We start from the raw sequence: 57,671 nt of genomic DNA on the forward strand, positions 1-57,671 counted from the left end.
AAATTCGAGGTAAGCGTCCGGACCATTTACCGGGATGTAAAGACCCTGGAAAATGCAGGAATTCCCATCATCGGTGAAGCCGGAAGCGGCTATTCCCTGATGGAAGGCTATAAGCTTCCGCCGGTAATGTTCACGAAAGAAGAAGTTCTGAGTTTTATCACGGCTGAGAAACTGATGCAGAAATTTTTGCATGAAAGTCTGGGAAACCATTACCAGAATGCGATGGAAAAGGTACGTTCTGTCCTGAAATATTCGGATAAAAACCTCATCGAGAATATTGAAAAGCAGATTGATGTTTTTAATTACCATCCCAAGACGGAAGACAAAATTCAGAATATCATTCCGATAATCCTTGAAAGCATTGCTGAAAAAAAGCAGCTGACCCTGGAATACGAAACGGTAGATGCCCAAGTTTCTACCCGGACCATCGAAGTAGTGGGTGTTTTCTTTGAGTTCAACTATTGGTATATTATGGCGTTCTGTACCTTGCGGAATGATTTCCGGCAATTCCGGGTAGACCGTATTTTGAAAATCTTCAAAACCCAAAACCCGTTCTTACAGGAATACGGACAGATCAACGATTACCGGCAGTCCCCAAACGGAAACAGAACGAGAGTGAGGCTTTTGGTGGAAAAAAAGATTATCGGACATCTGGTGAATTCCAAAAAATATTACGGCTTGGTAGAAGAGATTGAACGCGAAGACGGAATTGAGCTGATCTTCGAAACCGACTGGATCAAAGAAGGATTTCCACGCTGGCTGATTACGTTTGCCGATTATGCAGAGGTGCTGGAACCTGAATTTTTAAAGGATAGCCTTAAAGATTTGATTAAAGATATTTTAAAGAAATACTGAAATTAGTTAAACCGTTTATACAGAAATTATGAAGTTTTTAGGGATGCGCTTGCTCTTATTAGTGCCATTGTTTCCTCAACAGCAGTTTCTGCTTGTTCTGCATTTTTGCTGGAAGGAAAAAGGTTTTCCCATCGGTTATGATAAAGAAGAATTCGGGACCTCGAAAATTTTTATAAAACTTAAATACAATATAATCACCTTCTTTAAAAATATTCTTCCGGGATAAAAAATTACAAAAGCTTTCAGAATTTCTGAAAGCTCTATTATTTGACAGATCCGGTGTCTGATGACTGCTACATCACAGGGAATCTTTCCCAGAAGAATGGCGGCTCGATGCCTAAAGCCCTGAGGTAAGTATAACCCTGTCCGCGGTGATGCACTTCATTATCGATAAAATATAAAATGTTCTGGTATACCGGGAACTCATATTGCCCGAACAGATTGAAAGTTTCCTGGAAACGTTCCTCAGAGATCTGTACAAAATACCGGTTGATGATTTCCGTTTCTTCATCCCATTTTTTCAGAAGCTCCTCCTTTGTTTTCGGATTGAATTTCTCTTCATCGTAACCTTCCATTTGGTTCTCAACAATTCCTTTGGTCCCTGGTCCTCCAATGCTGATCAGTTCGACCGCCAGTTTGGCGAACGGTCTCATACCACCAATTGAAAATTCGAACAGTTCTTTTTCAGGAAATGCTTCGATTACTCTTCGGGTCAGGTTGCGGTGTCCTTGCCAGTGCTCTAAAATTTGTTCGGCTGTGATGAATTTTTTCGTGGTAGTTGCTGTTGTTGTCATAATTTTTAATATTGTTTATTTTGATTGATACAAAGGTAAAACTGAGTGATGACAACAGTTTGTCAGTAGGATTTTCAGAATGAAAATATTTTTGATTTTTTAAAATAATTATGGACATTTTTGCGTTAAATACTCATACTTAAGCAATGTTAGGTAGATAAATAATTTGAGAGTGGCCGGCCTTTCAGGACCGGTCATTTTTATTGTAATTATTTTATTTGATACTGACTTGTTTAGTATGAATGGAATTTAATTAACACAAAATCTGATCGTTGCTCCTTCTGTTTTAAAGGAAACAAAGCATAGCAACAAAGCCACTTGAGAAACAGGCAAATAATGTGTCCGCTTCATCAGATCAGCCTGCTGATCCTTTCTTGATTTCTTTAAATTATATCTATTAAGCAAATAATACTTTGCGTTAAAAATGATGTAATGAAGTTGAAAATAGGAGATAAATTACATTTTTTGAGCGCCTGCTTGTCATCTAAGGGATCTAAATATAGTATTAGAGAAAAGCATGGGAAAGATTAGTTTAATTTCTACAGACACCATCATCAAATCTTCCTTTCCAAAATTTGCCGCCTTTAGTTTAAAAAAGTAATTTAGTCTTATGAAAATTTATACGAAAACGGGCGATAAAGGCCAGACCGCACTTTACGGCGGGACCAGGGTTTCAAAGGCCAGCGCAAGGGTAGACAGCTACGGCAATATAGACGAATTGAATTCATTTATCGGGATTGCCAAAAGCCATATCGAAGATGAAGAAGTTTTAAGACAATTAAAAAAAATCCAGTTCGATTTATTTACTGTTGGCTCCGAAGCGGCAACTCCTGTTGATAAGCTGATGCTGGCGAATGGAAAATCGCGTCTGCCATTGGTCATTTCGGATGTTGAGGTTGAAGAGCTGGAACACTGGATGGATGCTTTCGACGAAAAGGTGGAACCCCTGCAATATTTTATTCTTCCCGGCGGCGGAAAAGCAGCTACTTTTCTGCATGCGGCCAGAACCATCTGCAGAAGAGCAGAACGTTCGCTGGTGTTCTTAAATGAATCGGAAGAAGTGCGTCCCGAACTGATCAAATACCTGAACCGGCTGTCGGATTATCTCTTTGTTCTGGCAAGATACATCTCTAAAATCAATAACGAACCGGAAGAATACTGGAATCCGAATGAAAGATAAAGCCCTACTTTTCATTAACGGAGACGCTCCTGAATCTTTCCCCGATCCAGAAAAATATGGGCTGGTAGCCTGTACCGATGGCGCCTTTCATTATCTGAAAAAGCTGGGCTTCCCGCTCGAAAAGTTGGATTTCGTTTCCGGTGATTTCGATTCGCATTCAGGAAAGGATGAAGGGATTTACGATGAAAAATTTATTTATACCCCGGATCAGGACAAAACCGATTTTCAAAAGGCCCTTGAAATTATAATGGAAAAAGGCTTTCATCAGGTAGAAGTGCTGGGCGGAAGTGGGGGAGAACAGGACCATTTTCTGGGAAATCTTACCGTAGCTTTCGGATGTAAAGACCGGATGGACATTAAATTTTATGACGAATTTTCCGAATATTATTTTATTCCTAAAAAAATAACGGTAACAGGAGTCAAAGGTAAATTGATTTCTCTTTATCCATTTCCTTCTGTAGAAAATATTACCACCCAAGGACTGAACTGGCCGCTGACCAAAGGAAATTTAAGCATCACTTCCAGAATAGGAACCCGGAATTTTGCCATAGAAGATGAAGTAAGCATTGAATATGAACAGGGTGATCTGCTGATTTTTATCGGGAAAAATTATTTGTGAATGGAACTTTTCTCTCACAAGCAGGTAGATTTGGGAATTAAGTCTTTTTAATATTAATAGAAACGGGCTTTAGCCCGTTTACAAATAAATCTAATCCAATCGGCTTTAGCCAAAACCTAAATACCTGCAATTCTACACGAAAATCCACTGTTAAATAAATATGAAATCCATTCTAAAAATACCTTTTCTTTTGCTCGTATTCATCAGTGTGTTCTCCTGCAGAACACAGCAAATTTCCGAACCGGAATACGGACAAAATACCGCTGAGGCTAATCTTTTTAAGCTCAAAAAGAAATCGTTTAAAAGAATTGAAAACCTGGGAATACAGGAAATCATCGATCTGCGGAATTCAAAAGAAATCGCTAAGAAGCCGGATCGCCTTCCGGAAGGAATTGCCTATAAAAATTATTCAGCATTTGAAGATGAAGGAGACCAGCTGGATCAGGCAAAAAAACTAGTTTTGAAAGGAAAAGTAAACGGTGCCGATGCCGAAAAAAGAATGCTGGATTTCTACAGGAATTATGTAACGGAACATCCCGAAGTCATCAGAAAAATCATCACGGAAATTTTAGACTCCGATACACCTGTTTTGTATCATTGTACTGCCGGAAAGGACCGTACGGGAATCATTACAGCTCTGATCCTTACGATTTTGAGGTTTGATAAGGAAACGATTTATAACGATTATCTTTTATCTAACAATTACAGAGAAAAATTGGTGAAGCGGCGTCTCAGCCTGTCCCGAGACCTTCATTTCATTTATCCTAAACTGGATATCGGTGTACTGGAAAAATTAAGTTGGGTACAAACTTCTTATCTTGATGCTGCATTTAACGAAATTAATAAGAAATACGGTTCAACAGATCGATATATTCAAGAGGTTTTGGGAATCTCTGAAAATAAACGGGAAGAATATATTCAGAAGTTCACATATTGATAATAAGGCTGCGTTTTTGCAAATAAAGCGATTGAAATTTATAATAATTTTAACGTTAAAAAACCAAACTTTTTTAGCAATTTTGCATTCTTAATTCACCTGTTTAGAAATGAAAATAAAGTACTCGGAACTTATTGATCAGACGTTGTATTTCCCTACCGAGGAATTCAATGTTTCTGAGAACAATTTGTTGTTCCACGATATTCCTTTAATGGAAGTAGTGGAAAAATTTGGCACTCCGCTAAAGCTTAGCTATCTGCCGAGAATTTCTCAGAATATCCAGAAAGCCAAAAGCTGGTTTAAGGAAGCCTTCGAGAAAACCGAATATAAAAAGAATTATACGTATTGCTACTGCACAAAATCCAGTCATTTCAAATTCGTTCTTGAAGAAGCGTTGAAAAACGATATCTCGATTGAAACTTCTTCCGCCTATGACATGGATATCGTGAAATCCCTTTATCACGAAGGAAAAGTAACGAAAGATATAGAAGTAATCTGCAACGGTTTCAAAACCGATGATTACCTGGCGAAAATATCAGAAATGATCAATAGCGGTTTTGAAAATATTACGCCAATTCTGGATAATTACCGTGAATTGGATAAGCTTACAGAGAGCATCGACACGACTTTTGATATCGGAATCAGGATTGCTTCCGAGGAAGAGCCGAAATTCGAATTTTATACCTCAAGATTAGGAATCGGATATAAGGATATCATTCCGTATTACAGCCAGAAAATTGCCGAGCACCCGAATGCAAGGCTGAAAATGCTTCATTTCTTTATTAATACGGGAATCAAAGACACGGCATATTACTGGAACGAATTATATAAATGTCTCCGTGTATATGCACGTCTGAAGAAAATTGCTCCCGAAGTAAATTCATTAAATATCGGTGGTGGTTTCCCTATTAAAACGTCTTTGCAGTTTGATTACGATTACCAGTACATGGTGGAAGAAATCGTTTCCCAGATCAAAAAATTCTGTGAAGAAGAAGGCGTTGAAGAACCGAATATTTATACCGAATTCGGAAGCTTTACCGTAGGGGAAAGCGGCGCGAACATTTACAAAATCATTTCCCAAAAGCGTCAGAACGACAGGGAAAAGTGGAACATGATCGACTCTTCTTTCATGACAACCCTTCCCGATACCTGGGCAATTTCAAGACACTTCATCATGCTTCCGTTAAACCGTTGGGATGATACCTATGAAAGGGTGTTCTTAGGTGGATTAACCTGTGATTCCGATGATTATTACAATTCCGAACAGCATACCAATGCCATTTACCTGCCTGTCTTCAGTGATACCAAACCTTTATACATCGGTTTTTTCCACACAGGAGCTTATCAGGAGACCATTGGCGGTTACGGCGGAGTTCATCACTGCTTGATGCCGCAGCCAAGACATATCCTGATTCATAAAGATGAAAACGGCAATTTGCAGTACGAGATTTTCCGTGAAAAACAGGAACCGGAAGACATATTGAAACTCTTAGGATATAAATAAGATTTTTGCTGAAAAAGTCTTATCCAACAATAGAAACAGGCCGTTCAATCATTTGGACGGCCTGTTTTATCGTTGTAGGTATCTTAAAACCGGTGAGGTTTAATCAAAATACTGCGAAATTTTATCGATTTCCAGATCCGAATAATCAGAAACCACCGTGTCTGCCAATGTATAATCCTGGTTTTTGGAATGCAGGCTTCTGTATGCTGCACAGAAAATTTTTGCCCGGTGCGCCGCCAGAATTCCGTTGGTGGAATCTTCAATCACCATGCAGTTTTCTACCGGTTCCCCGGCCATTTCGGCGGCCAGCAGAAAGACTTCGGGATGAGGTTTGGATTCCTTCAGGTCGGCCCCGCTGATCTTTCCCATAAAATATTTTTCCAGCTCAAATTTTTCAAAAACCATATTGATGGTCGTCATCGTAGCGGAAGACGCCAGAATTAATTTGATTCCGTTGTCGTAATAATGCTGGATGAGGTCTTTTACTCCGGAGATCAGATCAAAGTCCTCATCATTGTAAAAGTAATCCTTGAAATAATTTCTTTTGGTATCTGCAATCTCTTCGAAGGTCTGCTTTAAATCGAACTCACGAATCAGTGTATCACAGACTCTTTTCGTCGAAGCTCCCGTGAAAGAAGTGTACAGATCTTCGGAAACTTCGATTCCCAGGTCGTTAAATGTTTTAAAATAGGCTTTTCTGTGCAAAGGTTCCGTATCTACAATCACGCCATCCATATCGAACAGCACAGCTTTTAAAGGCATATCTGAAATTTTTTACTAAAATAACAAACCTTTCAGAATTACGGAAAGCATTTGCTCATTACTTTTTCATTTTTACGATCCAATCGGTCATTTTATCCATGGCGGCAGGAGAAATGGTCTGCTCGATATCGGCATATTCGGAAAAGGCACCTGTTTTGGCTTCCTGGAAAAGATGATTCAGCCCCGGCAATTCTTCCGTTTTAAAATTCATATTGCCTGCTTTTTTCAGGGATTGACTAATGGCTTCAAGGTTCTCTTTTGCAGGAACCTGGAAATCGAGGCTTCCGTTCAAGGCAAGAACCGGAATTTTGATCTTCGACAGATAGCTGTCCGGATTAAATTTCAGAAAATACCGAAACCAGGCGCTGGAAGTCTGACGCTGAATATTCTGGATGGCTTCTTCACTCAGCTGCCCTGCAAAATTTTTAGTCAGAAACTGCTGAAGGTCTTTTTCATAAGTATTCCCGGAATAATTTTTAATAAAACCGTAAATTTCGGAATTGACTTTTCTGCTTTGCTGCGTCTGAAGATCACTTTGTCCCATCAGTTTTCCTGCTTTTTCATTTTGCTGAATCAACAGCTGATCTACCGGAGTGCCGGGTGCTGCCATCAGGACGAGGAATTTTACGTTCTTGTTCGTAGCAGCAACGATCGGTGCAATCATTCCGCCTTCGGAATGCCCGAGCAGCCCGATATTTTTATATCCTTTAGAAACCAGGTAACCGACTGCGGTATTGATATCGGTGGCGAAATTATAGGAAGTGTCGCTTGCTGAACCCTTGGAAGAGCTTCCGGCTCCCCTGTCATGAAGCCTCAATGTCGCAATTCCTTTTTTCGCGAAATCATCGGCGATCACGGCAAAAGGCTTATGCCCGAAAAGTTCTTCATCGCGGTTCTGGGTTCCGGAACCGGTGATCAGCACCAAAATAGGTTTGTTTTTATCAAAATTTTCAGGCTGAGCGAAGGTTCCTGCCAGTGTGTTTTTATCTGTTGGATTTTGGAAGGAAACATCTTCCGTATCATAGTTGAATGGCGGTTTCGGGGTCTGCGGACGGTTAAGGCCGGATCCGTTTTCTGTATTCGGTGTAAAAGTCAGTGGCAGCTGCATACCGTTCTGGGAAAACGTTCCTTCGATTTTTCCGTCGGTCAGTTTTCCTTTATAAGTAGCGCCCAGCATTTTCTGTTCAAAGGAAAGTTCGTTGTTCGCAAAATCTGTTTTATCGACGGGAATATCTTTGGCACCTTGTTTCGGACTGTTCATAGTGGAAGAGTAAAGGCTTCCGTTTTTCTTAATGTTTAAAATTAATGGAAGTTTCATGCCCTGGAATTCAAGTTCGCCTTTCCATGATCCTTCGATGGTCTGTGCCTGTAAAAAATAGGTGAACAGTAATGATACGAGTACAAATAATGTTTTTATTTTCATGATTAAAGGGATATTAAAAGTTTAGAAATAATTTCAGCAATGATCAAAGCAGCGGCGAAACCTACAAAATGCTGCCATTTTTTGGCATTGACAGCGGTTTTAAAACCGTTCACCAAAAGAACAATATAATAAGCCGTAATCGTTAGAAGCAGCATGCTTATTACAAAAAGAAGGGCGAGGTCCAATGGTTTAAAGTTCAAATGCTGCAGGTCGTCTTGGTGATTGATGATTTCATCTTCGATTCTTTTCAGCAGCGGCAAAGCAGTGATCACCGCGCTGATGTATTGCGGGAACCGGGACACCATGGACGTGTTAAGAATATCAATCGCCCTTGTCTTTCGGTTGATCAGTTTACCCAGGATGAAAAGCACAATGAAAATACAGGCGACGTTGATGCTGTTTTCTTTTAAGCTTGTTAAAAAGTTGGTTTCATATTGATGAACATCCAGGACGCCGTCAAAAGTCACATTTAAAAGAGCGCCTAAAAAGGAACCTGCTGCGGTAATCAGGATACCGGATACCAAAAGCTGCTTTTCACTGTAGATTCCGAAAGGATTAAAGAGTAGTTTCCAGTTCATAAGTTATTTTTTCAGGGTTTCAATTTTTCCGATCAGATCGTCCATCTTGTTTCTCATCGTTGGATAGGACAGTCCTGCCTGTTTTGCCATTTCCTTAATGCTTCCGCTTGAAAGAAAAAAACTGAGGATAAATTCCTGCTCTTCGCGGGTAAGCTGTAAATAAAGAGGAAGCTCGTAGTTGCCGTTAACCGTCGTTTCACAATGGCTGCATTTCATCTGGCTGACCTGCAAAGCCGATTCACAACTCGGACATACAATAGGAAGTTTCATTTCTGATAATTTGTACAAAAGTAAAAATTATTTTAATAAAGTTAAATTAATTTTTAATAAAATTAAAAATATCAATTTTTTGAGCTGTAAATTATTTTTATTAAACATTAATAAGAATATTACTCATTGCTTATTGCGCACTACCAATTCACCCATCTCCAAACTTCTTCGTATCTTTGCCGAAATCATTTAATTCTACACAAAACATGAAGACATACGCAGGAATTCCTGAAGAAAATGCATCATTGGAAAACTCGAAAGTAGTGCTGGTAACCGTTCCTTATGACGGAACCTCAACCTGGGGAAAAGGAGCCGATAAAGGCCCGGAACTTTTCCTGGATGCTTCCGAAAACATGGAGCTTTACGACATTGAAACGCAGACGGAACCTTATCTGGAAGGTGTTTATCTAGCCGGAGAAATTTCTGAAAATGCTACACCGGAAGCCATGACGGAAGCCGTTTACCAGAAAATAAAAGAGCTTTTGAATCATGACGGAAAATTGTTTACTCTTTTCGGAGGAGAGCATTCCGTTTCCATCGGTTCAATCCGTGCGGTAGGGGAGAAGTTTGAAAACTTAACGGTCCTTCAGCTGGATGCGCATACCGATCTTCGTCCGGAATTTCACGGCTCTACGTCCAACCATGCCTGTGCGGTTTTTGAAGCCAACCAGAAGCATAACCTGGTACAGGTGGGAATCCGTTCTATGGATGTTGAGGAAGCGCAGTACCTGCCGGAAGGAAGAGTATTCTTCGCGCACGAAATTGCCAACAACGAAAACTGGGTGAATGACGTATTGGAGCAGGTTTCCGGAAATGTGTACATCACCATCGACCTTGATGCGTTTGATCCTTCGCTTTGTCCGTCAACAGGAACTCCGGAACCGGGTGGCTTGCAATGGTATCCGACTTTGGAATTATTGAGAAAAGTATTTGAAAAATGCAATGTGGTCGCATTTGATATCGTAGAATTAATGGATTCTCCGATGGCAAAGCCAAGCGCATTCTTAGCGGCAAAGCTGTATTACAAAATGCTGGCGTATTACCATATCTATAACAACAACTAAATTCCGCAGGAATCGGATTTTTTCTGCCCGGTATTCTTCGGAAATTTGTGAGGTAAAATAAACGAATATGTCCACACAAAATCAGATCGATTACGAAAGAATTGCCAAAGCGATAGCCTATATCCGCAGCAATTTTAAGCTTCAGCCGGGTTTGGAGGAAGTGGCGGAAGAAATCAGTTTGAGTCCGGCCCATTTTCAGAAGATGTTTTCCGATTGGGCGGGAACAAGTCCGAAGAAGTTTTTGCAGTTCATCAGTCTTGAACATGCCAAAAGCTTACTGAAGGAAGAAAAAGCGAGTTTATTTGATACCGCCTACGAGACGGGATTTTCGAGCACCAGCAGGCTGCATGATCTGTTTGTGAAGATCGAAGGGATGTCTCCGGCAGAATATAAAAACGGAGGAAAAAGCCTCAACATCAATTACAGCTTTTCCGGAAGCCCTTTCGGAAATGTGATTGCCGCTTCCACTGAAAAAGGAATCTGCTATCTGGCTTTTGAAAACGATATACAAAAAGCATTGGGAGATTTACGGGCTAAATTTCCCAATGCTTCTTTTTTTGAAAAACAGGATGATTTCCAGAACACCGCACTGTCTATTTTCAGTACGGACTGGACCGAACTCAAGACTGTAAAGCTCCATTTGAAAGGAACCGATTTTCAATTGAAAGTCTGGGAAAGCCTCTTAACCATCCTGATGGGAAAATTATCAACCTACGGAACATTAGCTGAAAAGATAGGCCATTCCAAAGCCTCAAGAGCTGTCGGAACCGCCATCGGAAGCAATCCGGTAGCATTTCTTATTCCCTGTCACCGTGTGATCCAGTCGTCCGGGAAAATCGGCGGCTACATGTGGGGAATCGACCGGAAGCAGATGATGATCGGGTGGGAGAGCGCAAAGATTTATTCCGGATATTAGAAACGTTTCGGATCAGTTTTTCACCCATACGGTTAAAGAATTTCATCAATAGAAACGGGCTTTAACCCGTCCAAATAGAAAAATTTTATAGGCTTTAGCCCAATGTCATTAAGTTAGTATTTTTTAGTGTTATGTTTTTGCTAAATTTGAGATTTAATCTTTCATTTTCTTATTATGCAAAAAAAATGTTTCAGATATTTTATTATCATTGGAGGAGGAAATCCACAGCGTGGCTATTTGTAATGAATACAGGATGAGTAGCAGAGATTTCACCCGCAAAAGGAAGTTGAGCTTTTCAAATACGCTTTTGTTTATGCTCAACTTCATTACCAAAAGCCTGTCCTGTGAGATTGTAAATTTCATTCACTATATAAGATCTTTGGGCCAGACACAGAATACTTTTACAAAAAGTGCATACGTACAGAACAGAAAAAAGATAAAGCCCGAGGTTTTTATTCATCTGAACAAGCGGCTTGTGGAAGAATTCTATACAGATAATTCTGCAGTACAGACCAAATTCAATGGTCTTCGTCTGTTGGCTATTGATGGTTCGAGAATTAATCTACCTCAAACCCGAGAGCTGGAAGAGATTTATGGTGTATCCAAAAACCAGACTTCTCATACCTGCGTACAGGCCAAAGCCTGCGTACTGTATGATACAATCAATAAAATCTGTTTAAAAGGGGTACTTTCTTCTATAGATACTGATGAACGTTTACAGGCTCTTGAGCTGTTGGCTCATTGTTGCCATAATGATCTGCTGCTATATGACCGTGGTTTTGCTTCATTTGATTTCTTTTATCAGCATCACAAAAGAAATTTTAACTACCTTATGCGCGTAAAAGTAGGTTTGAACCAAACCATAAAAGATTTCGTCAAAAGCGGAATATCCAGTATGATAACAGACTTTAAGCCTTCTCCCAACGTAGATCTGTCAGGAAAAGATTATGGTAGAGACTATACTTTTAAGGTAAGATTGTTGCGTGTCGTACTGGATAATGGCACCATCGAAGTTCTTGCAACCTCTCTTTTAGATGAGGCTTGTTATCCTTCGGAGATTTTCAAAGCCCTATATTTTGAACGCTGGGGCATAGAAACCTATTTTGATGAAATCAAAAACAAGCTTCACCTGGAGGAATTTTCCGGTTACTCAAACAACAGCATCTTACAGGATTTCTATTCTACTTTGCTTGTAAGCAATATACAGACCCTTATTGTCAGAGAACTCGAACAGGAGCTTAATGAAGTTGATACGAAAAAGAAGTACCGGTACAAAGTCAATACTTCCCTTTCTTACAGCTTGATGAAAAACAGAATTTTGAATTTGCTCTTTAGCAATGTAAAAAAAGAGGATATAGTGGCAGAGCTTAAAATTCTTTTTGCTTCTCATATGATCCCCGTCAGACCCAAAAGATCCTTTAAAAGGAATATTTTAAAATACAGAGTCAGAGCGAAACCAAAGGTCACTAAAAACTATAAAAAAAATCTATAAGACCTTAACTTAATGACATTGGGCTTTAGCCAAAGCTTATCATTTATACATTTTAAGCTGTAATACAAAACATAAATAGCAATGCTCAGCCTCTTTGAAGACCCATCAGAAAATCCGGCAAACCTCCTTCCTAAAGACGGGACCGTTCATTATTACGGGAAAGTTTTCTCCAAAGAAAAATCGGATTTTTACTACGACTATTTATTCAACCGGATTCCTTGGGAAAACGATGAAGCCGTTATTTTCGGAAAACTGATTATCACCAAGAGAAAAGTAGCCTGGTTTGGGGACAAGCCCTTTGAATATACTTATTCCAAGCGTACAAAGCAGGCAAAGCCCTGGACACCGGAACTGCTGGAACTCAAGCGAAGATGTGAGGAAGTAACAGGAGAAACCTACAATTCCTGTCTGTTGAACCTGTACCACGATGGCAGTGAGGGCATGGCCTACCACAGCGATGCCGAAAAAGACCTGAAAAAGCATGGAGCCATCGCGTCATTAACATTCGGTGCCGAAAGGAAATTTTTATTCAAGCATAAAACGGAAAATGAAAAAGCAGAGGTTTTCCTTGAAAACGGAAGCCTGCTGGTGATGAAAGGAACCACGCAGGATCACTGGCTGCACCGCCTGCCGACTACAACCAAAGTGAAATCTCCAAGGGTAAACCTGACATTCCGGACGATCGTAGAGTAGCTTTTTGGCTGCTTGAAACGCGGAAACCTGGGATTTTCACCGCAAAAGTTACAAAAGATACTAATGCTGCTAATAAAGTTCAATAAGATGCTGTAAAAAGCGCACAAAAGTTTTTAAAAATCTTTGATTTTTATCTCATGTATTCTAAAATATTTTCAAGCTATTCGAGTATTCTCTGTGACTTATGTGATAAAATAAAGCAGCATCATCTGAGAAAATCTAAGCAGATCTGTGGGAGATTTTTTTTACCATCAATAGCCATCCGGACCACATTTTTCCGTTATTTCTCTAATACTAAGTTTAGATTCCCTGCGGGAATGACAACAACACGCTTAAAACATCTCATCCGTCATCGATTATATTGAAGAACCTTCGGTTTCCTTAGAAATTTCAACGCAAATCTTTCCATGCGCCTTCTAATCCTCCGTTTAGGTTCCCTGCGGGAATGACAACCGTTTTGTTTAATATTAAAAAGCGAACCCGAATTGAAAAATCTGCGTCATCTGCAAAATCTGCGTGAGATAAAGCAAAAAAAATAGGGCTGCGTTCTCGCAGCCCTATTTTTATTTTAAAACTTCAACTTCAATCGCACTGTCTTCAAACACTTTGATAAACGCCTTCGTGTAATCTTCTTTCGTTGCAAAATTCGGATTGGCCATAAATTTCTGCGGGTTGATGGCAAATAACGGGAACCAGGTCGAGGAAATCTGAATCTGGATCTTATGTCCTTTTTTAAAGGTATGAACCACGTCCTGAAGCCTGAAGTTCACCGCTGTTTTCTGATTGGGAATTAAAGCTTCCGCTTTTTCCTTCGAATTTCTGAACCTGGCCGGCATAATTTCGCTTCTTACCATCTGGTGATAGTTTCCGTAGATCACGCCTTCTTTCTTTTCAACAGGTTTAAAATCTTCAGGATAAATATCAATTAACTTTACTGCAAAATCGGCATCGGTGGAAGAGGAAGCGATATTTAATTTAGCCATAATTTCACCGGCTAATGTAAGGTCTTCTGCCAGAACGTCGGTGGTGAAAGTCAGTACATCCGGCCGGCCTTCTGCGAAACGCTGGTCTTCCGACATGTAATTTCTTGGAGTGAAGCCATTGAAATCTCTTAAATTTTCTGAGCTTAAAACCGGATTAGCCGGATCGCTGTAATATTCCGAGAAACCTTGCCCTGCTGTGTTTTTCAAAGTACCACCGGATAGGTAGAAGTTTACTTTTGTTGCTTCTTTCGGCGGATAGGCTGCAAATTCTCTCCACTGCTTTGCACCGGTGTCGTACATCATAGCTTCCGGTAAACCGGCATCCTGCCTGGTGTTTCCTTTTAAATAGTGGTTAAAGAATTTTGTTTCCAGGTTTTTCTGATAGTAGGTCGCGATGCTGTCGCCGAAATAAATCTGGTTGTGGAAATGTTTTCCCTCTTCACGACCCCATCCGCCATGAGAAAACGGTCCCATCACAATGGTGTTTTTGGCTTTCGGACTTGTTTTTTCAATCGTTTTGTAAATATTCAGAGGTCCTGAAAGATCTTCCGCATCAAACCAGCCTCCGACGGTCATCACGGCATGGTTTACATTTTTAAGATGCGGCAGGAGACCTCTCTTCTGCCAGAATTCATCGTAATTGGGATGATTCATAATCTCGGTCATGAAGAAATTGTCTTTGTAATATTTTTCGTAGCGGTCTTTCAAAGTCCCCATGTCACGGTAGAATTTCAGTCCGTCTTCAGACGTTGCTTTAATCATGGAATCATTGTACCAGGCTTTGTTTTCAGGTTTTGTCTTCTGAACCCCAAAAACAGGGAATGTCCTGAAGTAACCCAGCATAATTTTTCCGTTGTGCAGGAAATCGTCGTTCCAGAAATCGGAGATCGGTGCCTGCGGTGAAGAGGCTACCAAAGCAGGGTGTTGTGCAAGAACCCCAACTGCCGTATAGAACCCCGGATAAGAAGTTCCGTACTGGCCCACTTTCCCGTTGTTGTCTTTAATGTTTTTAACCAGCCAGTCGATGGTGTCGTAGGTATCGGTGCTTTCGTCCACATCTTTTTTGGTTTTGTGGTCCACCTGTGGAGTCATGTTGGTAAAAGTACCTTCACTCATATATCTTCCGCGTACATCCTGATAGACGAAGATGTATTTGTCTTTCATTAAGTAAGAATTCGGGCCGACCTTCGTCTTATATTCATTTTCCCCGTATGGAGCCACGCTGTAGCAGGTTCGCTGCATCAGGAAAGGATATTTGTTCTTGCCGGAAATATCCTTTGGAATATATACCGAAGTGAAAAGCTTTACCCCATCACGCATCGGGATATAAACTTCTTTTTTAATAAAATTATCCTTTACAAAAGTATCGGGCTGTTGCTTATTCTGCGAATTCCCTAAAGCAAACAGGAAAATCATCAGCATGGAAAAATGAAACTTCATTATCTAAAAATTTAGTGCTAATTTAATCATAAATTGTTTTGCGTTAAATGGATGTTTGATATTAAGTGTCAAAATACTGGTATACAGGTTTTTATTATATATGATTACAGTTGAAAATCAAATGGATTGGTTCAATTAATTATTAAAAAAGCGGATTATATGGGAAAGTCCATCTCATAAATTATGAAACGGACTTTTGTTATTTAATTACGTAAAGTGAAATTATTATTTTTCAACAACAAATACAGCGGTTTTGTCAACCGTAATTATTCCGCTTTTTTCACTTTTTAGTTTAAATGAAGCCACATGATTGTCGAATTTAAAAACAATGCTGTCATTAGTGATTTTTTTTAAATCTTTGACTGTGCTTTTGTCGGTAACAACATCATTTTGTTTAATCATAATATCCTGGTCTGAAAAAATAATCTGGCTTTTCTGCTCAACTATTTTTTTCTTTACCATCTCATGCAATGCCAGATTCTTTAAATTGATTTGTTCTATATTATAAGAATCAACAACATTCCAGTTTCCATTAAAATTATTTTTCTGAAATTCAGTAAATGACAAGCCAATCAGTACTGTTGACATGATAAGATATTTTTTCATATCTATAATATTTAAATTAGCGAGAACAATATTCTCGCTAATTATTATTTACTCCGGGTTATTTTTGATTACATTATCATTTAATTGATATAACACATTTTGGATATTATTATCAATTTCTACTTTAGTACCTTTTTCATCATCTGTTAAAGTACCATCAATTGTATTTTTAACATCTCCATTTGCTCCCTGCTCCTGCATTATTTTTCCTTGGAAATGGTAGTGATGTCCACCACCGACCATATGAATATCATAATGATTAACTTTAGGGCCTGACCAACCTATTGAAACATCTACCCAGCCATAGATATGCCATGAAGTTCCATTTGTGTCAGTAATGTATTCATCAACTTTAATTCTTTTAAAGAAGTTTATACTTTTTGACTCTAAAGTTTTAAAAAGGGTTGAAGTAAGTGTAGTGGTATTTGCAGTTACCAATCCTGCAAAGCCGATCATAGCAGTTAAAAGAATTTTTTTCATAGTTTTTAATTTAAAATTTAGTTTTAGATTGCAATCTAATAACAATATTATTAATTTTTTTTATACACCAAATAGTGTATTAATATTTTTTTAATTTTTTTCTTTAAATAATTAACAAATTTTTGAACATAAATTATCTGAACTACTTTCTATTCCCGGCAAATTTATTCAGCTTCATCGTCAGCGAAAACATGATGTATCTTCTGAGGATCAGGTCTTCCCGGTCTTCTACATAAGCTGCGGTAATATTTCTTCGGACGCTCTGGTTCTGGTTCAGTACGTCATATACTTTTACCCTCGCCGTAAGCTGCTTTTTATAAAATGAATAGCCGATGCCGGAATTCAGGAAGTAAAAATCCCTTTTGAACCCCGGAGCAATATTGGAGCTGGTGTTGTACTCGAAATCGTTTTCGAAAATCAGGTTTGTTTTCAGGAAATAATTGGTCAGCTCTACCCTGAATGTCTGATAAGTATTCCTGATGCTTTCCACACTGTAATTTTTATAATCGGAAAAAGAATAAGTCAGCGTATAAGAAGGTTTGATATTGATTTTATCCTTTTTATCATACATGATATTGATCCCGGGGGTAAGCACATACGAATTCCCGGTAAACAGCTGGCCATTGATAAATCCGCGGCTGTACCGGTAGCTCAGGCCGGCCTTCGGACTGACAGTGAGTTTCTGATCGCTCCATTTCAGTGTCTTGCTGAAACCTCCCGAGAAATTGGCGCTTTTGTTTCCGCTGATGTTGGTGTAGGTAACAAACTGTTTCCCGGAATCGTCATAATAGGAAAAGCTGGTGGTATCGTTGCTGTTGTAAGTAAAAGACAGGCTGAGATGATAATTGATGTTCTTCGGAACATTGAAATTGTTGAAATAAAGGCTGGTCCGGTTGCTCCAGGCATTTTTAAGATCCGGATTTCCCTGGTAGGTCACCAGAGGATTCGATTCGTCTACATAAGGGATCAGCCGTTGGGATGAAGGAATGGTAAAGCTTGCCGAGTTGTAGATATTCAACCTGGAATTTTCAGAGATTTTGTACTGTAAGCCTGCATTATAATCCGGCAGGATAAAATTCCGGCTAAGTTCAAAATGCTGACCGTTGAAAACGGATTGGTACTTCAGATCGGTAAAATCAACATTTGCTGAAGCCCAGAAATTGTATTTCTGTTTATTGAGTTCAAGAGTAATTTGGGGTGAAAATTGGTTGTTCCTTTCGTCGGAACTGTTGGACAAAGCTAGATTGTAATTGGAATACTGCCCGGTCGCCGGATCAAAGTCATGAACGAGCCTGTCGTTAAAAGCATTGGCCGAATTATAATTCAGCCCGAAATTAATGTTCAGGGAATCGGAAAGGGGTTCCGTGTATTTGGCGTTGAAGGAATAGCTGCTGTTCTGCGCTTTGGTTCGGGTCAGCTGGTTTCTGAAATCCCGTTTCGCGGGATCTTCGATGCCGTTGTCGTAAAAGAAGGTCTGGGAATTGGTAAGGCTTCTGTTTTTATTTTCGGTGATCGAAGTATTTAAACTGGAATAAAAAGACCTTCCTTTCTTACTGAACTTTCTTGAGTAATGGATGTTCGGGGTAAAAGCGTTGCTTTCCGAATCCGAGCTTCCGGCGGACTGGCTTTCATTTAACAGCATATCGTCCCGGAAAGTGGCCGAGCTGAATGTGGTAGAATTCGCTGTTGTTGAATGCGAAAAAGCCGGAGAAAAGTAAATGGTGCTCAGCGTATCGGGCTTTATCTTTACGGATGAGGTGAAATTGTATTGTTCGGATCCGTTTTCCCCTGTGCTTTCCGAATTGGTCTTGAGGTTATAATCCGGAAGAAAGGTGGTTTTTGAAATTTTAGAAGCGGTCTGCAGGTTGGTTTCCGTACGGGTAAGACCCAATGCATCGAGATCAATTTCGTTGCTCAGCCTGTCGGTGTAGTTGACACCGATGGTGGTCGACTTCTGGATTCCTTTCATGTTGTTTCCGGCCTGTATGTTGCGGGAGCCCTCACCGGAATCTCCCCTGGAATTCACGTTGTTGGAAGAAAGAACCATGCTGATCTTCCGTTTGTCTCTGAAATAGCTCAGGAAACCGCTGCCTTCATATCGTTTGTCGGAGCCGTAACCGGCGGTAATCCTCGAGAGGAAGCCTTTGTTTTTCTTATCATCAATGGTGAAATTGATGGTCGTATTCTCCGATTTCGTTGGTTTTCCGGTAAGCTCTTCTTCGCGGGTTTTGGTGGTGGTAAACTGGATATTCTTGATGATATCCGCCGGGATATTTTTCAAGGCAATCTTTCCGTCCTTATCGAAAAAAGGTTTCCCGTTGATCATGATCTGGTCGACCTGTTTTCCATTGGCGGTAATTTTTCCGTCGTTATCTATTTCCACGCCGCCGATGTTTTTCAGGAGCTCTTCAATATTGCTATCGGGGCGCACTTTGATGGCAGCGGCATTAAACTCAATGGTGTCCTTTTTAATTTTTACCGGGGCCACGGTAATTTTAACTTCTTCAATATCGGTTACCTTGTTCTGATCCAGTTCCAGCGTTCCGATATCAACGGACTGATTGATTTTGTCAAATATTTTTGAATAAGAAGCTGATTTTTCTGCATCGACTTTTAAAATGGATGCTTCTTTAAGTTCATCTGTTTTTAATGAAAATTTACCTTCCTTATTGGTAGAAGTGTAATTGACAATGGAAGAATCCTTTCGCTTTAGCAGATATACTGTCGCATTTTCCAGGGGCTTTTTCTTAAAGTCTACAACGTTCCCTTCAACACTGAACTTCTGTCCGCTCAGCATGAGAAATGGCAGTAAAAACATCAGCAGCCACAGAATCTTCTTCATAACTTTCTTTTGAACGTGCTAAAATATAAAAAAACATCCCTTAGTAGGGATGTCGGCAATTTAAAATAATTTTAAATCTATGGGGTTTGTGTTTTGTTGCGTGCAAATTTGTTGAGCTTCATGGTAAGGGAGAACATGACGTAGCGTTTCAGAATCAGGTCATCGCGGTCTTCAAAATAAGTGCTTGAGATAACTCTTCTTACGCTCTGGTTCTGGTTCAGCACATCATATACCTTCACTTTTGCCGTCAGCTGTTTGTTGAAAAAGGAATAGCCGACGCTCGTGTTCCAGAAGTAAAAATCCCTTTTGAAGCCCGGAGCGATATTGTTATTGGTATTGTATTCAAGATCGTTCCCCAGGATCAGCCTGCTTTTGAAGATGTAGTTCGTAAGCTCCAGCTTCAGGATCTGGTTGCTGGTATTTACCTGGTCGATGCTGTAATTCTTATATTTTGAAAAGTTATATCCTAAGGTATAAGAAGGTTTTACCGTCAGCTTATCTTTAATTTCATAAGTGAGGTTAAGTCCGGGATTGATGCTGTAGGAACTGCTGGAAAATTCCTGTCCGTTGATGAATCCTTTGTTAAAATTGTAATTGGAATTGAATCTGGGGTTGATGGTGAGTTTGTTTTCTTTCCATTTGAACGTTTTGCTGAAACCTCCTCCAAAGTTGAAGTTTTTATTTCCGCTGATGTTGGCATAGGTTATCAGCTGCTTTCCGCTTTCGTCGAAGGAAGAATAGTTGATGATGTCGTTATTTTTATAGGTAAACCCAATGTTCATGAAATAGGAGGTGTTTTTCACCATGTTAAAGTTATTGAAATACAGGTAGGTAGAATTTGTCCATGTATTTTTAAGGTTTGGATTTCCCTGATAAGAAACCAGTGGATTGATGACATCCAGGTAAGGAGTAAGCTGTTCTGCCGTAGGAATAGTGAAATCGGCGAAATTGTATAAGTTTAATCTTTTATTCTGGGAAAATTCATAATTCATTCCCATGTTATAGCTTGGGAGAACGAAGTTTTTCTGCAATTCGTAATTCTGATTATTAAAGCGGGAATTTACATTCATGTTGGAAAATTCTGCTTTTACTGAGCCCCACGCGTTGATTTTCTTTTTGTTGACTTCAAAGGATAATTCAGGAGCTATTTCATCGATCTTCTGATCCATCCGGTTGGATAAAGCATCATTATAACTGGAGTACTGCTGGGTTGATGTATTGAAATCATTAACATCCCTTATGTTTCTCATGGCCGCGGAATTGTAGCTCAAATTCAGTCCTACACTGATAGAATCGGTAATGGGTTCGGAATATCCGGTACTGAACCGGTAATTGTTATTTTGGTTTTTCTTCAGTGAGAATTGGTTTCGGTTGTCATTCGGCTGGGTCCCCAGATAAAATATATTTTCGGACCTGTTCAGTTTGTTTTCTTTATTTTCACCAATGCTGCTGTTTATATTCGCATGCATTTCCCTGCCTTTTTTCCTGAATTTTTTAGAGAAATAAATATTGGGATTGAATGAATTGTTTTCGGAGTCGGTTTTCGAATAGCTGTTGCTTGTATTCAGCAGGTCATTATCCTTGAATGTGCTGGAATTACTGTTACTGAAGTTATGAAGCTCATTTCGTGAAAACGCCGGCGAGAAATAAATGCTCGTTAAAGAATCCAGATGGATCCGGGCAGCCAGGTCGAGACTATATTGTCTGGAATCATTTTCACCGTTGCTTTCAGAATTTGTTTTTAGCGTATAATCCGGCAGCAGCGTGGTTCTTGAAACTTTGGATCTGGTTTCGAGGTTATTGCCGATGTGGATCAGGCTCAGATTATCCAGGTCTGCATCTTTGCCGAATTTATCACTGTAATTCAGCCCGATGGTGGTGGACTTCTGAATGCCTTTGGTGTTGTTTCCGCCGGAAGTATAGTAAGTGGTTCCACCGCTGGTAACAACGGAGCCGCCCTGCATCAGCCAGGAGTTTCTCCCGCGTCCCATGCTGTCGAAAACCTCATCGCTTGAAAAACCCTGGGAGTTGATATTGTTCGACGCAGCCAGCAGGCTGATCTTCGTATTGTTTTTAAAATAGCTTACAAGCCCGCTGCCTTCATACCGCTTATCAGAGCCGTAGCCTAAAGTAAGCCTTGAAATCAGTCCTTTGTTTTTCTTTTCGTCGATGTTGAAATTGATGGTGGCATTATTGGATTTTGAGTTTTTGCCGCTGAGCTCTTCCTCTTTGGTTTTGGTCGTCGTGAACTGAATGTTTTTGATGATGTCGGCAGGAAGATTCTGTAAAGCGATCTTACCGGTCTTATCAAAGAAAGGTTTGCCGTTAATGGTAATCTGGTCAACCTCTTTTCCGTTGATGGTAATTTTACCGTCGTTATCGATCTGTACCCCTGGGATCTGTTTCAGGAGCTCCTCGATTTTACTGTCCGGCCGCACTTTTATGGAAGAAGCATTAAATTCAATGGTATCTTTTTTTACTTTAACGGGTGAAGCGGTAAGTTTCACCTCCTGGATATTGGTGACCGAATTTCTTTCTAGCTCTATTTCTCCTAAAGAAACGGACTGGCTGATATTTTCAAAATTTTTGGAATAGGAAACCAGTTTTTCTGCATCTACTTTCAGGATGCCCGGCTCTGTAAGGTCGTCGGTTTTTAATGAGAAATTTCCTTCCCGGTTGGTGGATGTGTAATTGATGATGGAAGAATCCTTCTGTTTCAGAAGATAAATGGTGGCATTTTCTACAGGTTTTTTTTCAAAGTTTAAAACCCTTCCGCTAATGTTTAATTTTTGGGCATTAAAAAACAGCATATTCAGCATTAATACCAGCAGCAGCAATAGTTTTCTCATAGAGTTGATGATTATCAGTGCCGCAAAATTATAGAAAAAATAATGTTGAAAATAATAGTCTCAGAGTTAAATACCGTTAATATTTCCACCCAAAAATTCCTGTAATTGTTAAGTTTCCATAAAAAATAAAAACACCTCTTAAAAAAGAGATGTTCTTATGATTACTTTGAGACTGAAATTTAAGCTCTCAAATATCTTGAATAGGCGTATCCTTCCTGTCCGTCGTCAGTTTTTACTTTCCACCAGTCGTCCGAAGTCTGTTCGATCAGTGTTACGGAAGATCCTTTTGTTGCTTTTCCGACAACCGCTGCATCTGTAGAAGGCTCCTGTCTGATATTTAAATTAGATTCATCCGTTGCAACGGTAAGGGCAGTTCCTGCTGAAAGCCCGGCTACCTGAACATCGATATTGATGTCTGAAGCAGAATAGGTAGAGTCAATAGCTCCTAACGCATTCCATACCGCGTCTTTAGCTGCTGTATTGGAAGCACTTCCCGAAACATAAAGAATTCCGTCCTGTTCCTGAACCTGAAGATTGGAAATTCCTGCAGACTGGGCCGCAGAAACCACATTTGAATATTTATCCTGTAATGTATTCATGGCTTATTATTTTGTTACAGTATAGTTATAATTTACTTTTCCTACTTTCAAAGCATCTACCGATTCTTTTACTTTTCTGGCATCAGAAGAAGAAATATTTCCGGTAAGCGTAAGTTCTCCGTTCACTACTTCCACTTTCACTCCAGGAATGTCTTTTACGGCATCTTGTACTTTCTGCTGTACTTCAGGAGCAACGGCAGATTGTGTTTCAATAGCAGGAGCAGCGGTTGCAGAAGGCGCTACGGTAGCCATATCCATCACTTCTTTTACTCCGTTGATGGCTTTTAATTGTTTGATCATGGCGTCTTTAGCTTCCTGTGTTTCGAAAGTTCCGCTTAGATGGGCTACTCCGTCTTTTACTTCTACGGAAGCATTCGGATTAGAAACCACTACCGTAGTAGCCTGAGTCTGAAGATCAGCATCAGAAACTTTTTTCTTGCAGGAAACAGATCCGAAAGATACAGCGATAGCCAGTGCAGCCATAGCAATTGATTTTTTCATAGTTGTATATTTTTAATGTTAATACAAGTAAATATTATAGTAAAATGTATACCAAAATGTAAAAATTCGAATGATTTTTTATGAATTTTCCTCAATGCTTTTCAAAATAGTCGGATTGGTGTTCAAAAGCCATTCCTGACAAAAATTAATCGAATAATAAATCGTCATCATTCCAATTGTAAAAATATTATATTTGCGAAACTTGAATTATTGATATGAAAGGACAAAATAAACTATTTATAGCCATTGTCATCGCACTTATCCTGGGCGTGGCAATCGGCGGACTGGTACACGTAAGCTACCCCGAAAGTGCAGAACCTTTTTCAAAAAACATTAAACTTTTAGGGACGGTTTTCATCCGCCTGGTTCAGATGATCATTGCCCCGTTGGTTTTCACCACACTGGTTGTGGGAATTGCCAAGATGAGTGATATTAAAATGATCGGGAGGGTAGGTACCAAAGCCATGCTGTGGTTTATTTCCGCCTCACTCATTTCCCTTTTTATCGGTTTGATGCTGGTAAACTGGCTGGAGCCCGGTCATGTTACCAAACTTCCGATCCAGGATGCTGCTTCTGCAGAAGAACTGCTGAAAACGAGCAAAGGATTTTCGATGGAAGATTTTGTAAAACATATTATTCCGAAAAGTATATTCGAAGCTTTTGCAACCAACGAAGTATTGCAGATCGTGGTATTTTCGATTATGTTCGGGATTGCACTGGCCAATATGGGGGAAGAATATTCGCAGCCGGTAATCAAGTTATTTGATATTGTCGCGCACGGAATCCTGAAAATGGTAGGCTACATCATGTGGTTTGCGCCGCTGGGGGTCTTGGGAGCGATTGCTGCAGTAGTAGCCACCAATGGTTTCGAGATCTTTAAAGTATATGCCATTTACCTGAGAGACTTTTTCTTTGCTTTGGGTATTCTTTGGCTGGTTCTTCTGTTGGTTGGCTACCTGATTTTAGGAAACCGTCTTTTCGAATTATTGAGAAGAATTAAAGAGCCTTTGCTGATCGCTTTTTCCACCACGAGCTCAGAGGCTGTTTTCCCGAAACTGGTAGAGGAGTTAGAAAGATTCGGATGCAACAACCGGGTCGTGTCCTTCATTTTGCCGTTGGGCTATTCTTTTAATCTTGACGGCAGCATGATGTATATGACGTTTGCCTCCATTTTCATTGCCCAGATCTACGGAATTGAAATGACTGTCGGGCAACAGATCACGATGCTTCTGGTATTGATGCTGACGTCCAAAGGGATTGCCGGGGTTCCGAGAGCTTCCCTGGTCATTATCGTGGCGACCTGTTCGATGTTCGGAATTCCGCCGGAAGGGATTGCCCTTATTCTGCCGATCGACCATTTCTGTGATATGGGAAGAAGCATGACAAATGTGCTGGGAAATGCCCTGGCAACTTCAGCCGTTTCCAAATGGGAACGGCAGCTGGATAACCACGGCGGAAACCTGTAAAATATAAATCGCAGCTGATGCTGGTGAGTGGTCAATAGTGAATTTTTGATATTTCATTATTGACCATTTATTTTGTGAGATAAAAATTAAATCGCTTTTAAATTTTCTATAATGAATTTGCAAAATCATAAAAACATCATCCAGGAAAAAGGATTCACGGTGATCAACAATATTTTTTCCGATCATGAAATCCGGAGAATTATTGAAGTGATTCAAAATATAGATACCTCAAAGGAAACTTTCAGAAAATCAGAAGACTTATTTGCCATCCGGCAGTTTTTAAAGGAAGTTCCCGAAGTACAGGATCTGATCTTTACCGAAAATATGAAAATGGTAATCAGGAAGATTTTCGGAAATCAGTACTTTGTGGTGAAAAGCATTTATTTCGATAAGCCTGAAACCTCAAACTGGTATGTGGCTTATCATCAGGACCTAACGATTTCAGTGGATCAAAAAATGCAGCTGGAAGGATTCGGACCCTGGACGACCAAACAGAATCAGTTTGCCGTTCAGCCACCGCTGGATATCCTGGAAAATATATATACGATCCGGATTCATCTTGATGACACAGATGAAAACAACGGAGCCCTGAAAGTAGTTCCCGGATCCCACGCCAAAGGCATTTATCGCCCGGAAACCATCGACTGGACCATTGAAACGGAAGAAATCTGCAACGTGGAAAGCGGCGGAATCATGATCATGAAACCCTTACTTCTGCACGGCTCCAACCGCACAATCAATGGAAACAGGAGAAGGGTGATCCATATTGAATTTTCCGATAGACAACTGCCGGATGGATTGAACTGGTCGGAAAAGATGGTGTTTTAAAATTAAATTTGCGCTATTTACCTCTCTACGGCTGATTGTTTCTGTGTATGTTACACGGTCATTGGGCTTCACCCAATGCTGTTGATTCCGCCCTTTCAGGGCTGATTGTTCTGCGTATGTTACACGGTCATTGGGCTTCACCCAATGCTGGTGATTCCGCCCTTTCAGGGCTGATTGTTTCTGCGTATGTTACAAGGTCATTGGGCTTCACCCAATGCTGTTGGTTTCACCCTTTCAGGGCTGATTGTTTCTGCATGTGTTACAAGGTCATTGAGCTTTTACCTCATTCTTTTAGAGCTGTTGTTTTCGGATGTTTTTTATTTTACTCATCAACCTTTATCGAAGCTGTTGATTTTACTCTTTCAAGATGTTTTGTATTATTCCGGTCTGTAAGATTCATAGCAAATATCAAATCGATTGCTCTGAAAATAATATTCTAAGATTGAAAGGCCATGTAAAGCCCTGAAAGGGCGCGATCACCAGCATCGGGTGAAGTCCGATGTACCAATTCAACACGAATGTAAAGAGCCCTGAAAGGGTGACATCAATAAACCGTTAAAACAAAACCCTCCGGAACTTCCGGAGGGTTTTGTTTTTGTTGAGCAGAGTTCAATTATTTTACTGAAATTTCATCTACGAAAATATAAGCATCGCCACCCGCGCCCTGGTGCCAGTCCGGAAGCTTGCCGAAATGATAAGCTTTTACTTTAACATAACGCGCTTGCGTCGGTAAAACGTCAGTGGAGAAATCTTTTACCTGAGGCGTTTCATCTTTCGGATCCAGCGTGTTGTCTACGGTTTTCAGCAGAATGAAATCTTTTCCGTTGTTGGATACATAATATTCCACTTTTTTCGGCATTAAAATCCATGCCCGGCTGTCCTGAAGATAAGTGGAGGAGAGATGGGTGATCTGCTGAGGCGATTTCATATCGATCACCGCTTCAAAAGTCTGACCCTGGTAACCGAGCCATTCGCCTTTTCTCCAGTTGGCATCTCCGTTTATTCCGTCAATTAAAGACAGTTTTCCACTCGCTGTATATTGCGGAGTCGGAGTTGAATTCACCGTGATGTCCCAATTGTTCGGCCTTCTGTTGAAAGCAGCGGTTACCACAGAGCTTTTCTCACCGTTTCTTTCTGTATACGCTGAAATCTGAGTGGTTTTCATAATCATAAACGGCCCTTTATAAGCGGTGAACGTTTTTCTTACATTGGCATCGTCTTCATCCAGTGTCATGTAGTAGATTTTATCATCAGGATTCAGTGCAGTAATTTCCACTTTCGTATTCAGGTCGAAAATCCTTGCCGCCGCAATAACGGGAGAGGCGGTCAGTTCATCATATTTAAAATCCCTGAACGATTTTACATTTTCAAAACCTAACTTTTTCAGTTCTTCTCTTCCTGTATTCTTAGTGATGGTTCTGGTGGTACCGTCTTCCAGGTGAATTTTAATTTCATCAAAATACGGTGTGGTCGTCTGCCATTCAGGTAACCCAGGAGTTACGGCATAGATTCCCATGACGCTTAAAATATACCAGGCGCTCATCTGGCCGCAATCCTCATTACCGATCAGTCCGTCCGGTGCATTTTTATAATAATTATTCAGGATGAATTTTATTTTGGTATCTGTTTTTTCGGGTTTCCCTACATAATTGTAGAGGTAGGCGATATGATGGCTCGGCTCATTTCCCTGGGCATATTGCCCAATTAGTCCGGTGATGTCTACCTGTTCCCGGCCGGTGGTCTTATCGGGAGCGGCAAAAATAGCATCGATAAACTGTTCGAATTTTTCCTTTCCGCCATGTGCGGCAATCAGTCCCGGGATATCCTGCTGAACAGAATAGGAATAATGCCAGGAATTTCCTTCCGTGTAATTGTTATTCACTTCTCTCGGCTCAAAAGGCTCGTACCAGTTCCCGTTTTTTCTAGGCTGCATAAATCCGTTCTTAGGATTGTAAAGGTTTTTCCAGTTCTGGGAACGTTTCATAAAATACTGATAATCTTCTTTCTTTCCTAAAATTTTGGCCATCTGGGCGATGCACCAGTCGTCATATGCATATTCTACGGTTTTGGATACGCTTTCGTGCTCATCATCAATGCTGATGAAATTGTTTTGCTTGTAAGCATTCAACCCGAAAATATCCAGCATTGCCGAATGTTTGGAGGCTTCAAAGGCTTTTTCATAATCAAATCCTGTGATTCCTTTGGTCATCGCATCGGCGATTACAGAAACCGAATGGTAACCGATCATGCATTCCGTTTCGTTGGAAGCGAGTTCCCAAACCGGAAGCTTTCCGCCCTGCTCGTATTGTTTGATAAAAGTATTGATGAAATCTGCCGTTCTTTTGCGGTCGATTAACGTCATTAAAGGATGGGCACCTCTGAAAGTGTCCCAAAGCGAGAATACCGAATAATAATCGAATCCTCTGGCCATATAAAATTTGTTGTCTCGGCCCCTATATTTTCCGTCCACATCCATATTGATGTTCGGCTGGGTGAAAACGTGATACATTGCCGTGTAAAAAACAGTCAGCTTATCTTTGTTGGACGATTTCACTTCGATTTTAGACAGTTCCTGATCCCAGTCGGCCACAGCCTGTCTTCTTATGGTTTCAAAATCATTCGATTTTCCTTCAGCCAGCATATTTTTTCCGGCTCCTTCATAGCCTGTTGGGGAAATGGAAACTTTTACAGCGATCTTTTCTCCTTTTTTAACTTTGGAAGAAAATGCCAGTGCCAGTTGTGTTCCGGTAAAAAGATTGTTCTCATTCTTTCCGTTTACTGTTTTTTTTGAAATTTTCATCGGCTTGGAAAACTCAATTCTGGCATAGATATACTGATTGGTCGCCCAGGCTTCACTTCTGCGGAAAACTTCAATGGTTTTGCTGTCAATGATCTTTACTTCGCCTTCCAGCAATTTATCTCTGTGATTTAAATCTAAAATAATATTCGCATCTCCGGCATTGTTGAAGGTGTACTCATGGTAACCGACTCTTTTAGTCGTGGTTAAACGCACATCAATATTATGCTTATCCAATTTTACCGAATAAAATCCGGCCGTTGCTTTTTCATTTTTATGCGAAAATGATGATGAATATTCTTTGGGAGTCAGTCCAGGTTTCCCCATCGTCGGCATTAGCATGATATCGCCGTAGTCCGAAACACCCGTTCCGTTCAGATGGGTATGGGAAAATCCGTAGATCACGGAATCGGAGTAGTGGTAGCCGCTGCAGCCATCCCAGCTTCCGTCGATTCTTGTATCGGGAGAAAGCTGTACCATCCCGAAAGGTACGATGGCTCCCGGAAACGTATGCCCGTGGCCGCCTGTCCCGATAAATGGATTCACATATTGCGAATAATGCTGCGAAAACAGATTATGAGCAATAATCCCAAGAAGAATGATAAATAATCTTTTCATAGATAAAAATTAAAATTCCCCTAAAGTACTATAAAATTCGTTTTCACAAAAGAAAATATCTATCAGTCCTTTTACTTATTCTAAATAGCTAAAAATTACGTAAATTTGTAAACAATTTATTTAGTTTATGTTGACGAAAGAAAAGGTTCAGGATTTCCTTAAGGAAATAGAAGTTGATGATTTGGTGAACAACCTGCAGATCATGGGCGCTGATGTATATATAGACATGACGGCACACTCTCCGGCCATGCACGAAAAGAAAAAACTGGAGGCAGCCATGAAACAGGCGTTTGCCAGCGAATTTGGGGAAGAAGTGAATCTTAAATTAAAGATCGTCTCTCCGGAGCCGAGCGAAATTCAGCAAAGTCAGATCAAAGGGAAGCAGATTCCCGGGATTCAGAATATCATCGCCATCGCTTCCGGAAAAGGAGGAGTTGGAAAGTCTACTGTTTCTGCCAATATGGCGGTGACATTAGCAAAAATGGGCTTTAAGGTAGGATTGTTGGATGCCGATATTTATGGGCCGTCTGTTCCAACCATGTTCGATACGGAAGGCGAAAAGCCAATTTCTGTAGAGGTAAACGGTAAAAGCTTAATGAAGCCTGTTGAAAATTACGGTGTTAAAATGCTTTCAATAGGATATTTCTCTGGAGCCAACCAGGCGGTGGTGTGGAGAGGCCCAATGGCATCAAAAGCACTGAACCAGATGATCCGTGATGCGGCATGGGGTGAGCTTGATTTCTTACTGATTGACCTTCCTCCGGGAACGGGAGATATCCACCTGTCCATTATCCAGGAAGTTCCGGTAACGGGAGCGGTTATTGTAAGTACGCCTCAGCATGTAGCATTGGCAGACGTAAGAAAAGGGATTGCAATGTTCCAGATGGAAAGCATTAATATTCCGGTACTTGGATTAATTGAGAATATGGCCTATTTCACGCCGGAAGAACTGCCGGACAATAAATATTATATCTTCGGACAGCAGGGAGCACAATATCTGGCAGACGATCTTGGGATCCCGGTACTGGGTGAAATTCCACTGATCCAGAGCATCCGCGAAGCAGGTGATGTCGGAAGGCCGGCTGCTTTACAGGAAAATTCTACAATTGCAGAGATCTATACCGAAACTGCCCGTAAAATGGTAGAAAGCCTGGTGGAAAGAAATAAAAACCTTCCTCCTACGGAAGCCGTAAAAATTACAACAATGGCAGGATGCTCGCCGAAAGCGAAATAAGATATTCCTGCATCTGAAAACCAATTGAACTGAAAAATATGGAAACAAATATAGCACACGAAGATACCGTAACAAGAGTAATGGAAGCCCTGGAAAGCATCAGGCCTTTCCTCAATAAAGACGGAGGAGATATCGAGCTTATCGATGTAAAGGATAACCTGGTGTATGTAAAGCTTTTGGGAAACTGTTCGGGATGTTCCCTGAATTTTTCGACCCTGAAACTTGGGGTGGAAAATACGATCAAACAGCACGCGCCTGAGATCGAAAGAGTAGTAAGCGTAGAGTAGAACTCTGAAAAATATAAAAAAGACAGATCATAACGATCTGTCTTTTTTGTTTGCTTCAAAAAGTATTATATTACCTTAAAGAATTTTAAGGATTAAACAACCGGGCTCACTCCTCCGTCAATCAGATAATTGGATCCTGTGATGTAATCTGCTTCGGAGGAGACAAGAAATCCCACAAGGTTTGCAATTTCTTCAGGTTCAGCCATTCTGCCCAGCGGAATTTCTCCCACTCTGCTCATAAGCGTTTTGAAAGCTTCATCGGTTGAAATATTCGATGATTTGGCGATGTTTTCGATAAATTCGTTCATCAAAGGCGTTTTTACGACTCCCGGAGAAACAGCATTGACGCGGATTCCTTTCGGGCCGACTTCGCGTGACAATGCTTTGGTGTATGCATTCAGCGCGGCTTTAGCGGCGGAATACGTCATGGTCATCTCCCAGAGCGGCTGTTGGGCGGCATAAGTGGAAATATTGATGATAACCCCGCTTTTCTTTTCGATCATCGTAGGCAGCAACGCCTTGTTTACACGGACCGCCGACATTAAATTCAGCTGGAAATCGTTATTCCAATGTTCATCTGTAAGGGTGCTGAAGCTTCCGCCTTCACTGAGGTTGGCACCTGCATTATTTACGATAATATCAATTCCGCCGAATTTTTCCAGAATTTCTTTGGCCATTATTTCGGCACTTCCGGGTTGGGCAAGATCTGCCTGAATAAAATAATATTCTTCCGGATTTTCTTTCGGCGGAGTTCTGGCCACTACAATAATTGTTGCCCCGGCAGTGTTAAGCTTGTCGGCGATTGCCTTTCCTATACCTTTTGTGCCTCCTGTTACAAGGGCGGTTTTTCCGTTTAATTGGATCATAATTTTTGTTTTAAGTTATTTTTTATTTTGAAACGATCGTTTTAAAATTGGGTAAAAAATTTTATCTTTTTAATTGGCGGATTACAAAATCGGCCATGTCCGTAATTTTCCGGCTGTCCTGATGCAACACAAATGAATTGTACCAGCCGATCAATACACTGCCCAAATGGTCTGCAATAATACCGGCATCTTCATCAGTGGATATTTCTCCTGCATTCTGGGCTTTTTCTATTAAATTTTGCAGGAATTGATGGTTAAAATGATCATAGGCATTTACGGCTGCCTGAATTTCCGGATTTTCACCTTCGGTTTCGAACGTTGCTTTTATGCAGAGGCAGCTGCTGGGCTCGGTAGTGATAATGTGTGCTGCATCCCGGATGAAATTTTCCAATGCCTCTATTGGTGAGCCATACTCTTTATACCGCTCTTCCGTTGCCCGGATCCGCATATCGGTGTAATTTTTAATACATCTGATAAACAGCTTCTGCTTGTCCCCAATTGTATTGTAAAGACTGCTGCTGTTGATCTGCATCGCATCGGTCAGGTCACGCATAGAAGTTGAGGCATAACCTTTCTTCCAGAAAACTTCCATCGCTTTCTGAATTGCCTGCTCTTCATCAAATTCTAATAATCTTGCCATGATGGTACAAAGGTATATATTATTTTGAAATGATTGTTTTAAAATTGAAAAAAATTTCTTCGAAGAAAAAAATAGAGGTTGTTCTCCAATGTATTTTCGACTCCAACTTTTACTTTTAATTAAATCCTTTTTCTAAATCTGAATGGTGTAAGCTACTACTATATCAATTTATAACTTAAGGATGTACGTAAACTATATTTATTAGAGAAAAATCAATTTTAATAATATATTGTGGTATATTGAAGTATATTAAGATCAAAAAAATGCGATCAATTACGGGAAAGACAGGTCTATACTTGATTGTGTGGATGAGCACCTTACTTATTAAACCACAAATTATACCTGTAATTTCTAACAATGGTAGATTTTTCATCTTTATTTTTGCATTTTTTAACAAAAGCTCAGAAAAAATTAGGAAATTTTCATAGTAATAATTCTACGTTCAGATGAGTGTTTTATGTATTATTTTTGCTGAAATTTTTTTGCAACGCTTTATACAAAGGCTTTTTGTAATATAATTTTTTGTTTCATTTTTTTGCTGAGTATTTCCTGCCAATTGCTAAAATAAGAAACAGGAAATTCTGAAAGTTCTGAGGTCGATACGCTGTACAAAATACCGCATCCTTTTCAAACAGATAAAAATTGTAATGAATAATATGGTATTTGGTCTGCTACTTGTTATGCAATTGTAAATTAATTCAAAAAATGATTTCCTACATAGCGGGAGATCATTTTACGGAATATCTTGTCAAAAAAACTAGACTATGAAAAATATACTCATTGCTGACGGTCATTATGTTGTAAGAACAGGTACTGCTCTTGTCATCAAAAGCAAACTTCAGTATCCCTGCGATATTGATTTTGCAGAAACATATACCGAGACAAAAGAAAAAGTTTCCAAAAAAACATACGACCTGCTTATTATTGATATTGATATACCGCAAAGTATTTTCAAGGCTATGATTAAAGATTTAAAAAGAAAGCAGAAACAGCTTAAAATCCTGATCTTTTCAACATATGACGAAAATGTCGGCATACAGTATATTGAAGAAGGGGCTGCCGGCTATCTGAATAAAGGCGCTTCGGAAGCTGAAATTCTCACGGCAATAACTTCCGTTTTCGAGGAAGGATATTTTTATACATTTAACATGATGAAAAAGCTGGTAACTCAGTCTGCAGACAGCCACTCTGTTGACAGGCTTTCCAAAAGGGAGTTTCAGATCTTTAAGCTTTTGGCGGAAGGCAACGGGAATATTGAAATTTCCAACAGCCTGAATCTGAAAATGTCAACCATCAGTACATACAAAAAGAAAATCTTCGAGAAACTTCAGGTAAAAAATATAGTGGATCTTGTGAGGATTTACGATGATATGCATTAAAAATAACCCGGTAAATTACATTAGATCTTTATTTAAATTTTTAATAATTTCTTTAATAACAACGAATACTTCCGTAGATCTTTCCCGGATGATCAGTTTATTCTTTTTGTTTTTGATCAGCTCTGTGAAATGATTGTCTTCCGTATTAATGTCCACTATATAAGCACCGTATTTCAAAGCGGTTTCAGCAATGGCCAGTGGTAGATTCGTTGCTCCGGAAGTCCCGGCAATAAAGAGGACACCGCTATTTTTAGCAACTTTTAAAGCGCTGAACTTCTTATTCGTCTTTTCATCATAATATTCATCGAACCATAGGATATTCGGCCGCATCCAATGTCCGCAGTCCGGGCAGGTAAGCAGTTCGATCTCTCTTTCCGTAAGGTCTTCGTCAATATTTTTTCCTTTGACCTCTTCCGGGAGGCCGATAATCCCTTTACAGCCGTTGGAACATTTAATTTCCCGGTTGTTTCCGTGAATTTCGTACAGTCTTGTACTTCCTGCCCGGCGGTGAAGGTTATCAATGTTCTGGGTAACGAGATGAAACCTGTCTTTCAGCATACCCTCAATTTCCGCGAGTTCAAAATGGCTTTCATTGGGAGCCGCATTTTCGAACATTTTCTTTCTGAACAAGGCGTATTGCCAAACTTCCTCAGGATGCTGCCTGAAATACCGCAGCGTCCCGAATTCCTCAGGCTTATGAAATTGAGTTCCCTTCACCCAGATGCCGTCGATCCCCCGGTAAGTCGGGATTCCGCTGTCTGAGGAAATTCCTGCGCCGGTTAAAAAAGTGAAAAGATTCCGTTTTTCTTTACGGTAAACCTGGTGGATAATTTCTTCTAGCTGCTGTTTCATGGTCTTTAAAAAGTAAAACTAATTAAATTTTAATTAATAAAAAAAGCCCCGGAAAACCGGGACTTCATTTAATCAACTAAATAATATATTCTACTTTACAATGACTCTTTTCACATAGCCTTCCGAAGTCTTTACCAGATATACACCGGCAGAAAGTTTCGAAGTCTCGATTGTTAAAGCATTTTTCTCCTTGTTTATTAATTTTCCGGACATATCGTACAATTCGTAATCCTGCGCTCTGTTAAAATACAGCGTATTTCCTCTCGCAACCGGATTTGGGAAAATATTGAACGTTGCTTTTTCAGCTTTCACATCGCCGGTGCCCAGGGTGGCAGCACCCGTCACCTCATACATCGATAAGGTTCCGCTGATTTCATTGGCTACGATGACATATCCTTTTCCGGTAGTGGTATTGCCCGGAGCGATGTAGGTGATGCCTTCCGGCCCGTTATCACCTCCATAAGCCGAAGTCATACGAGAATGTTTATAATCGGTAAATGTCGGATTGTTCGGATCGGTAATGTTGTATACCATCACGCCGCCGGTTCTTTCCAGGGTAATAAAAGCATAGGTCTGTCCGTTAATATTGCCCAATGCCACACCTTCCGGTTCAGGTCCTTTTGCACGGCTTCTGCTCTTCACGGTATTCGATTCGTTATCGGCATTGAAGATCAGCGGGTGATTGGCGGCAATATAACGCTCGAAACGGTCTCCGCTGTCATAAACGATCTGCCGGGTATCGGCATTGAAAATAGAAAACGAACGGGCTCCCAGTGCTGCCATTTCTTCAAAATCGGCATTGCTGTCCGTATTTCCGGTAGCATTCGAAACCCTGAATCTTCCCAGGTTATACGATGCTTTCAAAACCGACGCCTGAGGAAACACTGCCGGATCTAATGTATAGGCATTGGCGCCAACCGTCGTTCTTTCGCTGAAACCGGAAAGGTCTTTTTCATCTCCTTCATTTGCCGTTACGATATAATTGGTATTCCCGACTTTATAATTCTGTACGGCATCCGGTGTGTAATATGCTTTTACCGGCCAGTTGGCAATTAATATTTCTCCGTTGTTGTCTGATGCGTCAAAGCCGTTTCCGGGAATGCTCATGTCTTTTTTGCCTAAGCCCCAGATTCCGGTGATGGTTTTTGAAGCTAGATTTACTTCGGCAACGGCATTGTTTTCCTGTAAGGTCACCCAGGCTTTCTGGCTGTCTGAGCTTATTGTGATGTATTCCGGCTCAAGATCCTGGGAAAGGGTATTGTTGGTTCTTACTTTTCTCAAACCCGTTGCTGCCAGCGCGGCTACCTGCGAGTCAAAAGCGTTGAAGTTCAGCGTAGTTACATTGCTCTGTGTAAGATTGGCAATTCCGCCTGAAATATCGATAATACTGATGGTTCCTTCAGGATCCACGGTATAGGCATCATTTGGCTCGCCTTCGTTTGCGGTCATTACTTTGGTTCCGTCCGGCGAAAATGTTATCATATCCGGAAGTGCTCCTACCGTTACCTGCTTCAGGAAGTTTCCGTTGATATCAAAGAAAACCACTGATCCGTTTTGCTGCGGATTGGTATTCGGAGACGCGGCGGCAATAATTCCGTTTTTCACGGCAATACTGGTAATACCGCCGTATGGTGCCATATTGATGGTATTTACAACCGACGGCTGATTTGGGTTGCTGAAATTAATAATATCAAAAACATCTGTAATCGAACTGATGGTGAATAACCTTTGCGTAGCAGGATCATGAACGACAATTTCCGTGGAGCTGGTGTTGGTTCCCGAGGGATCAAAACTTCCGATGTAGTTCAGGGAAATCTGCTGGGTGGGAATCGGTGACGGCTTATCGTTATCTACAATATAAACCGTTGCATTGCTATCGCCCGAAATCGTTGCACCGACAGGGTTTTCAAGGCTTACCACAAAATATTCTGCCTGCTGTTCTTCTGCGGTATCGTCAATAATCGGGATATTTACCGTGTAGCTTGTTGTGGAAGGGGTAAGGGTGATGGTCTGATTGGCCAGTGTGAAATCATTGCTGTCCGCCGTACTGAATGGAGCCGGCTTTATGACCAAATTAACCGTTGCATTGGAAGGATTGGAAATATTTAATTTAAAAGCCAGGTTTCCTGAATTTTCATTGACTTTAATAAAATTTTTATCTAAAGAAACCGATGTTCCTGCTGTTGTAAAAATAGAAGAAGTGGTTGCTGTTACTGCATTGTCGCTGGTATCTTCCACCATATTCGGCTTTAAGGCCAGGTAATACGTCTGGTTAGGAACCAATCCGGAAGTGGGGATGACCGTAATTTTATTGTTGGCGAAAGTCGTAGTGAAGGGAATTTGGGAACCTGTAGCATTTCCAAGACGGAAATCCACAAGCATTTGTGCATTAGAATCGTTGATAGCCGAATTGTCCGTTAACCGTACGTTTTCATTAAAGGTAAGGGTAGGGTTTACCGTCGTAGAAGCATTATTTGTGTTATTTGAAGGAAGGTAAGTTACGGTTGGGGGAGTGGTGTCCGCAGCAGTGGCAGGAGTGGCATCTACTGTAAAATTATCAAAACGGTTGTTGCCTACGGTTCCGCCGCTGCCTGCCGCAAATTCAACTTTTAATTTGAAATTCGGATTGTTGGAAACACCCGGCACCGCTGAAAAATCAAAGGTAACCAGCTGCGGATCTGCATCCAGAGGAGAAACGGTTTGATAGGTGGTAAACGTAGTTCCGTCCGTCGAATATTTCCAGGTCTGAGTGCCTGCTCCCGATCCGGATCTTCTTGTGGTAAATTTTACCACCACATTATTGAACCCCGTCGTCGGTAAATTAAACTGCAGGCTCCCGTTGATCGGGTTATTGTATCGCAAGTGGCTTCCGGCAGCATCTCCGTTTCTGGCATTGAGATTCTGAACACTGAAGTTCTGGCCTGTTCCTCCGGCAAAATCGATATCGGTACTTCCATTGGCTACTGCTGTCATCGATCCGCTGACGGCAGTATAGGTTGGCGTTGTAATGGCTGCTGAAGAAGCATTATTGTTAAAATTCCAGTAATGGATAAGGGAAGTCTGTGCGGAAACCGCTCCCTGAAGGAAAAATGCGGCGATCACAGAACTTTTCAACAAGTAGTTGTTAATCATTTTTTACTTACTTTAAATTTATGCAAAAATGAAGTTTCTGTTTTGCAAACATTTTAAGCAAATTTTAATAAATGATTAATAAAAAGATATTCCGAAAAGGATTCAGGGTGAAAAAGATACAGGAATCCACAAAAAAGATAAACCGTCATCCCGGATAACGATGGAAGCGTTCAGTTTTGGTAAAGCTTATTCTATTTGGAAACCTGACCTGAAAAATGTAAATTTTTTCCCGTTAATTTATTATTTCCTTCCAAAGGATGTTTCTGCATATAGAAAAACCCTGAAATAGCAGTCAGGACCAATAAAATGAAAGCAACCAAAAAAATTCTCTTTAACATTTCTTTCATATCGCTAAATTTTTAATGTCCTTGATTTCTAATGTTGAGGTTGGGTATCCTTTCAGCACTGCATTGATCATTGCAATACCCACTTCCTGTAAAGTTAATGATTTTGAAGGGAATACAACAGGAAAAATCCAAATAAATGGTTTAAAGAACCATTTTACATTTTCCTGGCCTTCAAACGGTTTCATAAATCCCGGCCGGAAATTGTAAGCGGCCCTGAAACCCAACTTCCTGAGCGCGTTTTCTGTCCTTCCTTTTACCCGGGCCCACATCATTTTCCCGCTCTCGGTTTTATCTGTATATAATCCGGAAACATAGTTGAAAACCATATCCTGGTTCTGGCTGAGCACCGCTTTTGCGAAGTGCAGCGTCATATCGTAAGTGATTTTGGTGTAGTCTTCTTCACTCATTCCTGCGCTGCTGATTCCCGCACAGAAAAAAACGGCATCATATCCTTTGAAATTTTCGTCATTCGGATCGATCTTCAGAAAATCGGAAACTATATATTCTTTCAGCTTGGCGTGCTTCTTTCCGGAGGGCTTCCGGCTCACACTTAAAATTTCGGAAATGTTCGGATTTTCAAGACATTCCATCAAAACGCCTTCCCCTACCATTCCTGTTGCTCCTGTTAGAATTATTTTAATTGAGTTCATTTATATGCTTATTACTAATAGTGACGTTTGACTTTTGTTTTTACTTTATGTGGTATCAAAAATTATACAAATTTGTAGAAGGGTGAAGGGTGAATGGTCAATTTCTTAGAGTCAATTTCAATAGTCAATGAGTGAATAATCAATTTCTTTTCAGTAAAATGTTCTGCTTCTGTTTTGGTGATCTCAATATCATATCAGCGAACAGCATGGAAAGATTCGGGCTTAGATTCCTAAAGGAATGACAATCTCTGTGCTTTGAAAAACCGGTAGCATATCAAACATTCACTACTATTCACCACGAAGTAAATTCACCATTCACAGCACCCGTTTATCCAAAAGAAAACCGGCCGATAACAATTCGGCCGGTTTAATTTATGTTTAAGCAATTACTTCTTATCCTGCAGCTTGCTGTAAATATTATGGATCAGCCCGTCTGCAACGGAGATTTTAGGTACAAAAATCCTGTTGATCTCCGACCACGACATCACGTTGTTGAAAACCTTCAGGGCATGCACCAACACGTCAGCCCGGTCTTCGCGGAGGTTGTATTTGGTCATCCTTTCATCAACCGTAAGATCATTGAATTCTTTATGTACTTTTTTAAGATGGGAAAGAGACATCGGTTTGCCGTCTTTGGTCTTGCTCATGGAGAATACTTTATTGATGTTCCCACCGGAGCCAATGGCCACGATCGGCTTTTTGCTGTTGATATTCTTCCGGATCTCTTCTTTCATATCTTTCCAATTGTCCGGCGTTACTAGGTTGTTCAGCAAACGGATGGTTCCGATATTGAATGACTTTTCATAGATCATCTTTCCGTTTTCATAGAAGGTAAGCTCGGTGGAACCGCCGCCCACATCAATATAAAGATAGGCAAATTCATTATCCAGTCCTTCTGCTATGTGGTTTTCAAAAACCAACCCGGCTTCTTCATCTCCGGAGATGATTTCGATATTGATTCCCGAAGTTGTTTGTACTTCACTAATGATTTCCTGGCCGTTAGCAGCATCCCGCATAGCACTCGTGGCACACGCCCGGTAATGTTCCACTTTATAGATCTTCATCAGGTCGCTGAAAATTTTCATGGAATCAATGACCATTTTTTCCCGTTCTTCCCCGATTTTCCCGAGTGTGAAGACATCCATCCCCAAACGTAAAGGGATTCTCAACAGGTTAAGCTTAATGAATTCCGGCTTTTTGTTATTGATTTTTACTTCATTGATCAACAGTCGGGCTGCATTACTTCCTATATCTATGGCTGCAATCTTCATTCTTTATTCGTTTTAGCTTTTAAATATCGATACGTTTCAATCTGAGAACGGCATTTCTCCTTGTTGTTATGAATATACTCGTTACTCAATTTTTTGTCTAAAATACGAGCTTTTACGTTATCATTCAACTGGATGTCAAGAATATCTTTCAGCTCCTTTTTCAGATTTTTATCGGTGATTTTAACGGCCGCTTCAATCCGGTAATCCAGGTTCCTTGTCATCCAGTCTGCGGAGGAAATATAGAGGTCTTCGGAACCTTTGTTGTAGAAATACATCACTCGGGCATGTTCCAGGTACTCGTCTACGATACTGATGGCCTTGATCTTTTCTTTGAAGTCTTTCTGATTGACCGCGCAATAGATTCCCCTTACGATCATGTTAATAACAACTCCGGCATTGGCCGCTTCATACAGTTTTTCAATCAGGGACCGGTCGCTTACGGAATTGGCTTTGATGATCATTTCGGCACGTCTTCCGGCTTTGGCTTCCTCGATTTCTTTATCGATATGATGGACGATCTTTTCACGCATAAACTGCGGGCATACCAAAAGATTTTTGCACGTTTTCAGTACAGGCAGATAATCGTCTTTCGGCTTTTTCAGTACGTTGAATACTTTATTGATATCTGCCATGATGCCGCGGTCTGCCGTCATCAGCAAGTGGTCGCCGTAGATTCTGGCCGTTTTTTCGTTAAAGTTTCCGGTACTTACGAAACCGTATTGGATGGTCTTGTTATGGGACCTTTTTTTGATAACACATAATTTAGCATGGACTTTTTTCCCGGGAAGTCCGATTAATACAGTGATTCCTTCCGGTTCCAGCATTTCTTTCCATTCAAGGTTAGACTCTTCATCAAACCTCGCCTGGAGTTCCAGCATTACCGTTACTTCCTTGCCGTTTCTTGCGGCATAGATCAGGGCATTGATGATTTTCGAGCTGCTTGCCAGACGGTAAGCCGTGATCTGGATCGATTTTACGTCCGGGTCCATGGCTGCTTCCCGTAGCAGGTCGATCACCGGATTGTATTTATGGTAAGGGAACGTAAGAAGTACATCATGCTTTAAGATGACATCGGTTACCCTTTCACCATGTTCAAACGCCGGATGGGTAAAAGAGGTTCTTTCGACAGGACGTTCATATTTTTCAAAGACATCGGGAAAATCCATGAAATGCTTGAAATTGTGAATTTTTCCACCGGGGATGATGCTGTCTTTTTTCGTCAGGTTCAGTTTCCTGATTAGCATTTCAAGGAGTGCTTTATCCATATCCTTGTCGAACACGAATCGGGTAGGCTTTCCTTTTCTTCTGTTTTTCAGACCTTTCTCAATTTTTTCTGCAAAATTGGTCCTGATGTCATTATCCAGGTCCAGCTCCGCATCTTTGGTTACTTTAAAAGCATTGGCCTGAAATTCATCATACCCGAAATAGGAAAAAATGTGTGGTAAATTAAACGTGATCACGTCTTCCAGGAGCATGACGTTTTTCTCTTCAGGATCTTCCGTAGGGAGCAGGACAAATCTTCCTACAAAACGCGACGGAATTTCAATAATGGCGTAATTGCTCGAATACTGCCAGTCTTTTTTCCGCATCGAAACACCCAGATAGAGACTTTTATCCCTCATATAAGGCATCGGCGTATTTTCGTGAAGCAGGATCGGGATTACATTGGATTCCACTACTTCATCAAAGTATTTCCGTACAAATTCTTTTTGCCGGGGCGATAAATTTTTTGAAGTTTTTATAAATATATGCTGCTCAGCCATTTCAGCCTGAATTTTTTTCCAGGTTTTATCGAAATTCAGCTGCTGCCTCATTACAATTTCGTTGATCTTCTGAAGGATTTTGGAAGGCGGCTGATAAAAAGATTCCGCAATTACTTTTTCTTTAAAATCCATAGCACGTTTTAACCCGGCTACCCGAACCCGAAAAAATTCATCAAGGTTATTAGAAAAAATTCCTAAAAAACGGATTCTTAAATGTAAAGGGACCTTTTCGTCCATCGCTTCCTGCAAAACCCTTTCGTTAAAGGCCAGCCAGGTAATATCTCTGGGATTGAAATGTAATGACATTCTCTAGTTTATAATTTATCAAAAATACAGATTCGTGGTAGGGCTGAAAATCTTTTCACGTTAAACTTTGATTAATTTTTAATCATTAATAACCTTACCGTTTACGATAATCTGCAATCCCTTAAAGTTATTAAAAAACATAGTAAAAATATAAAGAACAGACTGGATTTTTTAAGAAAGTCAATCTTAAGTATCATATTGAGGTGACAAATTGATTAGATTTCAGCTAAAAATAAACGGTTGATGACAAAACTGCACAGGCGGGATAAAACCAGTTCAGGCTGATTTCAGTCAATATTTTTAAAACATTTTACCTCTTCTTGATAAGTTGATTTGAACTTTTTTAAGGGGAATAATGTCAATTTGTCACATAATTTTGAATGGTATAAATATTGAGAAATACTGAGTGTAATTTAAAACAAAATTAGAAAAAATAAAAAATATTATGAGTAAAATAATTGGAATCGACTTAGGAACAACCAACTCTTGTGTTGCTGTAATGGAGGGGAAAGACCCTGTTGTTATTCCTAATGCAGAAGGTAAAAGAACAACACCTTCCATCGTAGCATTTACAGAGGATGGTGAAAGAAAAGTAGGGGATCCTGCAAAAAGACAGGCGGTAACCAACCCTAAGAAAACAGTATATTCAATCAAAAGATTCATCGGAACACATTTCAAGGAAGATGCGAAAGAAATTTCAAGAGTACCTTATGAAGTAGTATCCGGGCCAAACGATACGGTAAAAGTAAAAATCGACGACAGAGAATATACACCACAGGAAATCTCTGCAATGACGCTTCAGAAAATGAAGAAAACTGCTGAAGATTATCTTGGCCAGGAAGTAACAAGAGCGGTAATCACAGTTCCTGCTTACTTCAACGATGCTCAGAGACAGGCTACTAAAGAAGCTGGTGAAATTGCCGGTCTTAAAGTAGAAAGAATCATCAACGAGCCTACCGCTGCAGCATTAGCTTACGGTTTGGATAAAAATCACAAGGACCAGAAAATCGCAGTATATGACCTTGGTGGGGGTACTTTCGATATCTCTATCCTTGATTTGGGAGATGGTGTATTTGAAGTATTATCTACTAACGGGGATACTCACTTAGGAGGTGATGACTTTGATGATGTGATCATCAACTGGATGGCTGACGAGTTCAAAGCTGAAGAAGGTGTTGACTTAAAATCTGATGCTATTGCATTACAAAGATTGAAAGAAGCAGCTGAAAAAGCAAAAATCGAGTTGTCTCTTCTTCTCCACAAACTGAAATCAACCTTCCATATATCACTGCTACGGCTACTGGTCCTAAGCACTTGGTGAAGACTTTAACAAAAGCTAAATTCGAGCAATTGTCTGCTGACCTGGTAAGAAGATCAATGGAGCCGGTTGCCAAAGCATTGAAAGATGCAGGTTTATCAACTTCAGATATCGACGAAGTAATCTTGGTAGGTGGTTCTACAAGAATCCCGATCATCCAGGAAGAAGTTGAAAAATTCTTCGGTAAAAAACCGTCTAAAGGAGTTAACCCGGATGAGGTAGTTGCTATCGGTGCTGCTATCCAGGGAGGGGTATTGACAGGTGATGTAAAAGATGTATTATTGCTTGACGTTACACCTCTTTCTCTAGGTATCGAAACCATGGGTTCTGTTTTCACTAAATTAATTGAAGCAAACACTACGATCCCAACTAAAAAATCTGAAGTATTCTCTACTGCGTCTGATAACCAGCCGGCTGTAAGCATCAGAGTAGGACAGGGGGAAAGACCTATGTTCAACGATAACAAAGAAATCGGTAGATTCGACCTTACAGATATTCCACCGGCACCAAGAGGAGTTCCTCAGATCGAAGTAACATTCGACATCGATGCCAACGGTATCCTAAGTGTTTCTGCTAAAGATAAAGGAACCGGTAAAGAGCAGTCGATCAAAATCCAGGCTTCTTCAGGTCTTTCTGACGAGGAAATCGAAAGAATGAAAAAAGAAGCTCAGGAAAATGCTTCTGCCGATGCTAAGAAAAAAGAAGAAGTTGAAATCTTCAACAAAGCTGACGGTTTGATCTTCCAGACGGAAAAACAATTGAAAGAGTTTGGTGATAAATTATCTGCAGACAAAAAAGCAGCCATCGAAGCCGCTCACGCAGAATTGAAAACAGCTTTCGAAGCCAAAAATGGTGATGATGTAAAAGCAAAAACAGAAGCTTTGGACGCAGCCTGGATGGCCGCTTCAGAAGAACTGTATGCCGCAGGTCAACAGCCGGGTGCTGATGCAGGTGCTCAGAATACAGGAAATGCAGGTGGTGCAGAAGATGTACAGGATGCCGATTTTGAAGAAGTGAAATAAGGATAATTCCTATTAAAAATAAGACCGCTTTAGACGAAAGTTTAAAGCGGTTTTTTTGTGCAGTAAAAATTCAAATTTGATTCATAAACAAAACCCTTACTGCTACGAGATATGCCAAACAAATAGATAACAAAGTAGAATTTATATGGATATGGAAAATAGTAAGATCGGTAATTAATGATCTATAACAAAATTTAATTCAAATTCAGTAGAAATACGTAATTCCGGTACATCCGGAATGTCTAATTTTATCGTGAAATAATTGCTAACATATAAAGTTATAAAATGAATAAAAAATTAAGATAATAAATTATTAATTAATTTTTTTTAATAAATAGTAATTATGTCAATAATAAAATTAAATTTGTAAGGAAATGTAGTAACTGCCAAACACTTACTATAATATATAAAAACTAACAATTAACTAAAACAATCATGATTATCATTTTAAACTCATTTTCTTATAATTTTGTCTTCACTTTTTTGTGACTTATTTAGTTCCGAATGTCTATTGATAGCTTTTGCATCCGGATCTAAACCGTATGCTTTGTATCAAAAAATCACCGATTAAAATCTTAGAATTTATTCATTTTGAAATCTGTTTTTAATCTCTTTTTTTCTTGAATAAGTTAAACTCAAATAAATTTTTCATTTTAAAAACCAATAATTATGGACGGAACAATTGGAGAAATCCGACTCTTTGCCGCAAACTTTGCTCCCAGAAACTGGCAGTATTGCAATGGTGCTTTGTTGGCCATCAGGTCAAATACGGCTTTATTTTCACTTTTAGGAACTACTTATGGTGGAGATGGTGTAACGACCTTCGGTCTGCCAAACCTTGCCGGCAGATCTGCTGTAGGGGTAGGACAGGGCCCGGGCCTATCTTATTATTCTCTCGGAGAAATGACGGGAACAAATTCTGTAACGCTTACGATGGCCAATTTACCAACCCATACGCACAGCTTATCAGGAAATGTTGTAATTCCTGCTTATTCGGATGAGGGAGATTCTGGAACTCCTGCAAACAACGTTCTGGCATCAAAGGCGTCAATGTATAGTACCCAAAATTCAGATTCTACAACAAAACCGATTCCGTTATCATTGCAGATCGGTGTGTCGGGAGGAAATAATGCACTCACGTTTGTTCAGCCTTCGCTTGGTATGAATTATATAATTTGTCTCTATGGGGCCTTTCCTCCGAGAGGATAGTTGCTGCAATTTAAATAACATTAATAACAATTAAAGATATCATTATGGAAGGTTATATAGGAGAAATACGTTTATTTGGTGGAAATTTTGCTCCTCTTGGATGGGCTTTCTGCGACGGAACGCCTTACAGTATAGCACAATATACGGCCGCATTCTCAATCGTAGGAACTACTTATGGCGGTAACGGACAAACTACCTTTGCTGTTCCGGATCTTCGTGGCAGGATCGCTGTAGGAACAGGCCAGGGCGCAGGTCTTACGGCCATAGATTTAGGAGAAACAGGCGGAACTGAAACGGTTACCATGACTTCAGCACAAATGCCTGCGCACAGCCATACTGCTGCTGCAACAATTGCATTTCCAAGCTTCTCGGATGAAGGCAATACAGGATCTCCAGCAGGTAATGTGCTTGCAGGTTCAGCCACAGCTTATTCTACTCAGGCACCGGATACTTTTATTGCACCGGCAACTACAACAGGTTCTATATCTGCCGTGGGAAGCAATATCCCTTTTAATATTATACAGCCTGTATTGGCTACTAACTACATTATTTGTCTTGAAGGTATTTATCCGTCAAGAGGTTAATTCATTAAATTATTAAAAAACAATTATTATGGAAGGAACCATGTCAGAAATAAGAATGTTTGCCGGAAATTTTGCTCCTCAATATTGGGCATTTTGTCAGGGGCAAACAGTAGCAATCAATACAAATCAGGCTCTTTTTGCACTTTTAGGCACAATGTACGGAGGTAATGGGACGACAAATTTTATGTTGCCGAATTTTGCGGGAAGAACGGCTATGGGAACCGGAACCGGAGTAGGAACCAAAGTGTTTTCATTAGGGATGATGGTCGGAACTGAAACGGTGACGTGCGACGTACAGCACATGCCAGCGCATGTACATACTGCCGGATCCGAAACTGTTTCTATAAAAACATTTTCAGATGAAGGAAATACAGGGTCTCCGGCAGGCAACACATTGGCTTCATTGCAGGGCTTGTATTCTAGTGAACAGCCGGATAGCAGCATGAAGGGCATATCCAATGCATTCGCTTTAAGCGTTTCAGGAGGCAATCAGCCAATAAGCATTCGCCAGCCGTATTTGGGGATTAATTACATTATCTGTATGTACGGAATTTTCCCTTCAAGATCTTAAAATTACGATTTACTTACTCAATCTCCGGCAAAATTGCTTTGCCGGAGACTTTATCAATCATATGAAAATAGCTTTACTTTTACCACGCTCCGTTATTTATCCGTCTATCTCATTCGATATTATGGACGGTTTCAAACAATCCCTCAAAAATATGGGCCTGGAAGGATACCATGAAATCGTTTCGGCAGGAATAGGGGTCGCTGCAAAAAATGAGGAAATTTATGATCACTGCGAACAATTTTTGTTGGCCGGAACCGATGTTATCATAGGATATATGAATCCTCTTTCAGCAGAGTTCGTACATCCTCTGTTTGAAGCTTCGGGAAAGACCCTGATTGTTCTGGACAGTGGCTATCAGTTCCCTAGATTCAGCGAAAAGCTCTCCAATGCATGGTTTATCTCTCTGCAGGGCGGTCTATGTACCCGTATGATTACAAAGAAAGCCATCGAAGACGGATTCAGGAATTTTGCATTCACCTGCTCTTTTTATGATGCCGGATACCGTCCTTCCTATGTGTATGCCGCTGCAACTGAAGAAAAAGGAGGATCAATAGTATTTAATCATATTACTTCCTTAAAACGTTCGGAATTTACACTGAAACCTCTTACAGAATTTCTTGAGAAAGAACCTGAAACTGCTGTACTCGCAACTTTTTGCGGAGATATGGCGGAAGATTTTTTTGCAGGAAGCAGCGATATGGCCGGTTACTGTAAAGTGTATGGTACAGGTTTCACTTCTGATGAGACATGGCTGAAAAAAATACCATATCCAGGATATGAATGGAGTGCGGCAGTAGCCTGGTCCAGAAATTTGAAGACCCCTGAAAACGAAGCTTTTGTAACTGTAATGGACGGCATCAAATACGGGAAAGCTAATCTTTTTTCTGTATTGGGATGGGAAGCTGCACAGTTTATAGGACTGGAAAACACAACGTTTGGCGGTATGACCATCAATTCGCCACGCGGAAAAGTATATATGAATCCTGACAGTGGATTTTCGGAGGCTGAAGTTTATTATACCATCGTTTCAAAAGATGAGAATACAGGAAACTGTCTTTTAAAAGATCTTCATGCAGCTTCCGGTACAAAAGCGGAACGCGAAGGACTGGAAAAGAATATCGAATATATACGAACCGTAGAAGCCAACACCTGGCTTAATGCGTATGCCTGCTTGGAATCATGACGAATTCATTTAAAATAGCAGTTTTATGTAATAATCGGATGGCGTTTCCGGCTTTGCAGTGCTTACAGGCGGCAGGCCGACTTTGTGCTTTAGGAGTACCTGATAATAATGTGGAAATAATTGAATTTTGTTCCATGCTTGCAAAACAGTACGCAATACCTCTGTTTATCATAACCAAAAAAAATAGCTCCGATCAGATCAAGCAAATAATCAATATTTCTGGTGCCGATGCCGTTTTCACCATGACTTTTCCTTGGAAAATTTCTGCTGAAATTATTGATCTGTATCCCGGTAAATTCTACAATTTCCACTATGGGTTTTTGCCTGAAATGCGGGGTGCGGATCCTGTTTTTGAAACCATCAGAAGCCGTGCCGGACAATCGGGGATTACCGTTCATGCCATCGATCAATACATTGATAAAGGAAATATTATCCTTAAGAAAAAGATTCCGGTTACTGCCGACATGACGCATGGCGCGCTTTGCACTCACTTGTCATGGTTAGGGGCTGATCTTCTGAATGAACTTTTAAACCTTTTACAAAGTCATTTTAAAGGAACAAAACAGGACGAAAGCCAGGCGCAATATTACCCAAAACCTGGTGCTTCCGATGTCTGTATTTCTTGGGAAAAGCAAGATGCGGAGGACATCGAAGCATTGACAAGAGCTTGTAACCCGTGGAATAAAGGAGCCTACACGCAATGGAAGGGCTGGAACATACGGGTAGTGGAAGCTACTGCCGTTCAGAATGTAAATGATCATACGGGATTTCCCGGAACCATTCTAACTCTGGATAAGGAAAACGGATTAATTGTAAAATGTACTCATAACTCATACCTAAGATTAGATATTGTTTATACTGAAGAAGGCTTTATGAGCGGATATAAATTATCCGCTTTCGGGCTGAAAAAGGGCGGACAATTTCTGAATTTATAACTTAAATATATTAACAATGAAAAATTTTTATTCTACAATCAGAACGCTGGCGAAAACAGTCGTCATAGCAGGAGCGTCGTTACTGGGATATGCCCAGGCGCAGACGACGCTTTCTCCAGGAGGAATAGCATTTACCTCTTATGATTCGAGTTCTACTTCGGTAGATGTGTTCTCATTTGTATTGCTTGCTCCTATTTCAAGCGGCACACAAATAAGCTTTACCGACAGAGGATATCAGGGAGGAAGTGCATGGCAGACAGCCGGATCTACTGAGTCTGCAGTTACATGGACCAGTGGTACCGCATTGCCGGCCGGTACTGAAGTTTATATTTCAGCGTTGTCGGCCTCTGTTTATAACCCTTCAACAGGCACATCTTTTTCCAATGGTACCGTAGCGCTTACCGACGGGACATCCTCCAACGGATTGGTTTTATCATCTGTTGGTGACCAGATCATTGCATTTCAGGGAGGAAATGGAAGTGTAACAGGAGCTAATGTGACCTGCATTGCCGGTATCAATTATTTCTATACAGCAGGATCTACAATAGCTGCATGGAATAGTGATGCGGTTGGAAGCCCTAACGCATCGTTAATGCCACCGGGGCTTACGGGAGGAACAAATGCATTCTATACAGGACCGGTATCGGGTGTCACAGTGGCCAGATCAGGAAAGTTTAATTGTACAGGAGTGCCAACCTCAACTGTTGCCAATATAAGAACAGCGGTTATGAATGTTGCCAATTGGACACTTAGTACTGCTGCGGGATCGCAATATTCTGGATGTACTTTTCTTGCGAGCAGTCCGGTCATTACGGCTAACCCTGCCAACCGGACGATCTGTGCTGGAGGTACCACTACATTTACAGTCAGTGCTTCCGGAGCAAGTTCTTACCAATGGTATCAGAATTCAGGTAGCGGATTTATTGCTTTAACCAATACCGCTCCTTACTCAGGAGTGACAACCAGTACATTGACTATTACCGGAGTAACTGCAGCAATGAACGGTTACCAGTACCGTGCTGTGGCAACTGGTTCCGGGTCAGCAACTTCCAATGCTGCCGGATTAACGGTGATAAGCATCAGTACTACGGGCAGCAAGACCGATCTCGCTTGTAACGGCGGTTCCAATGGTTCTGCTACTGTAGTACCATCAGGTGGTGTAGCGCCTTATTCTTATTCATGGGCGCCATTTGGAGGTACTGCAGCTACGGCTACCGGTCTTTCGGCGGGAACCTATACCGTAACGGTAACGGATAATTCAGGATGCCAGACCACAAGAACCTTTACCATTAATCAACCTGCAAGTGCGGTAAGCGGAACGACAGTAGTAACCAATGTAGCATGTAACGGAGCTTCTAACGGAGCGATCAATTTAACACCAGCGGGTGGAACTGCACCTTATACTTTCAACTGGGGTGGCGGAGTTACCACAGAAGACAGAACAGGTCTTGCTGCCGGAACCTACACGGTAATTATTACCGATGCGAATGGATGTACAGCAACCGTAAATGCGACAGTAACCCAACCAGTTTCTGCGATAAGTGGAACTACGGTAGTAACAAACGTTGCCTGTAACGGAGCTTCTAACGGGGCGATCAATTTAACACCAGCCGGTGGAACAGCACCTTATACTTTCAACTGGGGTGGTGGAGTTATCACCGAAGACAGAACAGGTCTTACTGCCGGAACGTATACGGTAATCATTACTGATGCGAATGGATGTACAGCAACCGTAAATGCGACAGTAACCCAACCGGCTTCTGCGATAAGCGGAACTACGGTAGTAACGAATGTTGCTTGTAACGGAGCTTCTAACGGGGCGATCAATTTAACACCAGTCGGTGGAACAGCACCATATACCTTCAACTGGGGTGGCGGTGCTACCACCGAAGACAGAACAGGTCTTGCTGCCGGAACGTACACAGTAGTAATTACCGATGCCAACGGATGTACAGCAACTGTAAATGCGACAGTAACCCAACCAGCTTCTGCAGTAAGCGGAACGACTGTTGTAACCAATGTAGCTTGTAATGGCGCTTCCAACGGAGCGATCAATTTAACACCAGCGGGTGGAACAGCACCTTATACTTTTAACTGGGGTGGCGGTGTTACCACAGAAGACAGAACGGGCCTAGCTGCCGGAACGTACACAGTAGTAATTACTGATGCGAATGGATGTACAGCGACAGTAAATGCTACGGTAACCCAACCTGCAAGTGCAGTAAGCGGAACGACTGTTGTAACTAATGTAGCTTGTAATGGGGCTTCTAACGGCGCAATCAACTTAACACCAGCCGGAGGAACAGCACCATATACTTTCAACTGGGGCGGCGGTGTTACCACAGAAGATAGAACGGGCCTAGCTGCCGGAACGTACACAGTAGTAATTACTGATGCGAATGGATGTACAGCGACAGTAAATGCGACAGTGACCCAGCCAGCTTCTGCAGTAAGCGGAACTACAGTAATAACCAATGTAGCTTGTAATGGGGCCTCTAACGGAGCGATTAACTTAACGCCAACGGGTGGAACAGCACCATATACCTTCAATTGGGGTGGCGGAGTTACCACAGAAGACCGAACAGGTCTAGCTGCCGGAACGTACACAGTAATCATTACCGATGCCAACGGATGTACAGCAACCGTGAACGCAACGGTAACGCAGCCTGCAAGTGCAGTAAGCGGAACGACTGTTGTAACCAATGTAGCTTGTAATGGCGCTTCCAATGGAGCAATCAACTTAACACCAGCCGGAGGAACGGCACCTTATACTTTCAACTGGGGTGGCGGTGTTACCACAGAAGATAGAACAGGTCTTTCTGCCGGAACGTACACAGTAGTAATTACTGATGCAAATGGATGTACCGCGACTGTAAGCAGAACAGTAACACAGCCTACAGCTCTTGTTGCAGCTACTTCCCAGACAAATATTGCATGTAATGGTGGCGCAACAGGAATAGCAGGTATTACCGTTTCAGGCGGAACAGCACCTTATACATATTCTTGGTCTCCAACAGGCGGAACAGCGGCAATAGCTACCGGCCTTTCTGCCGGAACTTATACAGTGACTGTTACTGATGCTAACGGATGTACTTTATCCAGGAATTTCACAATTACCCAACCTGCCAGCGCAGTGAGTGGCACGACAGTAGTAACCAATGTTGCGTGTAACGGAGCTTCTAACGGAGCGATTAACTTAACGCCAACGGGTGGAACAGCACCATATACCTTCAACTGGGGTGGCGGTGTTACTACAGAAGACAGAACAGGTCTTGCTGCCGGAACCTATACGGTAATCATTACCGATGCCAACGGATGTACAGCAACCGTGAACGCAACGGTAACGCAGCCTGCAAGTGCAGTAAGCGGAACGACTGTTGTAACCAATGTAGCTTGTAATGGCGCTTCCAATGGAGCAATCAACTTAACACCAGCCGGAGGAACGGCACCTTATACTTTCAACTGGGGCGGTGGAGTTACCACCGAAGACAGAACAGGTCTTGCTGCCGGAACGTACACAGTAGTAATTACTGATGCGAATGGATGTACTGCAACCGTAAATGCTACGGTAACCCAACCAGCTTCTGCGGTAAGCGGAACGACTGTCGTAACCAATGTAGCATGTAACGGGGCTTCTAACGGAGCAATCAACTTAACACCAGCCGGTGGAACAGCACCATACACTTTCAACTGGGGTGGCGGAGTTACCACCGAAGACAGAACAGGTCTTGCTGCCGGAACGTACACAGTACTAATTACTGATGCGAATGGATGTACTGCAACCGTAAATGCTACGGTAACCCAACCAGCTTCTGCGGTAAGCGGAACGACTGTTGTAACCAATGTAGCATGTAACGGGGCTTCTAACGGAGCGATCAACTTAACACCAGCCGGTGGAACAGCACCATATACTTTCAACTGGGGCGGTGGAGTTACCACAGAAGACAGAACAGGTCTTGCTGCCGGAACCTATACAGTAATCATTACTGATGCTAACGGATGTACAGCGACAGTAAATGCAACAGTGACCCAGCCTGCTTCTGCAGTAAGCGGAACTACGGTAATAACTAATGTAGCGTGTAACGGAGCTTCCAATGGAGCGATCAACTTAACACCAGCCGGTGGAACAGCACCTTATACCTTCAACTGGGGTAGCGGAGTTACCACAGAAGACAGAACAGGACTTACTGCCGGAACGTATACGGTAATCATTACTGATGCGAATGGATGTACAGCAACCGTAAATGCGACAGTAACCCAACCGGCTTCTGCGATAAGCGGAACTACGGTAGTAACGAATGTTGCTTGTAACGGAGCTTCTAACGGGGCGATCAATTTAACACCAGTCGGTGGAACAGCACCATATACCTTCAACTGGGGTGGCGGTATTACCACAGAAGACAGAACAGGCCTTGCTGCCGGAACGTACACAGTAGTAATTACTGATGCCAACGGATGTACAGCAACTGTGAATGCTACGGTAACCCAACCTACAAGTGCAGTAAGTGGAACTACGGTAGTTACGAATGTAGCTTGTAACGGAGCTTCCAACGGAGCGATCAACTTAACACCAGCGGGTGGAACAGCACCATACACTTTCAACTGGGGTGGCGGTGTTACCACCGAAGATAGAACAGGTCTTGCTGCCGGAACGTACACAGTAGTAATTACCGATGCGAACGGATGTACAGCAACCGTGAACGCAACGGTAACGCAACCGACAGCACTTAGTGCAACTACATCACAAATCAATGTGGCTTGTAATGGCGGAGCTACAGGAACAGCAACGATTACAGTGACGGGCGGAACAGCACCTTATATTTATTCTTGGTCTCCATCAGGAGGTACCGCAGCAACAGCATCAGGATTATCTGCTGGGACCTATACGGTAAACGTTACTGATGCTAAAGGATGTACTTTATCAAGAACATTTACTATTACTCAGTCGGCTCCTGTGGCAGCTCCTACCGGCGCAGCATCACAAAATTTTGCTCCGGGAAGCACACTGACGGCTTTAGTGGTAACAGGTCAGAATATCAAATGGTATGCATCAGCTTCAGATGCGCAGAACCATGTAAATAGCCTGCCGCTTACTACAGCTTTAGTAAACAATACTACCTATTATGCGACGCAGACATCCGGAACTTGCGAATCAACGGCTTATCTTGCTGTATTGGCGATCAACAGTACGCTTGGGGTAGTGGATAACACGAAATCGAAGTCACAGCTTCAGATTTACCCTAATCCTGTGAGGGATATTCTGAATTTCAGCGGAACGGAAACCATCACGAAAGCAGTAATTATTGCAGCTGACGGAAGATTGGTAACTGAAAAGAAACTGAAGTCCGGAGAAAGAAGTATTGATGTTCAGGCTTTACCTCAGGGAATGTATCTGATCCAGGTGTTTACAGGAAACGGTATGCAGACTTTTAAATTCATCAAGAAATAATTTTCATGCTTTTTTAAATCATGGTTAATACCTGATTATAACAGGAGGGACTGGCTAAATTTAGCCAGTCCCTTTTATTTATGGCAATTACTGTCTTGTGGCTGAATTAAAATTTCAGAACCCAGTGTTTAATATTCACCCGGTTATAAGTGTACGTAATATGCACCCATCCTTTTTTATCCTTAAAAATAGTAGGATAGCTGAATTCTCCTTTTTGCTCGTCCTCAAGAGACATGAGGTCCTGCCAGTCGATACCGTTATAAGAATAAGCAAGGCGTAATTTCGTACGGCCTTCCCACCATTCTTTACCGGGAAGCTCTGGATTATAGACAATCAGGAAAAAATCTTTATACGAGATAGCATCCGTTCCGGAATTGGGATTGGCAAGGCGGGTTGCCGATAATGCAGACCAGTTTTTCCCATGGTTTTTAGACCATGAAGTGGCGACTACCCCTTCCTTACTTCTGCAAAGTACCTGCAGCCTTCCATCTTTATGCATCAGAATGCTGGGCTGGATCACATTGAATTTTGAGGAAGGATCGATAGGATAAGACTTCCAGGTCTGCTGATGATCTTTGCTGATTTCCACGTGTGCCATCCATCGGTTCTCGTTAAGCTCTGTACTTGAGGGTGAAATAATTTCGCCGTTGGGCAGCTCGATCGGTTTGTTTTTAATGGGTCCCAGGATACCATTGGGCAGGCGCTTTGCTTCACTCCAGGTTTTGCCGTTGTCTTCCGAGGTTTTTACCATTCCCCACCATTCCCGAGGATTTGGTCCGACTTTATAGTATAAATACATCGTTTTCTCATTCTTTGCCCTGAACAATACGGGATTCCAGCAGGGATACCGAAGAGAGTCGCTTAAACGTCCGTCCGCCCATATTTCGGGTTGGCTCCATTTCTTTCCTTCCGAACGGATTCCCCAGATCGCCACTTCCCGGCTGCCTTCATGAGGACCGCCGAACCAGCCAGCCAATAGTTGTCCATCAGCAGCCTGCGCAATGGTGGAGGCATGGCATTGCTTAAAATAAGAACCTTCGGTAAAAAGAAATTCCTTTTTTAGAACCTTCGGAGAAGAAATTTGGGCGAAGCTTTCTGTAACGGCCAGAAGCCAGAGTACGAAGAATAAAGGTTTGTTCATTTACGGGTATTTATTGATTGGCTTTAATCTGAAAAGAAGGTTTTTGAGCATCTATTTTCTCAATCGCTTTTATATAAAATTCTACATTTTCCTGATTGAGCTTTCTGTATCCATGTTTATTGATGCTTTGCAGCTGAGCTCTAATGAAACCGTCCGTCTTCTCCTTTAATAAAGAATCTCTTAATGAAATAATTCCCTTTGCTGAATAAAGCTCCCGTTTCATATGGTCCGCAATATTTTCTTCTCTTCCCATACAACCATCTTTATATTGTATAATCAAAGGGTGACGGAGATAATATTCGTAAATTTCCGGAAACCTTTTATCATTTCTTTTCATAAGTTCCTGGCCGGAATACAATTTCAAGGCATTGCTTCCATTCTTTGCCAGATAATACAGGTCGTTTGAACTGGCAACTTCTGAAAGCTTTTGGAAGTAACCATAGAGGACACTCTTATCTCCGCCGATTCCGATGTAGGGAGATTCTGCATAAGAGAATGTTTCTAAAGGTTTTGCCAGAACTTTGGCCTTCTTAGAAATCTGAGCATTACCAATACCAATGATAACCAGGAAGAATAATGAAATTTTTAATTTCATAGTTAGGGATTATCCTGCAAAAATAAAAATTCTTTAGTTGTGAAGTTAATTTATTGCTAAAATTGATTTTTATGCCTTGGAAAATATTACATTCGTAAAAAAATTCAATATGAAATTTTCGAAAATACTTCTACTTACAGGATTATTACTGTTTCAATTAAATTTTGCTCAGGAGAAAGCAGAGGTTATCCTAAAAAAAGCATTGACAGAGGCCAAAGCCAAAAACAAGAATGTATTGCTGATGTTTCATGCTTCCTGGTGCAAATGGTGCCATGTGATGGAAAAAAATATGAACCTGCCCGAAACAAAGCCTGTATTTGAAAAAAAGTTCGTTACGGCTTATGTGGACGTGCAGGAAATGGGGGATAAGAAAAAGCTTGAGAATCCGGGAGGAGGAGAATTGATGAATAAATATAAAGGTACGGATGCCGGACTTCCGTTCTGGTTGATCCTGAATCCAAAAGGAGAGGTCCTTGCCGATTCATTTAATGATAAAAATGAAAACCTGGGTTGTCCTTCTACCGCGGAAGAAGTAGATGTTTTTGCAGCTAAACTGAAAAAGACCTCAAAAATGAGCGATACCGAACTTCAAACAATCAAGACGGCTTTTACGAAGAAGAATTAAGCAAAACGGCGAAACCTTTGGTTTCGCCGTTTTGAATTTCAGAGTGTATTTATTTTCCGAAGAATATTTTGTCCTGTTGCTGCTGATCGTTGTAGATCAACTGAAAGGTTACTGGCATATATTGATACAAAAGCTTCCAGTGCGAAATTTTAGCACGCTTTTTAAAGCTTTCAAAAGATCTTACAAAAAGATTTTCGATGATATCCTTTACATAAGAATCTCCGTTTTTATAAATCATCTCCATCAGCTTGATGTGATGGGCAATGATGTTTACTTTCGATTCCTGCAGGAGCCTTTTCAGATAATTGATGGTGGATTGGATGATTCCTGCAAAATTATCCTGTACAGACAATTGGGTGATTTCGGTGCGAAGTGGTGCATAGAAAAATTTTAAATATTCGGTCGCTATTTTCTGATTAATAGTCTGCATTTGTACGTTCATCATAATTAAATTTTTCAAAGTATCTGTACTGTGGCTAAAACCGTACCAAAGTCTATAAAACTGCTGCAAAAACAAAAACTCCTATGATAACAGCGATATGAGTAGCTAGAATCTCAATATTATGTTTGTTGGTAGAGGTTTGGAAGGTTTTCCAGTCAGATATTTTGCGTATTTTGGATTTCATAAATAATTGATTTTGAGTAGATTTATTTTTAAAAATTTTTACATTTTGTAATAAAGCAAGTAGAAAATGTAATATGATTAAATGCTATGGCTGTAAATCTGCCGTGCATACACTTTCTGCAATTCGGGAGAAAGACGGCTGAAAATCATGTCGCGGTATTCCTTACTGCAGAATGCCGTGCAGTTGTCAAGCGAATAAATAAAAGAATTTTCTATGGCATCTTTTACCATCCGGTCACCTTGCTCATACAAGTCATCCATCTTTTGAAGGCATTTGAAAAGGCAGTCGGTATTATTCTGTCGGATCATCACCTTCATTTTATCGGTTAAGAATTCAATAATCTCGTAAGGGCTTTGGATGGTGGTCTGTTTGAGATCGTCGCAGATTTCCGGAATCGCAACGGTAATTTCCTGTGTGGCTTGTAAGTAATTCATATATTTTGTGGTTTGGTTTAAAAAATTCTTATTAATAAACTGATTATGGCGATAGCGATCAATATAAGAAGAAGCAGGTGGTAAGGCCTCAGCCATTCCGGGGTTTTCGGACCTCTGGTTCTGAGTCTTCTCAGCGTATCAATCCTGTTTAAGGTT

47 protein-coding genes and 1 pseudogene (2 of these 48 only partly in view) are annotated in these 57,671 nt (G+C 41.0%); 22 read left to right on the top strand and 26 right to left on the bottom strand.

The genetic code is table 11. The features are described 5' to 3' along the window. On the top strand, nucleotides 1–855 hold the 3' portion of the coding sequence (locus QE422_RS07075; protein WP_307456257.1) for a YafY family protein. The gene continues 96 nt to the left of window position 1, outside the view; 855 of the gene's 951 nt are visible here — the last part of the coding sequence; the start codon falls outside the window, past its left edge; it ends in the stop codon at nucleotides 853–855. 293 nt (nucleotides 856–1,148) lie between these two features. Here QE422_RS07075 and QE422_RS07080 read toward each other — a convergent pair whose 3' ends face one another. After that, complete coding sequence (locus QE422_RS07080; RefSeq protein WP_307456258.1) at nucleotides 1,149–1,649, bottom strand: DinB family protein; 501 nt, start codon at nucleotides 1,647–1,649, stop codon at nucleotides 1,149–1,151. A 610-nt stretch (nucleotides 1,650–2,259) separates the two neighbouring features. Between QE422_RS07080 and QE422_RS07085 the strand changes: the two genes are divergently transcribed. The 4 genes from QE422_RS07085 to QE422_RS07100 all read left to right on the top strand — a co-directional run bounded on the left by QE422_RS07085 (nucleotide 2,260) and on the right by QE422_RS07100 (nucleotide 5,889). Continuing rightward, entirely contained in the window at nucleotides 2,260–2,829 is a 570-nt protein-coding gene (locus QE422_RS07085; protein ID WP_307456260.1) for a cob(I)yrinic acid a,c-diamide adenosyltransferase, read from the top strand. Further along, the gene (locus QE422_RS07090; RefSeq protein WP_307456261.1) at nucleotides 2,819–3,448 is read left to right on the top strand and encodes a thiamine diphosphokinase; all 630 of its coding nucleotides are present in this window, start codon (nucleotides 2,819–2,821) and stop codon (nucleotides 3,446–3,448) included. The genes QE422_RS07085 and QE422_RS07090 overlap by 11 nt, the downstream gene beginning before the upstream one ends. A gap of 160 nt (nucleotides 3,449–3,608) precedes the next feature. Further along, nucleotides 3,609–4,385: a tyrosine-protein phosphatase gene (locus QE422_RS07095; RefSeq protein ID WP_307456262.1), complete on the top strand. Its 777-nt coding sequence runs from the start codon at nucleotides 3,609–3,611 to the stop codon at nucleotides 4,383–4,385. 109 nt (nucleotides 4,386–4,494) lie between these two features. After that, nucleotides 4,495–5,889 carry an arginine decarboxylase gene (locus QE422_RS07100; protein WP_307456264.1) on the top strand — a complete coding sequence of 465 codons (1,395 nt, stop codon included), beginning with the start codon at nucleotides 4,495–4,497 and terminating at the stop codon, nucleotides 5,887–5,889. A gap of 99 nt (nucleotides 5,890–5,988) precedes the next feature. Here QE422_RS07100 and QE422_RS07105 read toward each other — a convergent pair whose 3' ends face one another. Genes QE422_RS07105 through QE422_RS07120 form a run of 4 tightly spaced genes read right to left on the bottom strand, consistent with a single transcriptional unit; the run spans nucleotide 5,989 to nucleotide 8,922 of the window. Next, nucleotides 5,989–6,651 carry an HAD family phosphatase gene (locus QE422_RS07105; protein WP_307456265.1) on the bottom strand — a complete coding sequence of 221 codons (663 nt, stop codon included), beginning with the start codon at nucleotides 6,649–6,651 and terminating at the stop codon, nucleotides 5,989–5,991. 58 nt (nucleotides 6,652–6,709) lie between these two features. Next, on the bottom strand, nucleotides 6,710–8,074 hold the full coding sequence (locus QE422_RS07110; protein WP_307456267.1) for a S9 family peptidase: 1,365 nt from the start codon (nucleotides 8,072–8,074) through the stop codon (nucleotides 6,710–6,712). Between the two features lie 2 nt (nucleotides 8,075–8,076). Continuing rightward, nucleotides 8,077–8,652, bottom strand: coding sequence for a YIP1 family protein (locus QE422_RS07115; RefSeq protein ID WP_307456268.1), 576 nt, complete (start codon nucleotides 8,650–8,652; stop codon nucleotides 8,077–8,079). A 3-nt stretch (nucleotides 8,653–8,655) separates the two neighbouring features. Continuing rightward, nucleotides 8,656–8,922: a DUF2089 family protein gene (locus tag QE422_RS07120; protein ID WP_307456269.1), complete on the bottom strand. Its 267-nt coding sequence runs from the start codon at nucleotides 8,920–8,922 to the stop codon at nucleotides 8,656–8,658. A gap of 206 nt (nucleotides 8,923–9,128) precedes the next feature. Here QE422_RS07120 and speB point away from each other — a divergent pair, with 206 nt between their 5' ends. The 4 genes from speB (at nucleotide 9,129) to QE422_RS07140 (ending at nucleotide 13,087) form a co-directional block, all read left to right on the top strand. Continuing rightward, nucleotides 9,129–9,986 carry an agmatinase gene (speB, locus tag QE422_RS07125; protein ID WP_307456271.1) on the top strand — a complete coding sequence of 286 codons (858 nt, stop codon included), beginning with the start codon at nucleotides 9,129–9,131 and terminating at the stop codon, nucleotides 9,984–9,986. Nucleotides 9,987–10,053: 67 nt separating this feature from the next. Next, on the top strand, nucleotides 10,054–10,902 hold the full coding sequence (locus QE422_RS07130) for a methylated-DNA--[protein]-cysteine S-methyltransferase (protein WP_307456273.1): 849 nt from the start codon (nucleotides 10,054–10,056) through the stop codon (nucleotides 10,900–10,902). Between the two features lie 253 nt (nucleotides 10,903–11,155). Continuing rightward, complete coding sequence (locus QE422_RS07135) at nucleotides 11,156–12,394, top strand: IS4 family transposase (protein WP_307454373.1); 1,239 nt, start codon at nucleotides 11,156–11,158, stop codon at nucleotides 12,392–12,394. 81 nt (nucleotides 12,395–12,475) lie between these two features. Continuing rightward, nucleotides 12,476–13,087 (top strand): alpha-ketoglutarate-dependent dioxygenase AlkB, encoded by a 612-nt coding sequence (locus QE422_RS07140; RefSeq protein ID WP_307456276.1) that lies wholly within the window; start codon nucleotides 12,476–12,478, stop codon nucleotides 13,085–13,087. A gap of 563 nt (nucleotides 13,088–13,650) precedes the next feature. On the opposite strand, the gene QE422_RS07145 is transcribed toward QE422_RS07140, so the two are convergent. The 7 genes from QE422_RS07145 to QE422_RS07175 all read right to left on the bottom strand — a co-directional run bounded on the left by QE422_RS07145 (nucleotide 13,651) and on the right by QE422_RS07175 (nucleotide 23,387). Next, complete coding sequence (locus QE422_RS07145) at nucleotides 13,651–15,510, bottom strand: CocE/NonD family hydrolase (RefSeq protein ID WP_307456278.1); 1,860 nt, start codon at nucleotides 15,508–15,510, stop codon at nucleotides 13,651–13,653. A 225-nt stretch (nucleotides 15,511–15,735) separates the two neighbouring features. Continuing rightward, nucleotides 15,736–16,098 carry a hypothetical protein gene (locus QE422_RS07150; RefSeq protein ID WP_307456279.1) on the bottom strand — a complete coding sequence of 121 codons (363 nt, stop codon included), beginning with the start codon at nucleotides 16,096–16,098 and terminating at the stop codon, nucleotides 15,736–15,738. Between the two features lie 66 nt (nucleotides 16,099–16,164). Beyond that, the gene (locus QE422_RS07155) at nucleotides 16,165–16,596 is read right to left on the bottom strand and encodes a hypothetical protein (RefSeq protein WP_307456280.1); all 432 of its coding nucleotides are present in this window, start codon (nucleotides 16,594–16,596) and stop codon (nucleotides 16,165–16,167) included. A gap of 142 nt (nucleotides 16,597–16,738) precedes the next feature. After that, nucleotides 16,739–19,438 (bottom strand): TonB-dependent receptor, encoded by a 2,700-nt coding sequence (locus tag QE422_RS07160; protein ID WP_307456282.1) that lies wholly within the window; start codon nucleotides 19,436–19,438, stop codon nucleotides 16,739–16,741. A gap of 77 nt (nucleotides 19,439–19,515) precedes the next feature. After that, nucleotides 19,516–22,287 carry a TonB-dependent receptor gene (locus QE422_RS07165; protein WP_307456283.1) on the bottom strand — a complete coding sequence of 924 codons (2,772 nt, stop codon included), beginning with the start codon at nucleotides 22,285–22,287 and terminating at the stop codon, nucleotides 19,516–19,518. Nucleotides 22,288–22,466: 179 nt separating this feature from the next. After that, a complete protein-coding gene (locus QE422_RS07170; protein WP_307456284.1) occupies nucleotides 22,467–22,886 on the bottom strand; it encodes an SH3 domain-containing protein in 420 nt (139 codons plus the stop codon). Nucleotides 22,887–22,892: 6 nt separating this feature from the next. Beyond that, the gene (locus QE422_RS07175) at nucleotides 22,893–23,387 is read right to left on the bottom strand and encodes a BON domain-containing protein (RefSeq protein WP_307456285.1); all 495 of its coding nucleotides are present in this window, start codon (nucleotides 23,385–23,387) and stop codon (nucleotides 22,893–22,895) included. A gap of 215 nt (nucleotides 23,388–23,602) precedes the next feature. Between QE422_RS07175 and QE422_RS07180 the strand changes: the two genes are divergently transcribed. Continuing rightward, complete coding sequence (locus tag QE422_RS07180; RefSeq protein WP_307456286.1) at nucleotides 23,603–24,853, top strand: dicarboxylate/amino acid:cation symporter; 1,251 nt, start codon at nucleotides 23,603–23,605, stop codon at nucleotides 24,851–24,853. Between the two features lie 111 nt (nucleotides 24,854–24,964). Further along, the gene (locus tag QE422_RS07185) at nucleotides 24,965–25,681 is read left to right on the top strand and encodes a phytanoyl-CoA dioxygenase family protein (RefSeq protein WP_307456287.1); all 717 of its coding nucleotides are present in this window, start codon (nucleotides 24,965–24,967) and stop codon (nucleotides 25,679–25,681) included. 613 nt (nucleotides 25,682–26,294) lie between these two features. Here QE422_RS07185 and QE422_RS07190 read toward each other — a convergent pair. After that, complete coding sequence (locus tag QE422_RS07190) at nucleotides 26,295–29,096, bottom strand: GH92 family glycosyl hydrolase (RefSeq protein ID WP_307456289.1); 2,802 nt, start codon at nucleotides 29,094–29,096, stop codon at nucleotides 26,295–26,297. A 127-nt stretch (nucleotides 29,097–29,223) separates the two neighbouring features. On the opposite strand from QE422_RS07190, the gene QE422_RS07195 reads away from it, so the two are divergent. Continuing rightward, nucleotides 29,224–30,330, top strand: a complete 1,107-nt coding sequence (locus QE422_RS07195; protein ID WP_307456291.1) for an Mrp/NBP35 family ATP-binding protein — start codon at nucleotides 29,224–29,226, stop codon at nucleotides 30,328–30,330. A gap of 38 nt (nucleotides 30,331–30,368) precedes the next feature. After that, on the top strand, nucleotides 30,369–30,617 hold the full coding sequence (locus QE422_RS07200) for a NifU family protein (RefSeq protein ID WP_146941029.1): 249 nt from the start codon (nucleotides 30,369–30,371) through the stop codon (nucleotides 30,615–30,617). A 92-nt stretch (nucleotides 30,618–30,709) separates the two neighbouring features. Here the strand turns inward: QE422_RS07200 and QE422_RS07205 are convergent, their stop codons facing one another. Both QE422_RS07205 and QE422_RS07210 read right to left on the bottom strand, forming a co-directional pair. Further along, on the bottom strand, nucleotides 30,710–31,483 hold the full coding sequence (locus QE422_RS07205) for an SDR family oxidoreductase (RefSeq protein ID WP_307456293.1): 774 nt from the start codon (nucleotides 31,481–31,483) through the stop codon (nucleotides 30,710–30,712). Between the two features lie 61 nt (nucleotides 31,484–31,544). Continuing rightward, complete coding sequence (locus QE422_RS07210) at nucleotides 31,545–32,123, bottom strand: TetR/AcrR family transcriptional regulator (RefSeq protein ID WP_307456295.1); 579 nt, start codon at nucleotides 32,121–32,123, stop codon at nucleotides 31,545–31,547. A 764-nt stretch (nucleotides 32,124–32,887) separates the two neighbouring features. On the opposite strand from QE422_RS07210, the gene QE422_RS07215 reads away from it, so the two are divergent. Continuing rightward, nucleotides 32,888–33,502, top strand: a complete 615-nt coding sequence (locus QE422_RS07215; protein ID WP_307456296.1) for a response regulator transcription factor — start codon at nucleotides 32,888–32,890, stop codon at nucleotides 33,500–33,502. A gap of 15 nt (nucleotides 33,503–33,517) precedes the next feature. Here the strand turns inward: QE422_RS07215 and QE422_RS07220 are convergent, their stop codons facing one another. The 6 genes from QE422_RS07220 to ppk1 form a co-directional block, all read right to left on the bottom strand. Beyond that, a complete protein-coding gene (locus tag QE422_RS07220) occupies nucleotides 33,518–34,354 on the bottom strand; it encodes a Sir2 family NAD-dependent protein deacetylase (protein ID WP_307456298.1) in 837 nt (278 codons plus the stop codon). Nucleotides 34,355–34,444: 90 nt separating this feature from the next. Next, entirely contained in the window at nucleotides 34,445–37,486 is a 3,042-nt protein-coding gene (locus QE422_RS07225; protein WP_307456300.1) for a choice-of-anchor I family protein, read from the bottom strand. Nucleotides 37,487–37,677: 191 nt separating this feature from the next. Continuing rightward, nucleotides 37,678–37,833 carry a hypothetical protein gene (locus tag QE422_RS07230; RefSeq protein WP_307456302.1) on the bottom strand — a complete coding sequence of 52 codons (156 nt, stop codon included), beginning with the start codon at nucleotides 37,831–37,833 and terminating at the stop codon, nucleotides 37,678–37,680. Further along, nucleotides 37,830–38,483: an NAD-dependent epimerase/dehydratase family protein gene (locus tag QE422_RS07235; RefSeq protein WP_307456304.1), complete on the bottom strand. Its 654-nt coding sequence runs from the start codon at nucleotides 38,481–38,483 to the stop codon at nucleotides 37,830–37,832. The genes QE422_RS07230 and QE422_RS07235 overlap by 4 nt, the downstream gene beginning before the upstream one ends. A 386-nt stretch (nucleotides 38,484–38,869) precedes the next feature. Continuing rightward, nucleotides 38,870–39,754: an exopolyphosphatase gene (locus tag QE422_RS07240; RefSeq protein ID WP_307456305.1), complete on the bottom strand. Its 885-nt coding sequence runs from the start codon at nucleotides 39,752–39,754 to the stop codon at nucleotides 38,870–38,872. After that, entirely contained in the window at nucleotides 39,751–41,823 is a 2,073-nt protein-coding gene (gene ppk1, locus QE422_RS07245) for a polyphosphate kinase 1 (protein ID WP_307456307.1), read from the bottom strand. Before ppk1 ends, QE422_RS07240 begins: the two co-directional genes overlap by 4 nt. Nucleotides 41,824–42,268: 445 nt before the next feature. Between ppk1 and dnaK the strand changes: the two are divergent. The 7 genes and pseudogenes from dnaK (at nucleotide 42,269) to QE422_RS07280 (ending at nucleotide 54,094) form a co-directional block, all read left to right on the top strand. Beyond that, nucleotides 42,269–44,163: pseudogene (gene dnaK / locus QE422_RS07250) on the top strand (molecular chaperone DnaK). A gap of 669 nt (nucleotides 44,164–44,832) precedes the next feature. Then, complete coding sequence (locus QE422_RS07255) at nucleotides 44,833–45,372, top strand: phage tail protein (protein ID WP_307456308.1); 540 nt, start codon at nucleotides 44,833–44,835, stop codon at nucleotides 45,370–45,372. A 44-nt stretch (nucleotides 45,373–45,416) separates the two neighbouring features. After that, a complete protein-coding gene (locus tag QE422_RS07260) occupies nucleotides 45,417–45,956 on the top strand; it encodes a phage tail protein (RefSeq protein ID WP_307456310.1) in 540 nt (179 codons plus the stop codon). 28 nt (nucleotides 45,957–45,984) lie between these two features. Continuing rightward, the gene (locus QE422_RS07265) at nucleotides 45,985–46,527 is read left to right on the top strand and encodes a phage tail protein (protein ID WP_307456311.1); all 543 of its coding nucleotides are present in this window, start codon (nucleotides 45,985–45,987) and stop codon (nucleotides 46,525–46,527) included. Between the two features lie 61 nt (nucleotides 46,528–46,588). Further along, nucleotides 46,589–47,710, top strand: a complete 1,122-nt coding sequence (locus tag QE422_RS07270) for a hypothetical protein (protein WP_307456312.1) — start codon at nucleotides 46,589–46,591, stop codon at nucleotides 47,708–47,710. Between the two features lie 134 nt (nucleotides 47,711–47,844). Further along, on the top strand, nucleotides 47,845–48,645 hold the full coding sequence (locus tag QE422_RS07275) for a methionyl-tRNA formyltransferase (RefSeq protein ID WP_307456314.1): 801 nt from the start codon (nucleotides 47,845–47,847) through the stop codon (nucleotides 48,643–48,645). Nucleotides 48,646–48,661: 16 nt separating this feature from the next. Then, a complete protein-coding gene (locus QE422_RS07280) occupies nucleotides 48,662–54,094 on the top strand; it encodes a T9SS type A sorting domain-containing protein (protein WP_307456315.1) in 5,433 nt (1,810 codons plus the stop codon). 106 nt (nucleotides 54,095–54,200) lie between these two features. Here the strand turns inward: QE422_RS07280 and QE422_RS07285 are convergent, their stop codons facing one another. Then, nucleotides 54,201–55,235 carry an exo-alpha-sialidase gene (locus QE422_RS07285; protein WP_307456317.1) on the bottom strand — a complete coding sequence of 345 codons (1,035 nt, stop codon included), beginning with the start codon at nucleotides 55,233–55,235 and terminating at the stop codon, nucleotides 54,201–54,203. A 10-nt stretch (nucleotides 55,236–55,245) separates the two neighbouring features. Further along, nucleotides 55,246–55,830 (bottom strand): hypothetical protein, encoded by a 585-nt coding sequence (locus QE422_RS07290; protein WP_307456319.1) that lies wholly within the window; start codon nucleotides 55,828–55,830, stop codon nucleotides 55,246–55,248. A 109-nt stretch (nucleotides 55,831–55,939) separates the two neighbouring features. On the opposite strand from QE422_RS07290, the gene QE422_RS07295 reads away from it, so the two are divergent. Continuing rightward, a complete protein-coding gene (locus QE422_RS07295; RefSeq protein WP_307456320.1) occupies nucleotides 55,940–56,455 on the top strand; it encodes a DUF255 domain-containing protein in 516 nt (171 codons plus the stop codon). Nucleotides 56,456–56,504: 49 nt separating this feature from the next. On the opposite strand, the gene QE422_RS07300 is transcribed toward QE422_RS07295, so the two are convergent. The 3 genes from QE422_RS07300 to QE422_RS07310 all read right to left on the bottom strand — a co-directional run. After that, a complete protein-coding gene (locus tag QE422_RS07300; RefSeq protein ID WP_307456322.1) occupies nucleotides 56,505–56,900 on the bottom strand; it encodes a hypothetical protein in 396 nt (131 codons plus the stop codon). A gap of 258 nt (nucleotides 56,901–57,158) precedes the next feature. Then, nucleotides 57,159–57,515, bottom strand: a complete 357-nt coding sequence (locus tag QE422_RS07305) for a hypothetical protein (protein WP_307456324.1) — start codon at nucleotides 57,513–57,515, stop codon at nucleotides 57,159–57,161. A gap of 17 nt (nucleotides 57,516–57,532) precedes the next feature. Then, nucleotides 57,533–57,671 carry the 3' portion of a hypothetical protein gene (locus QE422_RS07310; protein ID WP_307456326.1) on the bottom strand. Its footprint extends 11 nt past the window's final position, so the window shows 139 of its 150 coding nt (coding positions 12–150); its start codon lies off the right edge, out of view — the gene reads right to left on this strand; it ends in the stop codon at nucleotides 57,533–57,535.

The organism is Chryseobacterium sp. SORGH_AS_0447, from assembly GCF_030818695.1.
Taxonomy (GTDB): Bacteria; Bacteroidota; Bacteroidia; order Flavobacteriales; family Weeksellaceae; genus Chryseobacterium.

Bases quoted from the DNA above. Each gene is read 5' to 3' on its own strand.
- QE422_RS07150 (WP_307456279.1), bottom strand. From the start codon at position 16,098: ATGTCAACAGTACTGATTGGCTTGTCATTTACTGAATTTCAGAAAAAT.
- QE422_RS07135 (WP_307454373.1), top strand. From the start codon at position 11,156: ATGAGTAGCAGAGATTTCACCCGCAAAAGGAAGTTGAGCTTTTCAAAT.
- QE422_RS07270 (WP_307456312.1), top strand. From the start codon at position 46,589: ATGAAAATAGCTTTACTTTTACCACGCTCCGTTATTTATCCGTCTATC.
- QE422_RS07255 (WP_307456308.1), top strand. From the start codon at position 44,833: ATGGACGGAACAATTGGAGAAATCCGACTCTTTGCCGCAAACTTTGCT.
- QE422_RS07110 (WP_307456267.1), bottom strand. From the start codon at position 8,074: ATGAAAATAAAAACATTATTTGTACTCGTATCATTACTGTTCACCTAT.
- QE422_RS07120 (WP_307456269.1), bottom strand. From the start codon at position 8,922: ATGAAACTTCCTATTGTATGTCCGAGTTGTGAATCGGCTTTGCAGGTC.
- QE422_RS07145 (WP_307456278.1), bottom strand. From the start codon at position 15,510: ATGAAGTTTCATTTTTCCATGCTGATGATTTTCCTGTTTGCTTTAGGG.
- QE422_RS07175 (WP_307456285.1), bottom strand. From the start codon at position 23,387: ATGAAAAAATCAATTGCTATGGCTGCACTGGCTATCGCTGTATCTTTC.
- QE422_RS07210 (WP_307456295.1), bottom strand. From the start codon at position 32,123: ATGGCAAGATTATTAGAATTTGATGAAGAGCAGGCAATTCAGAAAGCG.
- QE422_RS07305 (WP_307456324.1), bottom strand. From the start codon at position 57,515: ATGAATTACTTACAAGCCACACAGGAAATTACCGTTGCGATTCCGGAA.
- QE422_RS07085 (WP_307456260.1), top strand. From the start codon at position 2,260: ATGAAAATTTATACGAAAACGGGCGATAAAGGCCAGACCGCACTTTAC.
- QE422_RS07290 (WP_307456319.1), bottom strand. From the start codon at position 55,830: ATGAAATTAAAAATTTCATTATTCTTCCTGGTTATCATTGGTATTGGT.
- QE422_RS07090 (WP_307456261.1), top strand. From the start codon at position 2,819: ATGAAAGATAAAGCCCTACTTTTCATTAACGGAGACGCTCCTGAATCT.
- QE422_RS07235 (WP_307456304.1), bottom strand. From the start codon at position 38,483: ATGAACTCAATTAAAATAATTCTAACAGGAGCAACAGGAATGGTAGGG.
- QE422_RS07220 (WP_307456298.1), bottom strand. From the start codon at position 34,354: ATGAAACAGCAGCTAGAAGAAATTATCCACCAGGTTTACCGTAAAGAA.
- QE422_RS07100 (WP_307456264.1), top strand. From the start codon at position 4,495: ATGAAAATAAAGTACTCGGAACTTATTGATCAGACGTTGTATTTCCCT.
- QE422_RS07260 (WP_307456310.1), top strand. From the start codon at position 45,417: ATGGAAGGTTATATAGGAGAAATACGTTTATTTGGTGGAAATTTTGCT.
- QE422_RS07265 (WP_307456311.1), top strand. From the start codon at position 45,985: ATGGAAGGAACCATGTCAGAAATAAGAATGTTTGCCGGAAATTTTGCT.
- QE422_RS07200 (WP_146941029.1), top strand. From the start codon at position 30,369: ATGGAAACAAATATAGCACACGAAGATACCGTAACAAGAGTAATGGAA.
- QE422_RS07280 (WP_307456315.1), top strand. From the start codon at position 48,662: ATGAAAAATTTTTATTCTACAATCAGAACGCTGGCGAAAACAGTCGTC.
- QE422_RS07230 (WP_307456302.1), bottom strand. From the start codon at position 37,833: ATGAAAGAAATGTTAAAGAGAATTTTTTTGGTTGCTTTCATTTTATTG.
- speB (WP_307456271.1), top strand. From the start codon at position 9,129: ATGAAGACATACGCAGGAATTCCTGAAGAAAATGCATCATTGGAAAAC.
- QE422_RS07140 (WP_307456276.1), top strand. From the start codon at position 12,476: ATGCTCAGCCTCTTTGAAGACCCATCAGAAAATCCGGCAAACCTCCTT.
- QE422_RS07300 (WP_307456322.1), bottom strand. From the start codon at position 56,900: ATGATGAACGTACAAATGCAGACTATTAATCAGAAAATAGCGACCGAA.
- QE422_RS07165 (WP_307456283.1), bottom strand. From the start codon at position 22,287: ATGAGAAAACTATTGCTGCTGCTGGTATTAATGCTGAATATGCTGTTT.
- QE422_RS07080 (WP_307456258.1), bottom strand. From the start codon at position 1,649: ATGACAACAACAGCAACTACCACGAAAAAATTCATCACAGCCGAACAA.
- ppk1 (WP_307456307.1), bottom strand. From the start codon at position 41,823: ATGTCATTACATTTCAATCCCAGAGATATTACCTGGCTGGCCTTTAAC.
- QE422_RS07240 (WP_307456305.1), bottom strand. From the start codon at position 39,754: ATGAAGATTGCAGCCATAGATATAGGAAGTAATGCAGCCCGACTGTTG.
- QE422_RS07295 (WP_307456320.1), top strand. From the start codon at position 55,940: ATGAAATTTTCGAAAATACTTCTACTTACAGGATTATTACTGTTTCAA.
- QE422_RS07095 (WP_307456262.1), top strand. From the start codon at position 3,609: ATGAAATCCATTCTAAAAATACCTTTTCTTTTGCTCGTATTCATCAGT.
- QE422_RS07285 (WP_307456317.1), bottom strand. From the start codon at position 55,235: ATGAACAAACCTTTATTCTTCGTACTCTGGCTTCTGGCCGTTACAGAA.
- QE422_RS07185 (WP_307456287.1), top strand. From the start codon at position 24,965: ATGAATTTGCAAAATCATAAAAACATCATCCAGGAAAAAGGATTCACG.
- QE422_RS07115 (WP_307456268.1), bottom strand. From the start codon at position 8,652: ATGAACTGGAAACTACTCTTTAATCCTTTCGGAATCTACAGTGAAAAG.
- QE422_RS07225 (WP_307456300.1), bottom strand. From the start codon at position 37,486: ATGATTAACAACTACTTGTTGAAAAGTTCTGTGATCGCCGCATTTTTC.
- QE422_RS07190 (WP_307456289.1), bottom strand. From the start codon at position 29,096: ATGAAAAGATTATTTATCATTCTTCTTGGGATTATTGCTCATAATCTG.
- QE422_RS07215 (WP_307456296.1), top strand. From the start codon at position 32,888: ATGAAAAATATACTCATTGCTGACGGTCATTATGTTGTAAGAACAGGT.
- QE422_RS07155 (WP_307456280.1), bottom strand. From the start codon at position 16,596: ATGAAAAAAATTCTTTTAACTGCTATGATCGGCTTTGCAGGATTGGTA.
- QE422_RS07275 (WP_307456314.1), top strand. From the start codon at position 47,845: ATGCTTGCAAAACAGTACGCAATACCTCTGTTTATCATAACCAAAAAA.
- QE422_RS07180 (WP_307456286.1), top strand. From the start codon at position 23,603: ATGAAAGGACAAAATAAACTATTTATAGCCATTGTCATCGCACTTATC.
- QE422_RS07205 (WP_307456293.1), bottom strand. From the start codon at position 31,483: ATGATCCAATTAAACGGAAAAACCGCCCTTGTAACAGGAGGCACAAAA.
- QE422_RS07130 (WP_307456273.1), top strand. From the start codon at position 10,054: ATGTCCACACAAAATCAGATCGATTACGAAAGAATTGCCAAAGCGATA.
- QE422_RS07105 (WP_307456265.1), bottom strand. From the start codon at position 6,651: ATGCCTTTAAAAGCTGTGCTGTTCGATATGGATGGCGTGATTGTAGAT.
- QE422_RS07160 (WP_307456282.1), bottom strand. From the start codon at position 19,438: ATGAAGAAGATTCTGTGGCTGCTGATGTTTTTACTGCCATTTCTCATG.
- QE422_RS07195 (WP_307456291.1), top strand. From the start codon at position 29,224: ATGTTGACGAAAGAAAAGGTTCAGGATTTCCTTAAGGAAATAGAAGTT.
- QE422_RS07170 (WP_307456284.1), bottom strand. From the start codon at position 22,886: ATGAATACATTACAGGATAAATATTCAAATGTGGTTTCTGCGGCCCAG.